The sequence below is a fragment of the Ferrovibrio sp. genome (genome assembly GCF_017994015.1).
Taxonomy (GTDB): Bacteria; Pseudomonadota; Alphaproteobacteria; order Ferrovibrionales; family Ferrovibrionaceae; genus Ferrovibrio.
On sequence record NZ_JAGOLP010000019.1, the window covers coordinates 1 to 57,671 of the forward strand.

The window sequence follows — 57,671 nt, forward strand, 5'->3', positions numbered from 1 at the left end:
GAATGATGTGGTTGAGGAAAGCCTGGTCACGCTGCTGGCCGGCGGCCATGGCCTGCTGGTGGGCGTGCCCGGCCTGGCCAAGACCAAGCTGGTGGAAACCCTGGCCAAGGTGCTGGGCCTGGATGCCCGCCGCGTGCAATTCACGCCCGACCTGATGCCGGCGGATATTGTCGGCTCGGAAGTGCTGGAGGAAAACGAGCAGGGCCGCCGCTCGTTCCGCTTCATTTCCGGCCCGGTCTTCTGCCAGTTGCTGATGGCCGATGAAATCAACCGCGCCAGCCCGCGCACCCAATCCGCCCTGTTGCAGGCGATGCAGGAGCGCCAGGTCAGCGTGGGCGGCACGCGGCATGATCTGCCGGCGCCGTTCCATGTGCTGGCAACGCAGAATCCGCTGGAGCAGGAAGGCACCTATCCGCTGCCGGAAGCCCAGCTTGACCGTTTCCTGCTGCAAATTGACGTGCGCTACCCGGATCGCGAAGCCGAGCGCCGCATGCTGTTTGCCACCACCGGCGCCGCCGAGGAGCCGGTGCCGACGGTGCTGAGCGCCACCGATCTGATCGCGGCGCAGCGCCTGGTGCGGCGCATCCCGGTGGGCGAAAGTGTGGTGGATGCCATCCTGCATCTGGTGCGCGCCGGCCGGCCGGAAGAAACCGATATCGCCGAGATCAAGACCCTGGTGGCCTGGGGCCCCGGCCCGCGCGCCAGCCAGGCGCTGATGCTGGCAGTGCGCGCCCGCGCCCTGCTGCAAGGCCGCCTCGCGCCCTCGATCGAAGATGTGCTGGCCCTGGCCGGGCCGGTGCTGCGCCATCGCATGGCCCTCACCTTTGCCGCCCGCGCCGAAGGCGTCAGCGTGGGCGATGTGATCAATCGCCTGACCCAGCCGTTGCGCTAGGCATGACGGCAGCGGCCGTTTCCCAGCAAAAGGCTGCGCAGAAAAGCAGCGCCACGGCAGGCAGCGTTATGCCGGGCAATGCGGATTCTGTGAACCGCGCGGAAAATTTCGCCGCCTTCCTGCCGCCTTTGCTGCTGGCCGCCGAACGGGTCGCCGCCACCGTGGAGCAAGGTGTGCATGGCCGCCGCCGCACCGGCGCCGGCGATGCCTTTTGGCAATTCCGCCGCTATAGCCCAGGCGACAGTATCGGCCGCATTGACTGGCGCCAGACTGCCAAGCGCATGCAGGCCTTTGTGCGCGAGAATGAATGGGAAGCCGCAGAAAGTGTGTGGCTGTGGCGCGACCCCTCACCTTCGATGGCCTGGGCCTCGCCGCAGGCGCTGGAGCGCAAGGACCAGCGCGCCGATCTGCTGGTGCTGGCCTGCGCCAGCCTGTTGCTGCGCGGCGGCGAGCGGGTGGCCTTGCTGGGCGCGCCGGAACGCCCGAGTGCCGGCCGCCGCGTGCTGCCGCGTATGGCCGAACGCCTGGCCCTGCAACGCCAGAGCGTGCTGGCCGGCACTGACGCCGAACGCGCCGCTGCCAGCCTGCCGCCGCCGGCCGCCTTGCCGCGCCATGGCCAGGCGGTGTTGTTTGGCGATTTCCTGTATCCGTTGCCCGAGATTGCAGCGCGGCTGCGCGGGCTGGCCGATCAGGGTGTGAAGGGCTGCGTGGTGCGCATTGTTGATCCGGCCGAGGAAGACTTTCCCTATAAGGGCCGCACGCGCTTTCTGGGCCTGGAAGGCGAAGGCGAAATGCTGGCGCCACGCGCCGAAACCCTGGCCGATGACTGGCGCGCCGCCTTTGCCGCGCATCAGGCCGGCCTGGCTGATATCTGCCGCCGCCTGGGCTGGCATCATATCAAACACCGCACCGACAAGCCGGCGGAAGCCTTGCTGATGGCGCTGTATCTGGCGCTGGAAGGCGGCAATATGCGGGAAGGCAGGCGGCGCTGATGTTGTCTCTCGGCTTCCTGGCTTTTGCCACCCCCTGGGCGCTGGCCGCGCTGGCCAGCCTGCCGGCCTTGTGGTGGCTGCTGCGCATCACGCCGCCGCGCCCCAAACAGGTGCAGTTCCCGCCGCTGCGGCTGCTGCTGGCATTGCGGCCCAAGGAAGAGACCCCGGCGCATACGCCGCTATGGCTGTTGCTGCTGCGGCTGTTGATTGCCGCGCTGGTGATCCTGGGCCTGGCCGAGCCGTTGCTGAACCCTGACCGCGCCCGCACCACCACTGGCCCGCTGGTTTTGGTGCTGGATGACGGCTGGGCCGCCGCGCCGCGCTGGCGCGAGAAGCTCGAACGCGCCAATGCGCTGCTGGATCGTGCCGAACGCGAAGGCCGTGGCGCCATGCTGATCACCACGGCGCCGCCGGCCAATGCCGAGCCGATGGCGCCCGGGCCGTTGCTGCCGGCCAATGACCTGCGGCCGCTGCTGAATGGCCTGCAACCAAAACCCTGGCCCAGTGACCGCGCTCAACTGGCCGCCGCGCTGAACCGCGCCAAGCTGCCGGAAAATGCCGAAGTGGCCTGGCTCAGCGATGGCCTGGCCGAAGATGGCAATGGCGAAGCCGCCTTCACCCTGGCGGAAAAGCTGCTCTGGCTTGGCGGTGTGACGGTGACGCAGCCGCGCGCCGGCGACACGGCCCTGGCCTTGCTGCCGCCGCAGACCGATGCCCAGGGCGATACCCTGCTGCTGCGCCGCGCCGCACCAGCCAATGGCGCCGCCACGGCGCAGAGCTATACCTTGCGGGCTGTGAGCGACCAGGGCCGCGTGCTGGCGCGTCAGCCGATCAGCTTTGCCGATGGCGCGCTGGAAGCCACGGCGCAGCTCAACCTGCCGACCGAATTGCGCAACACGCTGGCGCGGCTGGAGATTGAGGAACAGCATGGCGCCGGTGCTGTGCAATTGCTGGATGATCGCTGGCGCCGCCGACCCGTCGGGCTGATTTCCGGCGCTGGCCTGGAACAGCGCCAGCCTTTGCTGGCCGATCTGTTTTATCTCGACCGCGCCTTGTCGCCGTTTGCCGAATTGCGCCAGGGCAATGTGAGCCAGTTGCTGGAACGCGAAATCGCCATGATCGTGCTGGCCGATGTGGGCACCATCGTGGCCGGCGAGGCGCGGCAATTGAGCGAATGGCTGGAACGCGGCGGCGTGCTGCTGCGTTTTGCCGGCCCGCGCATGGCCGAAACCGGCGACAATCTGTTGCCGGTGAAACTGCGCCAGGGTTCGCGCCAACTGGGCGGCGCGCTGTCCTGGGCGCAGCCGCTGAAACTGGGGCCGATCCCGGAGCATAGCCCGTTGCAGGGCCTGACCGTCAGCCCGGAAGTGACCGTGAGCCGCCAGGTGCTGGCCGATCCAGACCCCAATCTGGGCGACAAGACCTGGCTGCGGCTGGAAGACGGCACACCGCTGATCACCGCCGAGCGGCGCGGCAAGGGCTGGCTGATCCTGGTGCATACCACCGCCAACAGCCTGTGGAGCGATCTGCCGCTTTCCGGCTTTTTTGTTGACCTGCTGCGCAAGGTGGTGGACCTGTCGCAAGGCGTGGGCGCCGATGCCGGCGGCGAGGCACAGCCGGCTTTGCCGCCACTCAGCATGCTGGATGGCTTTGGCCGCGCCAGCGAACCCGGCCCGGCGGTGTTGCCGCTGAATCCGCGCCAGCCGGCGCAGCTTGGGCCGCGCCAGCCGCCGGGTTATTACGGCCGCTGGGATGCGCGCCAGGCGATCAACTTGGCCAATGCCGAAACCAAACCGCTGGCGATCACCCGCTGGCCGAATGATGTGCGGCTGCAAAATCTGGATCAGGCCGGCCAGGAAACCCGCCTGATGCCCTGGCTGATGGCGCTGGCCGTGCTGCTCTTCCTGGCCGATTGGCTGATCGGCCTGTGGCTGCGCGGCCTGCTGCCGCGCCTGCCCGGCCGCACCGCCACCGCCGGCCTGCTGCTGGCTTTGCTTTGCGCCGCTGCCGCCGAGGCACAGCAGCGCCGGCCCGGTGTTGAACGCGCTCCGCCGGCGATGGCAAACAATCCGGCCGAGGATTTTGTGCTGCGCGCTGCGATGGATCTGCGCCTGGCCTATGTCATCACCGGCGATGCCGTGACCGACAATCTGAGCCGCGCCGGGCTTTATGGCCTGACCGAAGTGCTGTTCCGCCGCACCTCGATCGAGGCCGCCGAACCGATCGGCGTCAATCTGGAAAGCGACGACATTTCACTGCTGCCGTTCCTCTACTGGCCGATGACCGCCACCCAGCCGCTGCTTTCCGACCAGGCTTTGCGCCGGCTGGATACCTTCATGAAAACCGGCGGCCTGATCCTGTTTGACACCCGCGACCAGGGCCTGCCCTTTGCCGGCACCGCGGCCAGCCCCGGCACCGAGAAGCTGCGGCAATTGCTCGGCCGGCTGGATATTCCGCCGCTGATGGCGGTGCCGGATGACCATGTGCTGACCAAGGCGTTTTATCTGTTGCAGGATTTTCCCGGCCGTTATGGCGGCGGGCCGATCTGGGTGGAGCGTAATCCGGGCGGCGACAAGGATGGTGTCACCTCATTTGTGATCGGCGGCAATGACTGGGCTGCGGCCTGGGCGGTGGACCCGCAAGGCCGCCCGCTGGCGCCGACCCAGCCCAACACGCCGCGCCAGCGCGAACTGGCCTATCGCTTCGGCGTCAATCTGCTGATGTATACCCTGACCGGCAATTACAAGGCCGACCAGGTGCATATCCCGGCCCTGCTGGAACGCTTGGGCAATTAGCATGGAAATCGCCCCCGCCACCACGCTGATCCTGTCGCCGCTGCTGCCCGAGGCGGTGCTGTGGGTTTTGGCCGGCGCGGCTTTGCTGCTGACCGGCTATGGCCTGCTGCGGCGCGCGCGCGGCACCTTGCTGCGCAGCCTTGTCGCCCTGCTGCTGCTGGGTGTGCTGGCCAATCCGGTGGCGCGCAAGGAAGAGCGCGATGCGCTGCCCGATATTGCCGTGGTGGTGAGCGATGAAAGCCCGAGCCAGCAGATCGGCGAGCGCCGGCAGCAGACCGAGCAGGCGCTGGCGGCGCTGACCGACAAGCTGAATGCGCTGCCCAATCTGGAACTGCGTGTGGTGCGCGCCGGCGCCGCCGATGCCGACAGCGCCCGGCGCGACGAAGGCACGCGGCTGTTTTCGGCACTCAATCAGGCGCTGACCGATGTGCCGCGCCACCGCCTGGCCGGCAGTTTCCTGCTCACCGATGGCCAGGTGCATGACATCCCCGAGCTTGCCGCTGCCGGCGAGCTGACGCGCGCGCCGCTGCATGTGCTGCTGTCAGGCCGGCCGGATGAACGCGACCGCCGGCTGGTGGTGAAAAACGCGCCGACCTTCGGCATGCTGAACCAGCCGCTGACCCTGACTTTGCGGGTGGAAGACAGCAGCATATTGCCGGGCGAGATGGCCGAATTACGTTTCCGCCAGCAGGATGGGCCAAGCTTTTCGCAGAGTGTGCCGGTGGGCCGCGATGTCACCATCCCGTTCAAGCTTGAACGCGCCGGCCGCAGCCTGATCGAACTGGATGTGCCGCCGGTGCCGGGCGAATTGACGCCGCTCAACAACCGCGCCGCTTTATCGATCAACGGCATCCGTGATCGCCTGCGTGTGCTGCTGGTGACCGGCGAGGCGCATGCCGGCGAACGGGTGTGGCGCAACCTGCTGAAAGCCGATCCGAATGTTGATCTGGTGCACTTCACCATTCTGCGGCCGCCGGACAAGCAGGATGGCACGCCGATCCGCGAACTCTCGCTCATCGCCTTTCCGATCCGCGAGCTGTTTGAGATCAAGCTGAATGAATTCGACCTGGTGATCTTTGATCGCTATCGGCGGCGCGGCATTCTGCCGACGGCGTATTTTGAGAATATCGGCCGTTATGTCGAACGCGGCGGCGCGCTTTTGGAAGTGTCCGGCCCGGCCTATGCAACGCCGCTGTCGCTCTACCGCACGCCGCTTTCAGAGGTTTTCCCCGGCCGCCCGACCGGCCAGGTGCGCAACGAACCCTTTGTGCCGCGGCTTTCCGATATCGGGCGGCGCCATCCGGTCACTGCCAATCTGAGCGGTGCCGGCGAGCCGGGCGGTATCCCGAATTGGAGCCGCTGGTTCCGCGCCGTGATGGTGGAAGCCAAACGCGGCGAAACCCTGATGCAGACACCGAATAACGAACCGCTGCTGCTGCTCGACCGGGTGGAAAAAGGCCGCGTGGCGCAGGTCTATTCCGATCATATCTGGCTCTGGTCGCGCGGCTTCGAGGGCGGCGGGCCGCAGGCCGAATTGCTGCGCCGGCTGGCGCATTGGCTGATGAAGGAACCCGATCTGGAGGAAGAAGCCCTGCGCGCCGAAGCCCGCGATGGCCGCATCGAGGTGGAACGCCGCAGCCTGAAACCACGCAGCGAGCCGGTGACGGTGCAGCGCCCCGATGGCGTGGAACAGCCCTTGCAGCTTGAGGAACGCGGCGATGGCCTGGCCACCGGCGCTGTGGGCGCCACCCTGCCCGGCATCTGGCGCATCCGCGACGGCCAGCGCGAGGCTTTGGCCACTGTGGGCGCGGTCAACCCGCGTGAATTCGCCGATGTGCGCGCCACGCCCGACAAGCTGCGCCCGATCAGCAGCGCATCCGGCGGCGGCGTGGTCTGGCAGCGCGACGGCATGCCGGATATCCGCCTGCTCGACAAGGGCCGCAATGGCAGCCTGCGCGAAGCCGCCGGGCGCAACTGGCTCGGCCTGATCCGGCAGCAGGATTACGTTGTCACCGGCCTTGTGCTGACCCCGCTCGCCCCCGCTTTGCTGATGCTGGCACTCGGCATCGCCGGCCTGATGCTGATGTGGCGCCGGGAGAGCCGGTGAGGCTTCAAAACCCCCAGCGGCGGTAGAAGGCGAGCAATTCTGCCGCGCATTCGGCCGGGCGGATGAAGAGCAGGCCGTGGCGCAGGCCGGGGAAGACGCGGATTTCGGCGCGTGGCTGCAACGCCTTGATTTCCGCGCCGGTGCTGAGCGGCACAAACGGGCTGGCATCCGGCAACAGCACCAGCAGCGGCGCCGCCAATTGCCGCAAGCCGTCGCTGAGATCAACGGCGACCAGCATTTCGCCGATGCCGGCGGTGACATCGGGATCGCTGGCGCCCTGCACCTGGCTGAACCAGGCAAGCGCGGCCTGATCCAATGCCGGATCATTGGCATAATCATCGCCGAAGCGGCGCTGCATCATGCTCTGGTTCCACGCCGCCACGCCATCGCGGGCAAATACCTGGCGCCAGGCCGCCACATTGGTGATGCTGCCGCCGCGATAGCCGGCATTGCTCATCGCCACGCTGGCGACCCGATCCGGATGCCGGATTGCGGCGGCCAAAGCGATGGTGCCGCCGACCGATTCACCAACCAGATGCGCCCGCGCGATAGCGAGACGATCAAGCTGGCCGATCAGATCGGCCACCAGATCGTCGAGCCGCCAGGGCGCATCGGCGGCCGGGCGCGGCGCTTCGCCATAGCCGCGCAGATCATAAGCGATGCAGCGATGCCGTGCGGCTACATGCGGCAGCCAGCCGCTCCAGACATGGCGATTGGTGCCGATGCCGTGATTGAACACAATCGGCAGGGTTTGCTCGGCCTGCCAGGGCGCGCGCAGATCGGTTATCGACAGCATCACTTTTCGCCCTCGCCGCTTTCCGCCTTGGGCGGCCGTGTGTCGCGCAGATTGCGCAGCATCGCCTCGATCCGGTCAAGATCGGCGAGATGCACGTCGGTCTGGCGGTAGGGGATGCTGATATCGTTGCGCAGGCAGGCTTTGTAGATCGCCTTGCGGATTTCGCCTTCCACGCCCATGCGGCGTTCCACATTGGCGATATGGCCGCGTATGGCAAAATTCAGCGCGCTTTCGCCGAAATTGCGAAACACCACATAGGGCGGCGGATAAGCCAGGATTTCCGGATGTGATTTGACGCATTCGAGCAGCACCTGTTCGGCCTTGTCCACATCCGAGCCATAGGCGAGGCCGATCTCGATATCGATGCGGCCGAATTTGTCGCGATGCGTCCAGTTCATCACCGACGAGGCGATCAATTCCGAATTCGGGATGATCACCGAGGCGCGCGGGAAAGTTTCCAGTTCGGTGGAGCGCACATTGATGCGGCGGACATAGCCTTCCTTGCCGCCCACCACCACCCAATCGCCGACCTTGACCGGCCGTTCGATCAGCAGGATCAGGCCGGAGACAAAGTTGTTGACGATATTCTGCAAGCCAAAACCGATACCGACCGACAAAGCACCGGCGATGATCGCCAGGTTGGAGAGATCGAGGCCGAGCGTGGCCACTGCCAGGATGCCGGCCAGCAGATAGCCGAGATAGGACACGCCGGTGACGATGGAATTGCGCACGCCGACATCAATCTGGGTCTGCCCTTCCAGCCGCGCATTCAAGCCGCCGCTGATGAAGCGGGTGAGCGCCACGCCAAGCGACAGCAGCACAATCGCCGCCATTACATTGAGCAGCGACAAGGTGACCGAGCCGATCGTGATGCCATAGATCAGTTGCAGCCCGTAGGAGCCGAGCGTGACGGTATCCATGCCCCAGGCCAGCAGCAACGCGCCGATCAGGCCCAGCAGCAACGCCATGTCGATGAACAGGCCGGCCATGAAACGCCCGGTGGAGCCAAGCTGGCGGGCGGTTTCACTGCCCGGCTTCTGCCCATCGCTCAGATCAAGCGGCGGCGGCGGCGGCGCCAGTTTCAGCGCATCGCGGCAGCCAATCCGCAGCAGCAGGTAGGTATCCAGCGCCAGCAGCGACAGCAGCATACCGCTGGCCAGGAAACGCCCGGCGGTGAAATAGCCGAGCAGCAGCGCCAGCAGCGACAGGATGCCTATGCCAATCACGGCATACCAGATCACGCCCAGGCGGCGCAGATTGGATTGCAGCGGCCGCCACAGCCCACGATCCGCCACCGCCATGGCAAAGCCGACAAAATATAGCGTGGTGAGGCCAATCACCAGGTCGCGCCCGGCCGCGCCGGCATAAGGGCCGGCCAGCAAACCCGCCAGCGGCGCGCCCAGCAAAGCTACCAGGGCAAAACCGCGCACCCGGCGCAGCAGGCGCTGCTTTTCCGGCCCCGGCAGCGGCAGCAAGGCCCAGGCCGGATGGCGCCGCGCCAGCGCCGCATTGGCCAGGCCGGTGGTGAGCAGGCCAAGGCTGAGGCCATAGCCCAGATTGGCCACCAGCACGCCAAACGGCCCGGCATCCAGCCAGCCATTGGCATTCACCACGGCATAAGCCGCCCACAAAGCCACCACCGGCAGGGCGGCGCGGCGCAGCCATTCAATCAGCGCGGCAACATTGCGCTGATCATCCGGCGGCGCGATCACATTGCCATGAATGCCGCGTTTGCGCCGCAGCCAGGCCACCATCGGCACGCCGAGCAGCAGCACAACGCCGCTGACCAAGGCCGATTGGATCAGCGTGGTGCGGCCGGGCAACGCCTCTGGCGCCAGGCCCAGCATTGCCTCCTGCCAGGCAGCCGGCAGGTCGGCCAGGGCATTGCCCCAGAATTCCGGCACCAGGGGCGAGGTGCCGCGATAGGCCAGCCGGCGGGTGAATTGCTCACGCGATTCGGCGCCGAGTTTTTCCTGCAGGGCGGTAACCCGGACCAGGCCCAGATCGGCCTGTTTCAGCGCATCCTGGGCGCGCTGCACGCGCTGGGTCAGCTGGCGCCGGGTTTCCGCCACAGCGGCACTTTCGCGCGGCTGGCCTTCGGCCGGGGCCGGCCCCAGCGCATCCAGCAGGCTTTGCGCTGCGGTGGCCTCATCGCGCTGGGTGGCGCGCAGCTTGGTGATACTGTCACGCTGGGCTTCGATCGCCTTACGCAGCCGGTCAAAATCCGCATCATCCAGGCGCGGATCATTGAGCTGGCGTTCGATACGATCCAGGTCACGGGCCGGATCGTCTGGCGCCTGGGCCAAAGCCGGGCCGGCAAGCTGAAAAACAACAAGCAGCAACAGTAATAACAAGCGCATCATAAACCTCGACGGTGCGGCTCAAGCCGGCCAATAGTCGCCCCGGGGGGTGCAATCCACCCTGAATGCTGTCAAAATTGGGCGAAATCAAGACCACGCCCTATGTAACACGACATGACAGTGTCGGATACGCAGCCACCACAGACGGAGCAGCTTACCACACACCAGCCGGCCGGAACCAAACCGGCGGGCATGGCCAGCCCGCGTTTTGGCCTGTCGCGCCGGCTGCTGGTGCTGACGCTGTTTTTTGTCATGCTGGCCGAAGTGATGCTCTACCTGCCTTCGGCGGCGCGGTTCCGGGTGTCGTATTTTGAAGCCAAGATCGAATTGGCCAGCCTGGCGGCCTTGTCGCTGGTGGCGGCGCCCGATGCCATGGTGAGCGAGGAACTGGAAGACGAATTGCTGCGCGGCGTGGATGCCAAGCTGGTGGCGATGCGGCGCAATTCCACCCGTGCGCTGATGCTGTCGGATCGCCAGGATCTGCCGATGCTGGGGCCGGCCTTTGATCTCAGCCATTGGATGTGGTGGGAAGCCATTGGCGATGCGCTGATGCTGCTGGCCGGCCAGGTTGATCCCTATTTGCGCGTGGTTGGGCCGGCGCCGCGTTATCCCGATACCGAGATCGAGGTGGTGTTGCCTTCGGCGCCGCTGGTGCAGGCGATGCGTGATTTCTCCGGCCGCATCTTCTGGGTGTCGCTGGCGATATCCGGCTTTGCCGCCATGCTGGTTTATTGCGCGCTGCAATGGCTGCTGGTGGCGCCGATGCAGCGGCTGACGCGCAGTATTGTCGGCTTCCGCGCCGCGCCCGAGGATGTGCGCCAGATCATCGAGCCGTCAACCCGGCAGGACGAGCTTGGCCTGGCCGAACGCGAATTGCGCGCCATGCAGCAGGATCTGCGCCAGGCCCTCACCCAGCGCCAGCGCCTGGCCCAGCTTGGCATCGCGGTGAGCAAGATCAGCCATGATCTGCGTAACATGCTGGCCTCGGCGCAGCTGGTGTCTGACCGCCTGGCGGAATCCGACGATCCGATTGTGCGCCAGGCTGCGCCGCGGCTGGTGGACAGCCTGGATCGCGCCATTGCGCTCTGCGCCCAGACCCTGCGCTATGGCAAGGCCGAGGAACGCCCACCGCAGCCGGAAGCCTTGCCGCTCCATGATTTCTGCGAGGATGTGGCTGCCGCGCTCGGCCTGCCGGAACAAACTGCTTTGGCCTGGAAAAACCGCGTGCCGGGCGATCTGGTGCTGCGGGTGGACCCGGAGCAATTCTACCGTATCATGCTCAACCTGCTGCGTAATGCCTTGCAGGCAATGCCGCAGGGCGGTGAAATCCGCCTCAATGCCACGGTGCATGATGGCCGCGTGGCGATTGAGATCGCCGATACCGGCGGCGGCCTGAGCGAGCCGGCCCGCGCCCATCTGTTCGAAGCGTTTCGCGGCGGTGCGCGCCAGGGCGGCACCGGGCTGGGCCTGGCGATTGCGCGGGAACTGGCGCGCGGCCATGGCGGCGAACTGGAACTGGCGCGCACCGGGCCGCTGGGCACCACTTTCCGCATCCTGCTGCCGCATGACGGGCAGAATTAAGTGCCGGTTAACCTTGTCGCTTAACCTTCGATTCAGCGGCGTGGGCTAGGATGCCGGGCATGATGATCCAACGTCTCGCCCTTCTGCTGCTTCTGCCGCTGGCGCTTGCCGCCTGCGCCTCCCCGCTGCCCCCTGCCGGCACCACCGGCGCGGTGGGCCTTGGCGCCGAATATCTGGTGAAGAAGGTTGAGAAGCGCTACGACGTGGAATGCGGCTTTTTCAACTTCCTGGAAGCCGGCGAATTCTGCTCCAGCAAATACAAACCCACCGACCGCGAACAGGTGCATTGTTTCAAGACCCTGGGCGGCGTGGATTGTTACAGCGAACGCGACCCCTACATGCTGGCCGGCCGCTCATTGCCCACAGCGCCGCGTGAACTGGCCGATCCGCCCATGCCGATGCAGCCGCCCGAAAACCGCTGGAATGCCGTGGTGGAGAGCTTTGATAAGAAGCCGCAGCCGCAGCAAAGCACCGCCAAGCCGATGGACATCTCGCCCTCCCTGCTGCCGCAGCAACCGCAACAGGCGCAGTAATCATCGCGTCACAAGCGAGTGATTAAGGGCTGGATTTGGCGCCGCCCATGCTATTTTCCCCGGTATGATCACTAGCCCGCCAGGCAAGGCGCAGGAATGGGTGTGGCATCTGCCGGTGCCGCCAGACATCCTGTGGCCGCTGCTCTCCGATACTGCCCGCTTCAACGAAGCCGCCGGCACGCCGCGCTACACCGTGACAGAAAGCCCCAATGCCGATGGTTCGGTGCGCCGGCTGGCGCAAGCGGAATACAAGGGCATCCGGGTTTCCTGGGATGAGGAACCCTATGAATGGCTTGCCGGGCAGTGGTTTCAGCAGCGCCGGCTGTTTCGCAGCGGACCGCTGCGCCATCTGGCGGTGCGGTTTGTGCTGGCGCCGGAACAGGGCGGCAGCCGCATCACCTATCGCCTGGCCGCCGCACCGCGCGGGCTGCTCGGGCAATTGCTGTTTCTCAGCGGCTTCATGCGCAAATCCGGCGTGGCTATCGAAGCCATGCTGCGCCAGGCGGCGGCCTTTGCCCAGCACAGCCGGCCGCTGGTTTTTGACTACACACCGCCGCCCGCCCCGCCCGGCGCTGCGGAAAGATTGCGCAGCCTGACCCAGGCGCTGGCCAGCGGCGGCTATGGCCATGGCCTGGCGGAAAAGCTGGCGCAGGAAATCGAAACGGCGCAGGAAGTGGACCTGGTGCGGATGCGACCGCGCCGGCTGGCCACTGCTTGGCAAGCGCCGTTGCGCCATGTGCTGGAACTCTGCCTGGATGCCACCAAACGCGGCATGCTGAGCATGAGCTGGAACCTGCTCTGCCCACGCTGCGGCGGCGCCAAGAGCCAGGTTTCCACTCTGGCCGAATTGCCGGGCCAGGCGCATTGCCCATCCTGCAACATTGTTTATGACGGCGATTTTGCCCGCAATGTGGAAATCGCCTTCCAGCCGGCGCTCAACCTGCGGCCGCTGGCAATCGGCGAATTCTGCATGGGCGGGCCGCATGTTTCGCGCCATATCCTGGTGCAGCAAATCCTCGATCCCGGCGAAAGCCGCGAACTGGCCGCCGACCTGCCGCCCGGCGATTATCGCCTGCGCGCGCTGGAGCCGGGTGGCGAAGCCAGCATCAGCCTTGGCGCTGGCAGCGGCTTCCCGGCCCTGCTGGCCTTGCCGGGGCCGGGCAATGGCAGTTTCACGATCACGCCCGGGCCGCCTGCGCCAGCCGGTTGCCTGCGCCTGGAAAACCGCACAACCCGCCGGCTGACCCTGGTGATCGAGGATCGGGGCTGGCGCAACGAAGCGGTGACGGCGCATGAAGTGACAACCTTGCAGGCCTTCCGCGACCTGCTGCCCAACCAGGTGCTGCGGCCCGGCGAAACCGTGGCGATTGAGCATGTGACTTTGCTGTTCACCGACCTGGAAGGCTCCACCGCGCTCTATGAACGCATCGGCGACGGCGCCGCCTATCGCATGGTGCGGCGGCATTTTGCCTTTCTGGCCGAGGAAGTGCGCGCCTGCGACGGCACATTGGTGAAAACCATCGGTGATGCGGTGATGGCGGCCTTTGCCGATCCGGCCCAGGCTTTGCGCGCCGCCATCGGCGTGCAGCGCGGCATCCATCGCTTCAACACCAAGTTCCATGCCAAGACCGCGCGCGAGGGCCGCCCGACGCTGGAAGCCGTGACCCTGAAAATGGGCCTGCATGCCGGCCGCTGCATCGCGGTGAATCTCAACGACCGGCTGGATTATTTCGGCTCGGCGGTGAACCTGGCCGCCCGCCTGCAAGGCCGTTGCCGTGGCGGCGAGATTGTGCTGTCGCAAAGCCTGAGCCAGGACCCTGCTGTGCGGCCGGTGCTGGATGGTATCAGCCAGAGTGAGGAAGTGGCCGAACTGAAAGGCTTTGACCAGCCGGTGCCATTCCTGCGCCTGCGGCCATAGAGTGTTTCAGTTCAGGCCGCACCAGGCCGCCGCATCAGCCACCAGAGCGGCCTGCGGCAGGGCGGCGTTGCAATGCCGCCAATCCTCGCCCGGCGCAGCAAAATCCTGCCGGCGCACCACGGCGGCGGTGGCATCCGAGGCATCGCCCTGCCGCGCCGTGACCCGGGCTGCCAGCATTTCCGTTTCACCTTCCAGCCACAGGCCGCGAAACGGCGCTTCCTGCTGCTGCGCCAGTTGCGCGGCGGCCTGGCGCTCGCCGGTCTGGCCGAACACCGCATCCAGGAGCACCGGGCTGCCGGCCGCCAGCACGGCCTGGGCGCGGGTCAGCATTTCGGCATAAACCCGGGCGCTGGCGGCGCGGGTGTAACTCTCGCTGGGCAGGCGTTCGGTGGGTGCCACGCCGCATAGCTGCTTGCGGATCACGTCGCTGCGCAGCACCACGGCACCGCAGGGCGCATCGCAAAGCGGCGCCAGGGCACGGGCCAGCGTGGTCTTGCCGGTGCCGGAACGGCCGCCGATAGCCAGCAGGCGCCGGCTGCCGGGCCGCAAGCAGCGCCGCGCCAGGGCCAGATAGCGCCGGGCTTCGGCAGCCTCTACCGGCTTGAGTGCTGCAACATGGCAGCGGATGGCGGCGCGCAGCGACAGATAGAGCGGCAGCAAGGCCAGAGCCGCATAATCCTGGCAGCATTCGAGATAGCGATTGAGGGCGCGATTGGCCAGGTCGATGCGGTCACGCGCCAGCAGGTCCATCAGCAGGAAGGCGATGTCATAAGCCGTGTCGATCTCGGCCAGGGCGTCGTCGAATTCCAGGCAGTCGAACAATACCGGCCGGCCGGCCAGCAGGCAGATATTACGCAGATGCAGATCGCCATGGCAGCGCCGCACAAAACCGCCGGCCTGGCGCTGCGCCAGCAGCGGCGCCGCAGCCGCAATGGCGGCGTCGGTTTCATCCAGCAAGGCTGCCACTGAACTGGCGGATAGATCACTGGCGGCAGGCAAGGCGGCGAAACTCTGCCGGTTCATTGCCGCCACAGATTTGATGCCGGCCAGGGCGTCACGGGGCGCATCGCGGGCCACAGGCGCGGCCTCAGCATGAAACACCGCCACCGCCTCGGCCACCGCGTCGATCAGTTCCGGGGTCAGGCGGCCGAGCGCCAATTGCCGATCCAGCGTGGCATCGGCATCGAAGCGGCGCATCTGCACCAGCCATTCCACCGCCTGAGCGATGCTGCCGGGCTGCGCACTTGCCTCGGCGGAAGCCAGGTAGAGCCGGCTATCCTCGGCCCGCAACACGGCGCGCAGGCCGAGATACAGCTCGGGCGCGGTGCGCCGGTTGAGTTCCACCTCGCGCAACGCCGCCGCATGGCGCTGCGCCAGGCTGGAGAAATCCAGATAGGGCAGCGTCACCGCCAATTTCAGCTTGTAGGCAAACGCGCCGGCCAGATAGATGCGCGAAATATGTGTCTCCACCTGGGCATCACAGGGCGGATCAACAAACAGGCTGTCCAGATCGGGCGGATTGGGGTCGCGCATGGTCATGGGGCCACTCTACCCCACAACCATGACACGGCCTTGACTTGGCTCAAAACACATGGGCTCAAAAAACACCGGCCTTGCGTTACGGCATCGGCGGGCGCCGCCCGGTGAGCAGGCTGTAAACCAGCGAGATCAGGAACAGCACCAGGAAGATGAAGAACAGGATTTGCGCAATGCCGCCCGCCGTGGCGGCCAGGCCGCCAAAACCGAACAGGCCGGCGACCAGCGCCAGAATGAAAAACACCACAGCCCAGTACAACATGGCTCGTCTCCTTTGTCGGATTTCAGATCGGATAACGCAGCCATGGGGCACCGACATTGCGGCACCGATAGGGGCATTCCAGGGCAAAACAGCCTTATTACTTAAGCCGGGGCAAAACGCGCGGGGCGTGTTTGATGCAAAACGTCTCGGAAATATTGCCGCTTTGCCATACTCGCGCCGGCATGGTGGTTGAGGGATTTATGCAGCATGACTGGCTAGGCTGGCTGACAGGATTGCTGCAAGCTTCGCCCTTTTCCGGCTGCTGCGGAGCTGCCCGGCGCTAATAGCGCAGGCGCGGGTGGGCAAAAAAGAGGGAAGGCATCAAAACTAACAAAAAACGCACTTAAAACGAACGCTTTATGAACAAATAAGCCTGAAGCGTTTCAATAAACGCTTGTTTCGTGATCCAAATCTACCGCCGCACAGCCACCATCAGGTAATTCACCCCGGTATCGCGGGTGATTGACCATTTTTCGCTTAAGGGATCGTAGCTGGCGCCGGCCACGGCGCTGACATTGAGGCCTGCATCGCGCATCAGCTTGGCGAGCTCATGGGGTTTTAGGAATTTTTTCCAGTCATGCGTGCCTTTCGGCAGCCAGCGCAGGATATATTCGGCGCCCACAATCGCCAGGGCATAGGCCTTGGGCGTGCGGTTGAGGGTGGCGCCGATGAGAATCCCGCCGGGCTTGAGCATCTGGCCGAGGCAGCGGAAGAAGCCGGCCGGATCGGCGACATGCTCCACCACTTCCAGCGCCAGGATGACATCAAATTGTGCGCCTGAGGCGGCCAGGGCTTCCGCCGAGGTGCAGCGGTAATCGATGGCCAGGCCGGATTCGGCGGCATGGTGGCGGGCGACGCCGATATTCTTTTCCGACGCATCAACCCCGACCACGGCGGCGCCGAGCCGCGCCATCGGCTCGGCCGCCAGGCCGCCGCCGCAGCCGATATCGAGCAGGCCGAGGCCGGCAAGCGGGCTTGGCGCCAGCGGGTCACGGCGATAATGCGCGGCCACCGCATCGCGGATATAGCCGAGCCGCACCGGATTGAACCGATGCAATGGCCGGAAGCTGCCGGCGGGGTTCCACCACTCGGCTGAAAGAGCGGAAAACCGGGCGATTTCCTCGGGGTCTATACTCGCGGCCTGGATGCTCATGCTGGGCAACTTTATCTCGCCTCTCGGCTTGCTTTAACGGACGGCGCAAGCGTATTAATACGCGCCTTTTTCCGCCCGTCACCCGCTATGGGCACTCGCCTCGGGCGATGGCCCTGGGGAGGGGCCCCTGGCGAGAGGGACGGAACCGGGGCAGTCTATAACGGAACAGCATACGGGATCGAGCCGCATGGCGCGCTTGGTAATGAAATTCGGCGGCACCTCGGTCGGCTCGGTGGAGCGGATCAAGAATGTTGCGCAAAAGGTGAAGCGCGAGGTTGAGGCCGGCCATCAGGTGGCGGTGGTGGTCTCGGCCATGTCGGGTGAAACCAACAAACTGGTGGATCTGTGCAAGCAGATCGATCCGGTGCATGACCAGCGTGAATATGACGTGGTGGTGGCATCGGGCGAACAGGTCACCACCGGCCTGCTCAGCATCGCCTTGCAGGCGGTGGGGGTGAAGGCGCGGTCGTGGCAGGGCTGGCAGATCCCGATCCGCACCGATGGCATGCATGGCCGGGCGCGCATCGAGGGCATTGATGCCGAGGCGTTGCTGAAGGCGATGAGCGACGGCACCGTGGCCGTGGTGGCCGGTTTCCAGGGTGTTGGCCCGGAAAGCCGCGTCGCCACTTTGGGCCGCGGCGGTTCGGATACCTCGGCGGTGGCCTTGGCCGCAGCCCTGGGCGCCGAACGCTGCGACATCTACACCGATGTGGACGGGGTTTACACCGCCGATCCGCGCATCGTGAAAAAAGCCCGCAAACTGGATAAGATCACCTACGAGGAAATGCTGGAACTGGCGTCGCTGGGCGCCAAGGTGCTGCAAACCCGCTCGGTTGAGATGGCGATGAACCATCGGGTGCGCACGCAGGTTCTGTCGAGCTTTGCCGATCAGCCCGGCACGCTCGTTGTGGATGAGGAAGAGATCGTGGAAAAGCAGATCGTTTCAGGTGTCACCTATTCCGCCGACGAGGCCAAGATCACGCTGATCGGCGTGGCCGACCGCCCCGGCATTGCCGCCGCGATCTTCGGCCCGCTGTCGGAAGGCGGCATCAATGTTGACATGATCGTGCAGAACATCTCGGAAGACGGCAAAAAGACCGACATGACCTTCACGCTCGGCCGCGCTGATCTGGATCGCGCCGTGGCGCAGCTTGAGAAGCTGAAAGGCTCGCTCGACTGGGCCAAGCTGGTGCCGGACAAGAATGTGGTGAAGGTGAGCGTGGTGGGCGTGGGCATGCGCAGCCATGCCGGCGTGGCGCATACCATGTTTCAGGCTTTGGCCGACAAGGGCATCAATATCCAGGCCATCACCACCTCGGAAATCAAGGTGAGCGTGCTGATCGCCGCTGAATATACCGAACTGGCGGTGCGCTCGCTGCACACCGCTTTTGGCCTCGACGCCGACTGAGCGGGGCTGGGCAATGTGGGGGCCTGATGTATCGAGGGGGCGCTGAGCAAGCCTGCGATGCGATCCGGGATAACATCCTGGATGGTGTGGCATGATTGCGCGCGCGCCCTCGCCCGGTCCCCGCGGCCTGCTGCGCCGCCTGCGCGAGGTGATGGCGGATGCCGGCAGCGTTGACGAACGCCTGGCCAAAGTGGTGCGCTCCATCGCCGCCAACATGGTGGCGGAAGTCTGCTCGGTCTATCTGCTGCGCAATGACGAGCTTGAGCTTTACGCCACCGAGGGTTTGAACCCCGAAGCGGTGCACAAGACCCGGCTGAAAGTGGGCGAAGGCCTGGTGGGCGACATTGCCGCCCATGCTCGCCCGCTGGCGCTGGCCGATGCGCAGAACCATCCGCAATTCGCCTACAAGCCGGAAACCGGCGAAGAAATCTATCATTCGCTGCTCGGCGTGCCGTTGCAGCGCGATGCCCGCGTGATCGGCGTGCTGGTGGTGCAGAACAAGACCCGCACGCAGTATTCCGAGGAAGAGGTCGAAGTTCTCGAAACCATCGCCATGGTGCTGGCCGAGATGGTGGCTTCCGGCCAGTTGCTCGGTGCCGACGATGTGGCGGCGGTGGCGCGGGCGCCGTCGCTGCCATTCCGCGCCGATGGCCGCACGCTGTCGGAAGGTCTGGCGATCGGCCAGGCGGTGCTGCACGAGCCGCGCATCCATATCGAAAAGACCATCGCCGACGACATTCCGCTGGAGAAAAGCCGGCTCGATGCCGCCGTGGCCTCGATGCGCGATCATGTCAACCAGATGCTGGAAGCGCCGGATAACGACATTGTAGGCGAAAGCCGCGACGTGCTTGAAACCTACAAGATGTTTGCGCATGACACCGGCTGGCTGCACAAGCTGCATGTGGCGGTGGAATCCGGCCTGACCGCCGAAGCCGCCGTGCTGCGCGTGCAGGGCGATACGCGCCATCGCATGCAGGCGATCACCGATCCGTATTTGCGCGAACGCCTGGCCGATCTCGACGATCTGGCCAACCGGCTGCTGCTGCATCTTTCCGGCAAGAGCGGCAAGAGCGCAGCGGAAAACCTGCCCGATAACGCGATCCTGTTCGCCCGCGCCATGGGGCCGGCGGAATTGCTGGATTATGACCGCCGCCGCTTGCAGGGCCTGGTGCTGGAGGAAGGCTCCAGTGTCAGCCATGTCGCCATCGTGGCACGCGCGCTGGGCATTCCGGTGATCGGCGGCATCGGCGGTGTGATTGCGCGTGTGGAACCCGGCGACCAGGTGGTGGTGGATGGCGACCATGCGCAGATTTTTGTGCGCCCCGGCCCGGATGTGGTGCGCGCCTTTGAACAGAGCCTGTCACTGCGCCAGGCCCGGCTGGCAAAATATGCCGCACAGCGCGACGAACCGCCGCTGACCCGCGATGGCAAACGGGTGGCGCTGCTGGTCAATGCCGGCCTGCTGATTGATCTGGCGCATCTGGATGAAACCAATGCCGATGGCATCGGGCTTTACCGCACCGAATTGCAGTTCCTGGTGCGCCCGACCATGCCCAAGGCGGAAGCGCAACAGCAGATTTATCGCCGCGTGATGGAGCATGCCGGCGACCGGCCGGTGGTGTTCCGCACCCTGGATGTGGGCGGCGACAAGGTGCTGCCCTATCTGGCCAAACACCCGGAGGAAAATCCGGCGATGGGCTGGCGCGCCATCCGCATCTCGCTGGATCGCCCGGCCTTGCTGAAAGTGCAGTTGCGCGCGCTGTTGCAGGCAGCGGAAGACCGCGTGCTGCATGTCATGTTTCCGATGATTGCAGAAGTTGACGAATTTAGACGGGCGCGCAAATTGCTCGACCGCGAAGTGGCGCGACTGAAGGCGCTGAAGAAGCCGGTGGCGCGTGAGATCAAGGTCGGCACCATGCTGGAAGTGCCGTCCCTGGCCTGGCAATTGCCCGCCCTACTACCTTTGGTGGATTTCGTCTCGGTAGGCTCTAACGATCTGATGCAATTTCTATTCGCTACTGACCGGGGCAATCCGCGCATGATGGATCGCTATGATCCGCTTAGCCCCAGCCTGCTCAGCTTCCTGCGCTGGGTGGTGCAGCAATGCAAAAGCCATGACAAGCCGCTCACCCTCTGCGGCGAGATGGGCGGCCGTCCGCTGGAAGCTATGGCTTTGATCGGATTGGGCTTTGATCGGCTTTCCATGCCGGCCAATGCAATCGGCCCGGTGAAGGAGATGCTGCGCAGCCTGGATGTGCTCTCGCTTGCGGAATTTCTGGAAGGGCTTTATTATCTGCCCGACCACAGCCTGCGCGGCAGATTAGAAGAATATGCGCGCGAAAATGGTGTAATCGTCTAGGCACACACCCCCTCAATTTTCGGTTGTGTACGGTCTTTTGACAATGATATGGTCCCTGTATTCTAGTTCAAAGGGATAAGTTCAAAAGGATAAGGCCGCGATGAGCAGCGATGCGGGCGAGAGCCCGGTGCAAGTTTCGTCCGGCGCCTATGAGGGCGTTGGCAACAGCCTGAAGGTTGTGCGGGAGCGGCAGGGATTGTCGCTCGTGGACGTAGCTGCGCGCACACGCATCCGGCGCAAGCATCTTCAGGCCATCGAGGAAGGCCGCTTCATCGAGCTGCCCGGCCCGGTCTATATCACCGGCTTCCTGCGCACCTATGCCGAAATGCTGGGCGTGGATGCCGAGCAGGTGGTGAACGGTTTCCAGCAGGAAAGCGATCTGGCACGGCAACGTCAGGATCTGGTGTTTCCGATGCCGCGCCCGGAAGCGCGCACGCCGCGCTTTGTGCTGGTGCTGGCTGCCCTGGCGGTGGCTGTGGGCGCCTATGCCCTATGGTATCGTTATCAGGAAACTTTCCGCAGCGGCGCCGAGCTGGTGAAGGCGGTGCCAAGCCGGCTGGCCAATCTGGTGCCGCCGCCCACCCCGATCATGGCCACGCCGCGCCCGGCGCCACAAATCGCCACGGCTCCCGCTGCGGCCCCCGCCACGTCGCCGGCTCCGACTACAGCTCCCGCCGCGCCCCCGGCGCCGATGATTGCCGCCGCGCCCGTAGCCCCGGCCGCTGCCGCCACGATCCCGGCGCCGCTGCCGGCCCAGGCCCCGGCTTCTGCGCCTGCCCCGGCACCAACGCCGGCCCCGGCACAGCTTTCGGTTGGCCCGGCCCCCGCGGCTTTGCCAACCGCGCCGATGCCGCCCAGCACACAGGCCCAGGCGGCCAGTCCGGCCCCGGCTGCTGCCCCGGCCCAGACCTCAGCCCCGGCCACAAACCTGGCCAGCACCACCATATCGATCCCTATCAGCGCCCCGGCAACAACAGGCCTGGCGCCCACCCCGGCCCGTTTCGGCGGCAATGATGCCGGCCGGCTGGTGATCCGCGCCGATACCATGAGCTGGGTACAGGTGCGCGGCCCCAATAATGAGGCCCTGTTCACCCGGCTGATGGCGCCGGGCGAAACCTACAGCGTGCCGAACCGCGACGGGCTGACCCTGGCCACCGGCAACGCCGGCGGGGTGAGCGTGCTGCTGGATGGCACCGCCCTGCCCCGGCTGGGCGAAACCGGCGAAGTGAAGCGTGGCCTGCCGCTTGATCCGGCGGCGCTCAAAGGGGCGCTCAAAGTCGAATAGCGCGGCTTGCCAGTCTGGCGCAAAGGCGCCATGTTACGCCCCATCATGAGCATCCGGCCCTATCGCGATATAATGCGGCGCAAGTCGCGGCAGATTTTTGTCGGCAAGGTGCCGGTGGGCGGCAATGCGCCGATCACCGTGCAGACCATGACCAACACGCTGACCAGCGACGTGGCTGCCACGGTGGAGCAGATCCGCCGCTGCGAGGAGGCCGGCGCCGATATCGTGCGGGTTTCCTGCCCCGACGAGGCATCCACCGCCGCGCTGAAAGAGATTGTGCGCCAGGCCCGGGTGCCGATCGTGGCCGATATCCATTTCCACTATAAACGCGCCATCGAGGCGGCCCGGGCCGGCGCTGCCTGCCTGCGCATCAATCCGGGCAATATCGGCTCGGCGGCGCGGGTGCGCGAGGTGGTGCAGGCGGCGAAAGACCATGGCTGCTCGATGCGCATCGGCGTCAATGCCGGCTCGCTGGAGCGCCACCTGCTGGAAAAATACGGCGAGCCCTGCCCGGAAGCCATGGTGGAAAGCGCCATGGACCATGCCCGCATCCTGGAAGACCATGATTTCCGCGAATTCAAGATCAGCGTGAAGGCTTCGGATGTGTTCCTGGCCGTGGCCGCCTATCAGGGCCTGGCCGAAGCCTGCGACTATCCGCTGCATATCGGCATCACCGAAGCCGGCGGCCAGCGTATCGGCACGGTGAAATCCTCCATCGGCCTGGGCATGCTGCTGTGGTCTGGCATCGGCGACACCTTGCGCGTTTCACTCTCGGCGGCGCCCGAGGAAGAAGTGCGGGTCGGTTTCGACATGCTGAAATCGATGAACCTGCGCCATCGCGGCGTGAACGTGATTTCCTGCCCGTCCTGTGCGCGCCAGCAATTTGACGTGATCAAGACCGTGGAAGTGCTGGAACAGCGCCTGGGCCATATCACCACGCCGATGACCCTGAGCGTGATCGGCTGCGTGGTGAACGGCCCCGGCGAGGCACGCGAAACCGATATCGGCTTCACCGGCGGCGGCAAGGGTTCGCATCAGGTCTACCTGGCCGGCCAGCCGGCACACCGGCTGCAAAACGAGGATATCGTGCAGCATCTGGTGCGCCTGGTTGAGGCCAAGGCGCGCGAGATCGAGGCCGCCCAGGCCGATAAAGATTCGTCCAACAAGGACACGGCTGCCGACGCAGCCGATTAGCTGAAATCCGTCTATCCCAAGGAGCGACCCGTGGCCCAGTTTCAGCCCGTGCGCGGCACGCATGATCTTCTGCCCGATGATTTCGCCCGTTTCCGCAAAGTGGTGGAAACCGCGCGCGATGCCGCCGCGCTGTATGGCTATCGCGAAATGGCAACGCCGATCTTCGAATTCACCGACGTATTCGCCCGTTCGATGGGCGAAACCTCGGATGCGGTGTCGAAGGAGATGTATGCCATCAATGATCGCGGCGGCGAAAATCTCGCGCTGCGGCCGGAATACACTGCCGGCATCTGCCGCGCCTTCATCTCCAACGGCCAGCAGCAGAATGTGCCGTTCAAGGCTTTTGCCTGGGGGCCGATGTTCCGCTATGAGCGGCCGCAGAAGGGCCGCCAGCGCCAGTTCCACCAGATCGATGTGGAAGTGATCGGTTCGCCTGAGCCGCAGGCCGATGTGGAAGTGATCACCCTGGCCGCCGATATCCTGCGCCGGCTCGGCATCCTGGATAAATGCACCTTGCTGCTCAACACGCTGGGCGATCCGGAAAGCCGCGCTGCCTATCGCGATGCCCTGGTGGCGTATTTCTCGGCGCATAAGGACAAGCTTTCGGAAGACAGCCTGAAACGGCTGGAGAAAAACCCGCTGCGGATTCTGGATTCCAAGGATGCCGGCGACCGCGAATTGGTGGCAAACGCGCCGCTGATCGACGATTACCTGACGCCGGGCGCTTTGGCCTTCTTCACCGCCGTGAAGCAGGGCCTGACTTTGGCCGGCGTGCCGTTCCAGGTTGATCCGCGCCTGGTGCGTGGCCTGGATTACTACACCCACACGGCGTTTGAATTTGTCACCACGCATCTCGGCGCCCAGGGCGCGGTGATTGCCGGCGGGCGTTATGACGGCCTGATCCAGCAGCTTGGCGGCCCGGCCACCCCGGGCATCGGCTGGGCCGGCGGCATCGAACGCCTGGTGCTGCTGAGCGATCCGCAGCCGCAGGAAGCCGAAATCGTTGCCATCGTGCCGATTGGCGAGGCCGCCGAGGCCGAAGCCGTGAAGCTGGCCGCCGAATTGCGCGCCGCCAATATCGCCGTGGAACTGGCCTATAAGGGCAATGCCGGCAAGCGCCTGAAACGCGCCGACAAGCTGGGTTGCGCCAAGGCGGTGATCTTCGGCGATGACGAAATTGCCAAGGGCATCGTCAAGCTGAAAGACCTCAAGGCCGGCAGCGAAACCGAACTGGCGCGCAGCGATCTGGCAGCAAAGCTGGCATAACATGGACCTGCCCGCGCTGCCCGAAGCCAAGCTCGAAAAGGTGCTTGAGCGGTTCGACCGGCTGCAATCCGAGATGGCCTCGGGCAGCAGCGGCGAAGCTTTTGTCAAACTATCCAAGGAATATGCCGAGCTGGAGCCTTTGGTTGCCGGCATTCGGCATTGGCAGGCCAAACGCGCCGAACTGGCCGAGCTGGCGGCGCTGAAGGACGATGCCGGCAGCGATGCCGAGATGCGCAGCTTTGCCGAGGAGGAATGGAAGGCGGCGCAGGCGGCGATGCCGGAAATCGAGCGCGGCATGCTGATCCTGCTGCTGCCGAAGGACGAGGCCGACGAAAAGAACGCCATCCTGGAAGTGCGCGCCGGCACCGGCGGCGACGAGGCGGCTTTGTTTGCGGCCGAGTTATTTGCCATGTATCGCGGCTATGCGGCGCAGAAGGGCTGGCGCTTCGAGGTGATGAACCTGGCCGAAACCGAATTGGGCGGCCTGCGCGAAGGCGTTGCCACCATCACCGGGCGCAGCGTTTATGCCCGGCTGAAATTTGAAAGCGGCGTGCATCGGGTGCAGCGTGTGCCGGCCACCGAAGCTTCGGGCCGCATCCACACCTCGGCAGCCACCGTGGCGGTGCTGCCGGAAGCCGAGGATGTGGACATCCATATCAACGAAAGCGACCTGCGCATTGATGTGTATCGTTCGTCGGGTGCCGGCGGCCAGCATGTCAACACCACCGACAGTGCGGTGCGGATCACACATCTGCCCACCGGCATCGTGGTGGCGCAGCAGACCGAGCGCAGTCAGCACAAAAACAAGGCGCAGGCGATGAAGCTGCTGCGCGCCAAGATGTATGAAGTGGAACGCGAGAAGCTGGCTTCGGCACGCGCCGCCGACCGCAAGGGCCAGGTTGGCTCGGGCGACCGTTCGGAGCGTATCCGCACCTATAACTTCCCGCAGGGCCGCGTCACCGACCACCGCATCAACCTGACGCTCTACAAGATCGAACAGGTGATAACCGGCGAGGCGCTGGACGAAGTGATCGAGGCGCTGATCGCCGAGGATCAGGCCGGCCGCCTGGCGGCGCTGAACGATTGAGCAGCATCGGCGATAACCTGCGCGCTGCCACGGCGCAATTACGCGCCGCCGGCTGCGACAGCCCGCGCCTGGATGCCGTGCTGCTGCTGGCGGAATGCCTGGGCTGGAGCGCCGATCGCGTGCGCATCGATGGCGACCAGGCGATGCCGCCCGCTGCCGCTGCGCGTTTTGCAACCCTGCTGGCGGCACGCGCGGCACGCCAGCCGATGGCGCAGATACTGGGCCGGCGCGAATTCTGGAGCCTGGAATTCCGTGTCAGCCCCGCTGTGCTCGACCCGCGCCCGGATAGCGAAACCCTGGTGGCCGCCGTGCTGGAGCAATGTGCCGAGCGCGGCGCAAAGCTGCGGCTGCTGGATTTCGGCACCGGCTCGGGCTGTTTGCTGCTGAGCCTGCTGCATGAATTGCCGCAGGCTGAAGGGCTTGGCATCGACCGCTCCGAGGCCGCCCTCCTGGTGGCGCGGGACAATGCCGAACGCCTCGGCCTGGCCGAACGCGCCGGCTTCAAACACGGCGATTGGGGCCAGGGCCTGGCCGGGTCGTTTGATATCGTGCTGAGCAACCCGCCCTATATCGAAAGCGCCGCCATTGCCGGGCTGGCGCCGGAAGTGGCGGCGCATGAACCGCTCGGCGCGCTGGATGGCGGCCAGGATGGCCTGGATGCCTATCGCCGCCTGATCCCGGATGCCTGGCGCCTGCTGGCAAATAATGGCCTGCTGGCGCTGGAGATCGGCCAGGGCCAACAGGCCGCCGTGGCCGGGCTGCTGGCCGCTGCCGGCTTTGCAGGCTTGGTGGAAAAGCCTGATCTGGGCGGCATCATCCGGGTGCTGCTGGCGCGCAAGCCCGCTTAAAAAAACGCAAATTGGCTATTGGCAGGCCGTGCGGCACGGCTTATCCTGTGAATCAGGGGTGGTGCTGCCCCCCGGGAATGTCCTTCCGCTCGAACCCACCTTATGGTTGGAGCCGGCTTACAGGTGAAAACCGGTTGGCTGGGAAACGAAGGGCCAAAAATCTCAGCAGCGCCACCGCCTCCTCGATGCAGACTCCTCCGGCGTTAGACCCGCCCTGGTATCGAAGCCTCGGACAGCGTGCGCTTTAACGGCGCCGCCGACGCGGACGTATCGAAAGGCCGACCCCGTATCGTTGCGCCCCGGCAAACCGCCTGGGCCGGCGCCATGGCCGCCATAGCTGAAACGCCTCTTATGCGATTGCGATATATAGCGAGATGACCCCTGTGAACAAAAATCGTCAACGCGGTGGCCGTCCCCAAGGCCGCCGGCCCCATAATAATAGTGGCGGTGGCGGCGGCGGTGGTGGCGGCGGCATGAATAGCGGCAACGCCCACCGCAATTTTGACAGCAACGGCCCCGATGTAAAAATCCGCGGCACTGCCAGTCATATTTTCGAACGCTACTGCCAGCTTGCCCGCGATGCCAATTCGTCGGGCGACCGCGTCGCCGCCGAAAGCTTCCTGCAACATGCCGAACATTATTACCGCATCATGCTGGCCCAGGGCATCGCCCCGGTGCAGCGCGCGGCCAATGGCGGCCAGCCCAACGGCAATGGCAACGGTAACGGTAACGGCCAGCCGCAGACCCAGCAGAACCAGCCGCAACCCGGCGCCCCCTTCTCCGAAGGCGAGCCGCAGCCCAGCCTGGAGCTGGAACTGGAACAGGCGCTGGAAACCACCCCGGCAGCCGAACCAGGCCGCGAAACCGAGCGCGACGAAGCCCCGGCAAACTGAGCCGGCCAAGCGCAAGTGCTTTGAAGAAGCCGCCGGACCACCCGGCGGCTTTTTTCATGGGCTGGGGGAAGCAGGGGAAAAAACGCGATGCCCGCTCCCCCGGAAAGTCGCCATGCCCACACAAGCGGGCATCCCATTTTTTTGCAAAATATGTCTGAATTCCCGGGAAAATGGGATGCCCGGGTCAAGCCCGGGCATGACGAGTGCGGTGGAGGTGCTAACAGCCCCATCGGATTAGACCGGACAGCACCGGCCCCGGTTCCTCCCCCTCTCGTCATGCGCGGACTTGATCCGCGCATCTCTCCTTGCCCGATAATTCATGGAAAAAGGAGAAAAACGAGATGCGCGGATCAAGTCCGCGCATGACGACGGGGAGCAAGGCCACAGGCCATTGCGCGCTAGGTAATTCCTGCCGGGCGGCGCTGATCCGGCGCCAGGCGGCAAAAGCTGCCGAGCGACGCGCTCAAAAATAAACATTACTTTTCATATGCTTAATTGAAAAAACGGCTTGGCACAGGCTTTGCTTCCATACCGCCAAACCGTTTACTACATGCCTGGAGGCAACAATGTCGATTAGTGGCGCCCTGCAAACCGCGATTACCGGCCTGAACGGTCAGTCGACCGCCATCGGCTTCATTTCAGACAACGTGGCCAATGCCACCACCAATGGCTACAAGAAGGTGGAATCGCGCTTCGCCACGCTGGTGACGCAGTCTTCCGCGCAGGCCAACACGCATTCCCCGGGCGGTGCGCTGAACTCGCCGTTTTTTGCCAACAATGCCCAGGGCGCCATCCAGCAGGTGAATTCCACCACCTCGGTGGCGGTGAGCGGCCAGGGTTTCATCCCGGTATCGAAGAAAACCGGTGTGGATGCCAATACCGGCCTGCCGACCTTTGAAACCACCTCCTACTTCACCCGGGTAGGCGATTTCATCCAGAACGAGGATGGCTATCTGGTCAATTCCTCGGGCTACTTCCTGCGCGGCTTCGCCATCACCGAAGACCCCACCACCGGCGCGCTGACCACCTCGGCCACCGCCACCGAAGTGCGCGTTTCCAACCTGCTCGACAGCCCGGTGGCCACCACCACGGTGGAATACTCGGCCAACCTGCCGTCCAACGTGCTGGACCCGAACGGCGCCCTGCCGGCGACGCTGCCGGCCAGCTCGATCCAGATTTTTGACGCGCTGGGCAATGCCCAGACTTTGGACCTGGAATGGACCCGCACCGCCACCAATAGCTGGGACCTGACGGTCAATGCCGCCGGCGGCACGCCGGCCACCTATGGCCCGATCACCGTGACTTTCGGCGGCACCATCGGCGCCGACACGGTGACCCCCGGCACGATCAGCGACATGACCACGGCAGACGGCAATATCACCCTGGTGGCGCCCGCCGCCATTGGCGACAACGCCGCCTTCACCCTGGCGATGGATTTCGGCTCTGGCGCCCAGTCTGTGGCGCTGGATTTTGGTTCCTATGGTGAGACCATCGGCACCACGCAGTTTGCCGGCACCACGCTGAGCCTGAACGATTTCAGCCAGAACGGCGTGCCGCGCGGCAATTTCAAGAGCCTTGCCGTTGATAACAACGGCCAGGTTTCGGTGACGTTCGACAACGGCAACGTGAAGCCGTTCTACCAGATCCAGCTCGCCAAATTCCGCGACCCGACCGAGCTTGACCGCGTGGACGGCAACGCTTTCCTGGAAACCCCCGGTTCCGGTTCACCGGTGCTGACCCAGGTGGGTGGTTCCGGCGTCGGCACCCTGGTTTCGGCCGCCATCGAGCAATCCAACGTGGATATCGCGGAGGAATTCTCGAAGATGATCGTGGCGCAGCGTGCCTATTCGGCCAATGCCCGCCTGATCACAGTGGCCGACGAGCTGCTGCAAGAAACCATCAATATCCGCCGCTGATCCGAACCGGCGGCAGCCCAGAACGGGTTGCCGCCTGACCAGGGATTACCGCCATGTCACTCACTGCCGCCCTTTCCTCTTCGGTTTCCGCGCTTGCCACCCTGCAATCGCAGACCCGGCTGCTATCGGCCAACGTGGCCAATGCGCAGAACGAGAATTACACGCGCAAAGTGGCATCGCTGACCACGCCGGCGATCGACGGCCTGCCCGGCTCGCCACTGATTTCGCAGATTGTGCGGGTGGCCGCGCCCGAAGTGCAGCAAGACCTCTACACCGCCCAGGCCACCTACGGCAAACTCAACACCCAGAAGCTGCTGAGCGCCGATCTGGCGGAAATTCTTGACACCACCACCACCACCGGCGAGCAGCCGGCTTTGGCCAAGCTGGTATCGGAATTTGAGCTGGCCTGGAAAAACCTGGAAGCCAATCCGGAGAATGCGGCGCTGAGCAGCGAAGTGATCCGGCGCGGCCAGGACCTGGCGGTGAAGATCAACCAGCTCAATGCCAAGCAGACCCAGCTGCGCACCCGCGCCGATGACACGGTGCAGAATGCCATCAACACCATCAACGACGCCTCGATCCAGATTCAGAAGCTGAATGTGCAGATTTCCTCCACGCTGGGCTCGGGGCAGCCGACCGGCGACCTGGAGGATTTGCGCGATTTGCAGGTGGCGCGGATTTCCGAAATGGTCGGCGTGCGTACGCTGACCAATGATCGCGGCGAGATGACGGTGTATACCGAGGCCGGGGTGCAGATCACCGGCACCATCGCGCAGCAATTCACCTACACCCCCAGCACCACCGGCAATGCCGGCACCATCACCTATCAGGGTGCCACCACGACGCTGAATGGCGGTTTCCTCAACGGCTCGATCCGCGCCGCGCTGGATTATCTTGATCCCACCACTGCCGCAGTGAATTCGCCCGATCCGAATGTCGGCACGCTGGCGAAATACGTCAACCAGCTCGACAGCTTCGCCTATAACCTGATCAATATCGTGAACACGGCCTATAATGCCGCCGAGGCTGCCGTGCCGGCGCCGACACCGGCCGAAGGCACGGATTTTTTCACTTTCGGCGGCCTGACCAGCGAAGAAGCCCAGGGCATCACGGTGAATACCGATCTGATCAATGGCAATGCCAGCCTGAAGCTGCTGGCCGCCGGCGATGTGCAGCAGGCAATGCGCAACACCCAGATCACGCTCAACGACATCAACCGCCAGGGCGCCGAGGGCAACGGCCTGCTCACCGGCAATCTCACCATCTTCGGGCTGGTGGATACCGTGCTGGCCTATCACGCCCGCAATGCCGATGTGAATGCCACCAATGCCGATAGTGCCGAGCAGGTGCAGCACACGCTGGATCAGAAATACCGCAACCTGACCGGCGTTGATATCGACACCGAACTGGCCAATCTGCAAATCCTGCAAAACAATTATGCCGCCATGGCCAATGTGCTGAACAGCATCACCACGATGTTTGATCAGCTGGTCAATATCGGGAGGTAATTCATCATGGTTGCGATCTCCGGCTCTACCCAATATGCCCGCATCCTGGATCAGACCCGCCTGATCCGCAATCTGAACCAGGCGCTGACCCAGCAGCAGCAGCAATTATCCTCGGGCCGCATCATCGGCGGCATGGTTGGGGTTTCCGCCCGCGCCCAGGAACTCGGCGACCTGAAGGCCGAATTGTCAACGGTGGAAACCTACAAGAGCGGCATCACCACGGCGCAGAACCGGGTGCGGCTTTATGGCCTGACGCTGGAACAGATCATCGATACCGCCACCGAGGCGCAGGATATGATGATCAAGAACCGCGACTCTTTCTTCGCCTCCACCTCGTCGCCGACGGCGCAGGTGAATGTGCTGCTGGATCGCATCGGCACGCTGCTGCAAACCAAGGATTCAGACCGCTATATCTTTGCCGGGCGGAATTACAATGTGAACCCGATCCTGGCGCCGCTGTCGCAGGTGGTGCAGGACACCCCGGCCGGCGCCGTGCCGGCCGGCTTCACGCCCTCCAACGAAGGCGATGGCGTGGGCGGCCAGCCGCTCTGGCTCAACGTGATCGATGCCGATCAGCTCGATAATTATTATCTCGATGCCGCCGGCACCAATGGCGCGTCCGAGGTCAACCTGGTCTCGGTTTATGCCGACGATAACGAGCGGGTGGAATATGGCGTGGTGGCGACCGATCCGGGCATCCAGCAACTGGTCGATTCCCTCACCCGCTTCCGCTCGGCGATCCAGGATATTGCCGATCCGGTGACCTTCCAGGCCCGCGTGGATGATGCCCTTGTCGCCCTGCGCACCTCGCTGCAAAACCTCAAGAGCACCGCCTCCACCAATGGCCATGCGGAACAGCGGCTGAAGGAATTGCAGGCCCGCCATGACCGCAGCATGGACGTGCTGAAAACCCGCATCGGCAGCATCGAGGATGCCGACCCGGCGGAAACCGCCACGCTGATCAAGGCGTTGCAGACTTCGCTGGAAGCCACCTACACCATCACCCGCGATACATTGCAGCTCTCGCTGGTGAATTTCCTGCGGTAATGCCGGGCCAACAACCCCGCCTCCGGGCGGTTGCGCCCCGGCGCAGCCGCTTTATATTCCCGGGGCCATGGCAATACAGCTTTACAATACCCTGAGCCGCCGCAAGGAAGCCTTTGTCCCGCTCGCCCCGAACCGGGTGACAATGTATGTCTGCGGGCCGACGGTGTACAACTTTGCCCATATCGGCAATGCCCGCCCGGCTGTGGCCTTCGATGTGCTGTACCGGCTGCTGCAAAAGACCTACCCGCAGGTGGTCTATGTGCGCAACGTCACCGATGTGGACGACAAGATCAACAATGCCGCCAAGGCCGAGGGCGTGCCGATCGGCACCATCACCGAGCGCTATCTGGTGGCCTATCACGCCGATATGGCCGCGCTGGCTGTGCTGCCGCCGGGGATCGAACCCAAGGTGACGCAGCATATCGGCGCCATCATCAGCATGATCGAACGGCTGATCGGCAACGGCCATGCCTATGCCGCCGAAGGCCATGTGCTGTTTAACGTGCCGAGCTTCAAGGAATATGGCGGCCTGTCGCGGCGCGACCGCGACGAGATGATTGCCGGCGCACGGGTGGATGTGGCGCCCTACAAGCAGGATCCCTCCGACTTTGTGCTGTGGAAACCATCCTCTGCCGAGATGCCGGGCTGGGACAGCCCCTGGGGCCGTGGCCGGCCGGGCTGGCATATCGAATGCTCGGCGATGATCGACCACAATCTCGGCTCCGGCCCGATCGACATCCATGGCGGCGGGCATGACCTGATCTTCCCGCATCATGAGAATGAAATCGCCCAGAGCACCTGCGCCAACAAGGGCAGCCTGGGCGGCCAGCCCTTTGCGCGCTACTGGCTGCATAACGGCTTCGTCAATGTTGATGCCGAGAAGATGTCAAAATCGCTCGGCAATGTGCTGCTGGTGCGCGACCTGATCGGCATCGCGCCGGGCGAGGCGATCCGCCTGGCGCTGCTGGCGGCGCATTACCGCCAGCCGCTGGACTGGACCGAGGCCGGCATGCGCGAGGCCAAGGCGCAGCTTGACCGGCTGTATCGCGCCCTGGACAGCCTGAAGGATGTGGCCGCCGCCGAACTGCCGGCGCCGCAGGCTTTCATCGAGGCGCTGTCGGATGACCTCAATACGCCGAAAGCCCTGGCCGAATTGCACGCCATCGCCAATGCCGCCAACAAGGCCACCGTGCCGGCCGAGCGGGCGCGGCTCAAGGGCGAGCTGCTGGCCGCCGGCTGGCTGATCGGCCTGTTGCAGCAGGAACCGGCGCAATGGCTGCAAGGCGGCAGCAGTGATGAAACCGCCGAGATCGAAGCCGCCATCGCCGCGCGCAAGGCGGCCCGCGCCGCCAAGAACTGGGCCGAGAGCGACCGCATCCGCGATGAATGGGCAGCGCGTGGCATCCTGCTGGAAGACAAGGGCGGCGAAACCACCTGGCGGCGGGCCTGAGCATGACAGATCAGCCCGATATCAAGGCGGCACAGGAAGAGATCGTTGACGACTTCGCGCTGTTTGACGACTGGATGGACCGCTACCGCTTCCTGATCGATCTGGGCCGCGCCCTGCCGCCCTATCCTGACGATCTGCGCATCGACGATTGGCGTGTCAAAGGCTGCATCAACCGCGCCTGGCTGCATGGCGAGGCGCGCGACGGCCGGGTGTATTACCAGGCCAGCAGCGAAAGCGAGATCGTGGCCGGGCTGATCGCCCTGCTGCTTAAGGTTTATTCCGGCCGCACGCCGCGCGAGATCATCGACAATCCGCCGGATTTCCTGGAACGCATCGGCGTGTGGGAGAATATCACCTCCAACCGCATCAACGGCCTGAAAGGCATGATCGGGCTGATCCAGGGCGTGGCCGCCAAGGCGGCGGGCTGAGCCTCAGCTGCGGCGCAGGGCGAAGACCAGGCCGGGGACCGGCTTGCCGTCTTCCTGGCGCAAGGCGGCCTGCTGCAATGACGACACAGCAAAACCCGCCGCCTCGGCCTGCTGGCGCAGATAGCTTTCGCTATGGGCGAAGCGGCCGCTTTTGCCGCCGATGAAACCGGTGCCGGCATGTTGTTCCACCGTGGCGACCAGCAGGCCGCCGGCCAGCAAGGCGGCATGGGCGGCGGCAAATACCTCGTCCAGCTTGCCGAAATAAGCCAGCACATCGGCGGCCAGCAGCAGATCGTAGCGCCCGGTGCGCGGCCGCAGATAGGCCACGATCTCGGCCACCTCCAGATGATCGTAGAGCTTACGCGCCGCCGCCTTTTCCACCATGCGCGGCGCCAGGTCGATGCCATCCAGCCGCAGCACATGCGGGCGGATTTCCGGGCCAAGCAAGCCGGTGCCGCAGCCCAGATCCAGCGCCGCCTGGGCCTTGCCGCCACCCAAAGCCTGGGCTGCCGCCGCCGCCACCAGTTGCGGTGCGCGATAATCCAGCCAATGCGTCAGCGTGCGGTCGAAGTTATCGGCAAAGGCATCAAACAGCCGCGCCACATAGGCGGCATCGGCCTGTTCCGGCGTGGTGCCGGCCAGGATCGCCGCCATATGGCCGGCCTCGGGATGATCCGGCGCCAGGCGCAGCAATTGGCGATAAGTGATCAGCGCATCGGCGCGGCGCTCCAGGCGCAATTGCAGCCGCGCCACGCTGCGCAACAGCAATTCCGAGTCCGGCTGCAAGGCCAGCGCACGCTGCTGCCGCGCCAGTTCGTCGGCCAGTTCGCGCTGCTGCTTGCCACGCGCCAGCAATGCCTGGATCGGATCGGCCTGGATAACCAGCGGCGCGGCGGCTGCGGCGGGCGCGGCGGCCTGCCCGGCCAAGCCCATCAGCATGGCGCTGACGGAGGCCGGCGCAGCAGCAGCGGAAGCAGGCGCAGCCGCCTGCCCGCCAGATTGCTGCCGGCGCCGCTCGCGGCGGTTCATCTTACGTGCGCACCAGCGGCTTGTACTTGATGCGGTGCGGCTGGTCGGCATCGGCGCCGAGCCGTTTCTTCTTGTCGGCTTCGTAATCCTGGAAATTGCCCTCGAACCACTCAACATGGCTATCGCCTTCAAACGCCATGATATGGGTGGCGATGCGATCCAGGAACCAGCGGTCATGGCTGATGACGATGGCGCAGCCGGCAAAATCCAGCAACGCCTCTTCCAGCGCGCGCAGCGTATCCACGTCGAGATCGTTGGTCGGCTCGTCGAGCAGCAGCAGGTTGGCGCCTTCCTTCAGCATCTTGGCCAGATGCAGCCGGTTGCGCTCACCGCCCGAAAGCATGCCCACCTTCTTCTGCTGGTCGGCGCCCTTGAAGTTGAACCACGAGCAATAGGCGCGGCTCGGCACCTCGCGCTTGCCCAGCAGGATCATGTCGTTGCCGTCGGAAAGTTCTTCCCACACGGTCTTCTTGTCGTTCAGGCTGTCGCGGCTCTGATCGACATAGCCCAGCTTCACGCTCTCGCCGACGCGCAAGGAGCCGGCATCGGGCTGTTCGCCGCCGGTGAGCATGCGGAACAAGGTGGTCTTGCCGGCGCCGTTCGGGCCGATGATGCCGACAATGCCGTTGGGCGGCAGTTTGAAATTCAGATTCTCGATCAGCAGGCGGTCGCCGAAGCCCTTGGTCAGCCCCTCGGCCTCGATCACCACATTGCCCAGGCGCGGCCCGGGCGGAATCGTGATGGTGACCTGATCACTGGCCTTGTCCTGCTCCTGCGACAGCATCTCCTCATAAGCATTGAGGCGGGCTTTTGACTTGGCCTGGCGGGCGCGCGGGCTCTGGCGCACCCATTCCAGTTCGTTCTTGAGCGTGCGGCGGCGGGCATCCTCGGCCTTGCCCTCCTGCTCCATGCGCTTTTCCTTCTGCTCCAGCCAGGAGGAGTAATTGCCCTCCCACGGGATACCGGCGCCGCGATCCAGCTCCAGAATCCAGCCGGCCACATTGTCGAGGAAGTAACGGTCATGGGTCACCGCCACCACGGTGCCGGGATATTCATGCAGGAAACGCTCAAGCCAGGCCACCGATTCGGCGTCGAGATGGTTGGTCGGCTCGTCGAGCAGCAGCATGTCAGGCTTGGACAGCAGCAGGCGGCAAAGCGCCACGCGGCGGCGCTCACCGCCGGAAAGTTTGGTCACCTCGGCCTCACCCGGCGGGCAGCGCAGCGCGTCCATGGCGATTTCCACATTGCGCTGCAAATCCCAGGCATCGGCGGCGTCGATCTTTTCCTGCAACTCGGCCTGCTCGGCGATCAGCGCATTCATCTCGTCGTCGTCGGTCACCTCGCCGAACTTCATCGAGACTTCCTCGAAGCGGTCCAGCAACGCCTTGGTCTCGGCCACGCCTTCCATCACATTGCCCAGCACATCCTTGGCCGGATCAAGCGCCGGCTCCTGCGCCAGATAGCCCACCTTCACGCCATCGGCGGCCCAGGCCTCGCCGGTGAATTCGCTGTCCAGGCCGGCCATGATCTTGAGCAGGGTGGATTTGCCGCTGCCATTGAGGCCCAGCACGCCGATCTTGGCGCCCGGCAGGAAGCTGAGCCAGATATTCTTCAGCACCTGCTTGCCGCCCGGATAGGTCTTGTTCAGACCCTTCATCACGTAAATATATTGGTAGGCGGCCATGGCTTTGCTCCGGTAAAGCGATAAACGAAAGTCGGCGGATTTGTACAGAAATGGCGGCCCCGGCGCAATGTCGGGCGCCCGGCCCGACTGACCTACCCCGCCATCAGCGCCCGCACATGGGCGGCGCTGGCGCTGGCCAGGGCGCCGAGATCATAGCCGCCTTCCAGCGTCGAGACGACACGGCCTTTGGCGCAGGCATCGGCCAGATGCAGTAGATGCTCGGTGATCCAGTAATAATCCTCATCCAGCAGATTGAGTTGCGCCAGCGGATCGCGCGCATGGGCATCGAAGCCGGCCGAGATCAGCAGCATTTCCGGCTTGAAATGCCGCAGGGCAGGCAGCAGCCGGTCGGTCACCTGGCCGCGGAATTCGGCCGAGCCGGCAAACGGCCTGAGCGGCAGGTTCATGATATTGTTGGCGATGCCATGTTCATGCGCCTGCCCGGTGCCGGGATAAAGCGGCGATTGGTGCGTCGAGGCATAAAACAGGTCCGGGTCATCGGCAAAGCTGCTCTGCGTGCCGTTGCCGTGATGCACATCAAAATCGATCACAGCAATGCGCCGCAGGCCCCAGCGGGCGCGGGCATGCAGGGCGCCGATAGCCACATTGTTGAACAGGCAGAAGCCCATCGCCTGGTCCGGCTCGGCATGATGGCCCGGCGGGCGCACGGCGCAGAAGGCATTACGCACCTCGCCGGCCAGCACCGCATCCACCGCCGCGCAGACCGCGCCGGCCGCGCGCAAGGCGGCTTCGCCCGAGCCGGGCGACAGCACAGTATCGCCATCCACGGCGGCATAGCCCTGGGCCGGCACGGCGCCGAGCAGGGCCTGGACATAGGCTGCCGGATGCACCCGGGCGATCTGCTCCAGGCTGGCTTGCGGTGCCTCGCGGCGATCGAGCCAGGAAAATTCTTCGGTTTCGAGGCGGGCCAGCACAGCGCGCAACCTATCCGGGCATTCCGGATGCCCCGGGCCGGTATCGTGGCGCAGGCAGGCGCCGTGACTGAACAGGGCCGTGGTCATGGCTGGCGTCAGCTATCGGCTCTCAAGGCTATCGGATGTCATGGTCCGGGGTTTCCTCCGATCCGGCAACGCAGGAAAACGCTGGCCGGGCCGTGTGCTTGTCCTAATTCTGTCACGCCAATACATCACTAGGCAACGCTCGGGCGGCATGTGTATTCTGCTGGCTCGGTGCGATATGGGGTTGCGAGAGCCAATGAAAATCTGGAGTCAGGTCGTAGTCACCGGCATCATCCTGGCCGGCGCCGGGGCCGGTTACGTTTACCGCGACAAACTGCCGTTCATCGGCCTCAGCTCACAACCGGTGGCCGTGCAGGCCCGCGCCGCCCCCGCCCTGCCGGTGGAAAGCCAGCCGGTGCGCCGCATGGATGTGGCGCGCAGCCTGGAAGCCGTGGGCACGGCACAATCCAATGAAGCCGTGACCATCACCGCCAAGGCCAACGGCACCATCGAGCGGATCAATTTCCAGGAAGGCCAGCTGGTGAAGGCCGGCAGCATCCTGGTGGAACTGGAAGCCGGCGAGTCGAATGCCAAACTGGCCGAATTGCGCGCCGCCCGCGATGCCGCACGCCTGGCCTATGACCGCGCCGCCTCGCTGCTTGACAGCAAGAATGTGGCCCAGGCGCGGGTGGATGAATTGTCGAAAGCCTTTGAAGCCGCCGAGGCGCGGCTGCGCGGCGAGCAGGCGAAATTCGCCGACAGCGTGATCCGCGCGCCATTCTCCGGCCGGCTTGGTTTGCGGCGGGTTTCGCTCGGCGCCCTGGTGCGGCCGGGTGATGCCATCACCACGCTGGATGACAGCACGGTGATCAAGCTGGAATTCGAAGTGCCGGAAACCGCCCTGGCCGGCATCAGCATCGGCAACGCCGTGACCGCCACCGCCACCGCGATTCCGGGCCGCAAATTCCAGGGTAACGTGGCCACCATCAACACCCGCATCGACCCCACCACACGCAGCGTGCGGGTGCGCGCCCTGATCCCCAATCCGGAAGACCAGATCAAGCCCGGCATGTTCATGACCGTGGCGCTCGGCATCGGCTCCACCCCGAATGCCATCGTGGTGCCGGAGGAAGCCTTGCTGGCGCAGGGCGGCGAGCAGTTTGTGTATGTGATCCGCGATGGCAAGGCCAACCGCACCAAGGTGCAGGTGGGCCAGCGCCTGCCCGGCCTGGCGCAGATTGTCAGCGGTGTTGAGGCCGATGCCCGCGTGGCGGTTACCGGCTTGCAGCAATTGCGCGACGGCATGGCGGTGCGCAATCCCGGCCCGCCGCCGGGACAAGGCCCCGCCCCCGCCGCCAAGCCGGCAAGCTAAGCGCAGCAACGGAGCGCCCCATGGTCCTCTCAGACGTTTCGATCAAGCGCCCGGTCTTCGCCACGGTGATGTCGCTGGTGCTGATCATTTTCGGCCTGTTTGCGCTGCGCGGCATGGCGGTGCGCGAATATCCCGATATCGACCCGCCGGTGGTGACGGTCAACACCATCTATCGCGGCGCCTCGGCCGAGATCATCGAAAGCAAGATCACCCAGATCATCGAGGATAGTGTTGCCGGCATCGAGGGCATCCGTTCGATCACCTCGGCCAGCCGCGAGGAATCCTCCTCGGTCAGCGTGGAATTCAACCTCAACCGCAAAGTGGATGAAGCCGCCAATGACGTGCGCGACCGTGTCGCCCGCGTGCTGTCGCGCCTGCCGGTGGAAGCCGATGCGCCCACAGTGGTGAAAACCGAGGCCGATGCGCGGCCGATTGTCTACCTGTCGCTGACCAGCGACCGGCTCGGGTTCCTCGACCTGACCGACTATGCCGACCGCTTCCTGGTAGACCAATTCTCCATCGTCGATGGCGTGGCCAGCGTGAATATCTACGGCGCGCGCAAATATTCCATGCGGGTCTATCTCGACCGGCTGGCAATGGCGGCGCGCAACATCACCGTGCAGGATGTGGAAAGTGCCATTGCGCGGCAGAATGTGGAACTGCCCTCCGGCCGCGTGGAAAGCAGCATGCGCGAATTCACCGTGCGCGCCGAAAGCGGCCTGCGCACGCCGGAGCAGTTCCGCAATATCGTGGTGCGGCAGCAGGATGGTTATCTGGTGCGGCTCGGCGAAGTGGCCAGCGTGGAACTCGGCGCCGAGGATGAACGCACCGAGCAGCGCACCAACGGCAAATCCTCCATCGGCCTGGGCATCATCCGCCAGTCCAAGGCCAATGCGATGGAGATTTCCGATGGCGTGACCCGGGCGGTTGAGCGGGTGAAGGATTCGCTGCCGGCCGGCGTCAACCTGGAAATCACCTACGACCAGTCGAAATTCATCAGCCAGTCGATCTACGAAGTGTTCCATGCGCTTTCGGTGGCGCTGGGCCTGGTGATCGGCGTGATCTTCCTGTTCCTGCGCTCGTGGCGCGCCACGCTGATCCCGGCGGTGGCGATTCCGGTTTCGGTGATCGGCTCGTTCATTGTGCTCGGCGCCCTGGGCTATTCGCTCAATGTGCTGACCCTGCTGGCCCTGGTGCTGGCCATCGGCCTGGTGGTGGACGACGCCATCGTGGTGCTGGAAAACATCCATCGCCGCATCGAATCTGGCGAGCCGCCGCTGCTGGCCTCTTTACGTGGCGCGCGCCAGATCGGCTTTGCCGTGATCGCCACCACGGTGGTGCTGATCGCGGTCTTTGTGCCGATCTCGCTGATGGAAGGCAATACCGGGCGGCTGTTCCGCGAATTCGGCATGAGCGTGGCAGCCAGCGTGCTGTTCTCGGGCTTTGTCGCCCTGACACTGACGCCGATGATGTGCTCCAAACTGCTGCAGGAACATTCCGACGATAGCTGGTTCTACCGCGTGACGGAGAAATTCTTCGTCGGCATGACCAATGGCTATAACTGGATGCTGAAGGCAGCGCTCGGTGCGCCGATGGTGGTGCTGGCTTTGGGCCTGCTGGTGTCGCTGGCGGCCTATCTGATGTTCCTGGCGCTGCCGCGTGAATTTGCGCCGACGGAAGACCGCGGCGTGTTCTTTGTCTCGGTGACCGGGCCGGAAGGTTCCAGCTTCGACTACACCAAGCGCAATGTGGTGCAAGTGGAAAAAACCTTGCAGCCGTTGCTCGATTCCGGCGACGTAACCCGCATCCTGGCCAATGTGGCGCCCAATTGGGGCGGCCGCCCGGCGCCGGTGAATACCGGCTTTGTGGTGGTGCGCCTGAAGGATTGGGGCGACCGCGAGCGCAAGCAGCAGGATCTGGTGAAGGACGTGTTCCCCAAATTGCTGGCTCAGACCGGCGTGCGCGCCTTTGCCATCAATCCGCCCAGCCTGGGCCTGCCCGGCGGCCAGGCCCCGGTGCAATTCATCCTCGGCGGCCCAACCTATCCGGTGCTGGATGAGTGGGCCGACAAGATCATCGAACGCGCGGCGCAGAATCCGCGCCTGCTGAATGTGAACAAAAGCTACCTGCCAAGCCGGCCGGAATTGCGCGTGGATATCGACCGCAACCGCGCCGCCGATCTGGGTGTGCCGATTGAAACCATCGGCCGCACGCTGGAAACCATGCTCGGCTCACGCGAGGTGACCAACTTCCAGCGCGAGGGCAAACAATATAAGGTGCTGGTGCAGGCGCGGCCGAATGACCGCGTGACGCCCAATGACCTCAACAACATCTATGTGCGCACTGCCAACGGCACCCTGATCCCGTTGCAGAATCTGGTGACGATCAAGGAAGGCGCCAGCGCCCGCGAACTGAACCGCACCGACCGGCTGCGCTCGGTCACCATCGCCGCCTCCCTGGCGCCGGATTACACATTGGGTGAAGCCCTCACCTTCCTGGAGGATGCCGCTGCCCAGGTGCTGCCGCCCGAAGCGCGCATTTCCTATGGCGGCCAGAGCCGCGAATTCAAGGATTCCTCGGCGGCGATCTACCTGACTTTCGGCCTTGCCCTGCTGATCGTGTTCCTGGTGCTGGCGGCGCAGTTTGAAAGCTGGATTCACCCCACCATCATCATCTTCTCGGTGCCGCTGGCGATCACCGGCGCGCTTGGCGCCTTGCTGGCTTCCGGCATCTCGCTGAATGTGTATAGCCAGATCGGCATCATCATGCTGATCGGCCTGATTGCCAAAAACGCCATCCTGATCGTGGAATTCGCCAATCAATTGCGCGACGAGGGCCGCGATGTGTACGAAGCCGTGCGCGAGGCATCGGTGGTGCGGCTGCGGCCGATCCTGATGACAACCATCGCCACCATCTTCGGCGCCGTGCCGCTGGCCTATGCCCATGGCGCCGGTGCCGAAAGCCGCCAGGCCCTGGGCTGGGTGATTGTGGGCGGCATGAGCTTCGCCACCCTGCTCAGTCTGTTTGTGGTGCCGGCGTTGTATCTGCTGCTGGCGCGCTTCACCAAGCCCGCCGGCTTCATCGCCCGCAAACTATCTGATATGGAAAGGAAGCGGCCCGATCTGGAGGCCGGCAAGGCGGAGGCGGCTGAGTGAGCCAGCAAGATGAATTCGCTGCAGCATTGGCGCAGGCGCAAGCTGCCGTGGCGTCGATGGCAGACCAGTATATTGGCTGGGTGACTGCCGATCTGGAGCGGCTGGACAAGGCCGTGGCCGGCATCGATGCGACCAATCCGGCGCCCGGGCTGAACGCAGCCTATGGCGTGGCGCATGACATCAAGGGCCAGGGCGCCACATTTGGTTATCGCCTGGTGACGGATATCGGCGCCCTGCTCTGCCGCTATTTGCAGGAAGCAGCCAAGGCCAATGCTTATGAGCCGGCAGTGATCGAAGCCTTCCAGCAGGCGCTAACCACCGTGGTGGAAAACCGCGTGCAGGGTGATGCCGGCGAATTGGGCCAGGAAATCCTCGCCAGCCTGCAAGCCGCCGCCAAGCTGGCCTGAGCGTTATTTCCTGTCGCTCTGGCGCCGAAACGGCCCGGCATAATCCGGCCGCGGCTGGCGCCGTCGATCCGGGCCGAAATAACTCGCCACGCGGATAAATTTGCGCGGCGTCTCTATCACTTCCAGCAATTTGCGGCGCAGGGATTGCGGTGCCAGCGGCGGCACCAGAATGCCATGCACGCCGGCATCCAGCGCCGCCCGGGCGCGTTCGCGGGTCAGCGCCGCGATCACCGCCAGGCAGGGCAGGAACGGATTGGGCGAGGCAGCATCGCGCCGCAGCCGCTGCAACAAATCGGCGCCACGCCCTGCATCATCCCAACGTAGCAGCAGTGCATCCGCCGCACCCGCGCCGCCCAGCAGGGGCCACACCTTGGCCGGCTCGGCCAGCACGGTCAGGGTTTTAACCCCGGCGGCCAGGCCAAGCTGGCGCCAGAGCGGCGCCGCGCCCGGCTCGGCATCGAGCACCACCAGGCAAATACGGGCAAGATCAAACGGCATCGCAGCAGTTTACCACAGCCCTGCGGCGCCCAACACCGTTGACACAAGTGTGAAAGCCCCTGCGACGATCCGCCCCGCAAGACCCCCTAGTCAGGCCGGCCTGTTGGCCGCTAAGATGGCAACCACCAGCAATTCAAGCAATTCAAGGCCTTGGCCGCCAAGACGGCGATAACCCGGGCCACCGGGAGTATTGCCCCATGGATTACGAAGCCGAATTCGGCCGTGCCGTCGATGCGCTCCGCGCCGAGAAGCGCTATCGCGTGTTCACCGAACTGGCGCGTCAGGCCGGCACTTTCCCGGTGGCCGAGAATTATTCCGGCATTGGCCCCGAGCGCATCACCATCTGGTGCTCCAACGATTATCTTGGCATGGGCCAGCATCCGGTAGTGACCGAAGCGATGATTGATGCGGTGCGGCGCTATGGCGCCGGCGCCGGCGGCACGCGCAACATCTCGGGTAACCACCACGCCATTGTTGATCTGGAAAACGAGCTGGCCGACCTGCATGGCATGGCTGCGGCGCTGGCTTTCGGCTCCGGCTATGTCGCCAACCAGGCCACGCTTTCCACCCTGGGCAAGCTGCTGCCCGGCTGCATCATCCTGTCGGATGCCGATAACCACAATTCGATGATCGAAGGCATCCGCCAGAGCGGCTGCGAGCGCAAAATCTGGCGCCATAACGATGTGGCGCATCTGGAGGAATTGCTGCGCGCCCTGCCGCTCGACCGGCCCAAGCTGATCGCCTTTGAGAGTGTGTATTCCATGGATGGCGATATCGCGCCGATCCACACCATCTGCGACCTGGCCGACAAATACGGCGCCATGACCTATCTGGATGAAGTGCATGCCGTGGGGCTTTATGGCGATCATGGCGGCGGCGTGGCCGAGCGCGACGGCGCCATGCAGCGGCTGACCGTGATCCAGGGCACCTTGGGCAAGGCTTTTGGCGTGGTGGGCGGCTATATCGCCGGCTCACGCAATCTGGTGGATGCGATCCGCTCCTATGCCGCCGGCTTCATTTTCACCACCACCATGCCGCCGGCCGTGGCCGCCGCCGCCGCCGCCAGCGTGCGCTATCTCAAGCAGAGCCAGGTGGAACGCGCCCGGCATCAGGAACGCGCCGCCAGCCTGCGCCGCCTGCTGCTGAATAGCGGCCTGCCGGTGCTGGTCAACAAAAGCCATATCGTGCCGGTGATGGTGGGCGATCCGGCCTTGTGCAAACAGGCCAGCGACCTGCTGCTCAGCGACCACGGCATCTACATCCAGCCGATCAACTATCCCACCGTGCCGCGCGGCACCGAGCGGCTGCGCATCACCCCCACCCCGGTGCATAGCGACGCGATGATGCAGGAACTGGCGCATGCCCTGCTCAGCGTGTGGGAAAAACTCGGCCTGCGCCGCCAAGCGGCCTGAGCGTTTTTAGCTTGCCTGCTGTATAAATCCGGCAGCAACAGCCTTGCGCATACGATCATTCCTGGTCAGGATCAACAACCTGCGGGGCGTGCCACATCGGCCTGGAACCGCGACAGATTGTTGTCTGGTTAGGCTTGGGGGCTATGGTATCTCGCGTTTTCAAGTCACTGCCTGATTTCGGCTTTTCTGCCGCCGATGCCCAGCAAATGGCGCAACGGCTGCGCTATTCGCATATTGTGTTCATTGCCGGCCCGCCGGGCGGCGGCAAGACCGCCTGCGCCACCATGCTGGGCTGGTTTCTGTTTCAGGGCGTGAAGCGGCCATTCCGTGCCGATGGTGCGCAATTGACCAATGAGGGCGTGCGCGATGCGGCGCGTCAGGGCACCCATGGCATCTTTTTCAACGAAGTGGCGACCCAGGCCGATCTGACCAAGGTGGTATATGCCGCCGATTGCCGCATGGTGTCGCTGGCCACCAGCGTGATCGCGGAATCAAAAGTGCCGCAGATTTTCCAGATTCTGAATTTCTTCAACCCCACCGTGGCGGCGCGCAAGGATATCATCATCCTGGGGGTTGAGCCCGATCCCGATGCGCCGGAAGAGCGTTTCAAGATCGATTGCAAATTCCCCGCAACGCCGATTCCGGCCTAATCAATAGCGGCTCAGGCGGATATCCACTTCGCGGTCGATATAACGCCATTCCGGGGTCTGGCGCAGGCGCTGCAACATGGCGTCAAACGCCGTCTCATGCTCAGGCGCAAATTCAAACCAGGTCAGGAAATCAAACGGCTCGGCCAGTTCGCGGCTGTGATGCAGGCGTCGCGCCACGGCCGGCAGGTAATCCATGCCGATGGCAATATGGCGCGATTGTTCTTCAAAAATCGCCCGGCGCTCATCCTGCGCCATGGCCCACCAGCTTTCGGTCTTGCGGATCGGGATCAGTGCGGCGCGGCTGGCTTCCGGCCGGCGCAGGCCCTGCTGCCGTGCCGCCAAGCCATTCAGTTCGGCGCGCTGTGTGTAGCGCGGATTACTGATGACGCCGCGCAAGGCCCAGCTCGCCGCCAGCACCGGCTTGGGGCTTGCCGCTTCCACCACACGCAGGCGTTCGGCAGGCTCCAGTCCTTCGCCGCACAGGGCGTCGATCCGGTCGATACGCCACGGGCCTTCCGGGCCGGCGGCAAAGGTGACATGCAGAGGGGCTGGCACAGGAAAAGTATGCCGGGCCGCATTTTGCGACGCAACAGAAATTCTATTGCGACGCAATAATCAGGGCGGTATCGGCTTCGATGCGGCCCAGCAGGGTCAGCAGATCGGGCAAGGCCAGCGCCACGCAGCCTTCCGTGGGGCTGAAATCCGGCCGCGCCACATGCAGGAAAATCGCGCTGCCCAGGCCCGGCACCGGCGGATCGTCATTATGCCCCAGCACCACGATCAGGTCGTAGACATGATCCTCGCGCCACAGTTTTTCATGGCTGGCGGCAAATGGCAGCCGCACCGGGCGGTTATAGGCCGGATCGGCCGGATCGTCGCACCAGCCCATGCCGGTATCCAGCGGCACCAGCGGCAGGGCGCAACGCGGCGGCGGCACGCGGTCCTGCCGGATGAAGGCCAGCCGCAACGGCCAGCGCCCCAGCGGCGTGGCGCCATCGCCCTCGCGTTTATCCGCTGCCGGCTTGCAGCCGCCCTTGCCCAAAGCACAGCGCACGCGCCAGCCATCATGGTCCAGCCAGCCGGCGCGGCCCGTCTCAATATCGGGTGTCACAATGATGTCGCTCATGCCAGCAACCGCGCCAGCAGGCCATCCAGCACCGCGCGGCCCTCGGCTGTCGCCACCAGCCGCGCTGCATCGCGCCGCAGCAGCCCGGCCTGTTCCAGCGGCTGGCTGCGTGCCGGCGGCACCAGATCATCCAGCCCCAGGCCGCAGGCGGCGCGCAGATTGGCGTCGTAGATGCCTTCCGTAAGCCGCAAGCCCATCATCAGCGCTTCCTCGGCCCGCTCATGCAGTGGCACCGGCAGCATCGCCTCGCGGCCATGGCCGGTGGCCGCCACCTGCTCCAGCCAGGCTTCCGGCTTGCGCCGCGCCTGGGTGGCAAACCAGGCGCCATCGCCATCCTGGCAGCGGCCATGCGCGCCCGGGCCGATGCCGATATAGCTGCCGCTGCGCCAGTAAACCAGATTATGCCGGCTTTCGCCGCCAAGCCTACCATGCTGGGCGGGCCGGGCATGATTGGAAATCTCATAGGCCGGCAGGCCGGCAGCCTGCATCACATCCTGCGTCAGATCATAGAGCGCCGCCTGCTCGTCCGCCGGCATCGGCAGCAATGCGCCGCGCGCCACGGCGCCGGCAAAGCCGGTATTCGGCTCGATGGTCAGGGTATAGAGCGACAGATGATCGCCGGCCAGTTCAAGCGCCGCGCCAAGCTCATCGCGCCAGGCCGTGGCGGTCTGTTCCGGCCGGGCGTAGATCAGGTCAAAGGAATACCGCGGCACGGCAGCCCGCGCCGCCAGGATGGCGCGGCGCGCCTCGCCGGCATCATGGGCGCGGCCGAGAAAACGCAGCACATCGGCATCAAAACTCTGCACGCCGATCGACAGGCGATTGACCCCGGCAGCCGCAAAGCCGGCGAATTTCGCGGCTTCGGCGGAATTCGGATTGGCTTCCAGCGTGATCTCGATATCCGGGGCAAAGCCCCAAAGCCGCTCAGCTTCCGCCAGCAGGGCGGCCACGGTTTCAGGCGGCATCAAGGATGGTGTGCCGCCGCCGAAAAACACCGAAGTGAGCTTTTCGCCCTGGCCGAAGCCAGCCTCGGCATAGCTTGCCAGTTCACGCAACAACGCAACGCGCCATTGCGCCGCATCCACCTGCTGGCGCACATGCGAATTGAAATCGCAATACGGGCATTTCGAAACACAGAACGGCCAATGCACATAAAGGCCGAAGCCGCGCCGGGGAATAACCAAAGTGTCAGCCGAAACAGGCATCGATCAAGTGGCGGAAAGCCATGGCGCGATGGCTGATGGCATGTTTGGCCGCCGGCTCCATTTCGCCGAAACTCAAATCCTGGCCATCGGCGATGAACATCGGATCGTAACCAAAGCCCTTGTCGCCACGCGGCGGCCAGACCAGACGGCCGGGCAGGATACCCTGGAAAGTTTCCACATGCCCATCCGGCCAGGCCAGGCTGAGCGCACAGACAAACTGCGCCTTCACCGTGCCGCTGATGCCAGTAGCCTGCACGGCATCCCACACTTTGCGCATCGCCAGGGCAAAATCCTTTTCCGGCCCGGCCCAGCGCGCCGAATAGATCCCGGGATCGCCGCCCAGGCAATCCACGCTCATGCCGGAATCATCGGCCAAAGCCGGCAGATTGGCGCCGGTGGCCGAGGCCAGCGCCTTCAATTCCGCATTGGCGATGAAGGTGCTGCCGGTTTCTTCCGGCTCTGGCAGGCCAAGCGCGCCGGCCGAAACGGTTTCAACATGAAAGGGCGCCAGCAGGTCAGCGATTTCGCGCAGCTTGCCCTTGTTATGGCTGGCAATCACCAGCCGGCCGCCCTGGAAACGCCGCGCCATGGTTACTTGCCAATCGCCTGGCGCTGCAACACCAGCAATTCGCCAACGCCCTTCTTGGCCAGCCGCAGCATCGACAGGAACATATCTTCCGGGAAAGCCTGCTTTTCAGCGGTGCCCTGGATTTCGACGATATTGCCGGTATCGGTCAGCACAAAATTGGCATCGGCCTCGGCGCCGCTATCCTCGATGTAATCCACATCCAGCACCGGCACGCCCTGCACCAGACCGCAGCTTACCGCCGCCACCTGGCCGGTGAGCGGGATCGCCGGGATCGCCCCGGCCTTGACCAGCTTGTCAAAAGCCAGATACAGCGCCACCCAGCTGCCGGTGATGGCCGCCGTGCGGGTGCCGCCATCGGCCTGCAACACATCGCAATCCAGCCGGATCTGGCGCTCGCCGAAGCCATCCAGCTTGGTGACGGCGCGCAAGCTGCGGCCCACCAGGCGCTGGATTTCCTGGGTGCGACCGGATTGTTTGCCCTTGGCCGCCTCGCGCTCGGTGCGGCTATGGGTGGAACGCGGCAGCATGCCGTATTCCGCCGTCACCCAGCCACGGCCGGTATTACGCAGGAAGGGCGGCACACGTTCTTCCACCGTGGCGGCGCAGAGCACATGGGTTTCACCGAATTTCACCAGGCAGGAGCCTTCGGCATATTTGGCAAAACCCGGTTCCAGCCGGACAGGCCGCAATTGATCGGGGGTGCGGCCGCTCGGGCGCATGGGCGAACTCCTTGGCTGGATAGGATGATCACAGGTTCTAGTGGACCCCCCGGTCAGGGGCAAGCCTTGTTGCGGCGCCAGCCCTTGCCAGCCCTCATAATGTTATAATATATCGTTATGTTATATTATAACTCTCGAGGCCAACCATGACCCCCTCCCCCCGCAAGTTGCTTGCCGCCCCCCTGCTTGCCACACCGCTGCTGGTCGCCCTTCTGGCTGCCCCGGCCCTGGCACAAACCGCATTGCCGCCTGTGGTGGTGAGTGCCCCGCTGCCAACCAATACCGACGACTTGGTGGAAGGCAGCACCGTGCTGGAGGGCCAGCGGCTGGAGCGGCAGCGTGCCGCCACTTTGGGCGAGACCTTGGACAACACCCCCGGCCTGGCTGCCACCGGCTTCGGCCCGGGCGCCAGCCGGCCGGTGATCCGCGGCCAGGGCGGGCCACGTGTGCGCGTGCTGCAAAATGGCCTGGATACGTTTGATGCTTCCGGCCTCAGCCCGGATCATGCCGTGGTGGCACCGATGGGCAGCGCCCGGCGTATCGAGGTTTTGCGCGGGCCGGCCACGCTGCTTTATGGCAGTTCAGCCATCGGCGGCGTGGTGAATGTGATTGATGGCCGGATTCCGGACGCCATGCCGAAGGATGGCCTGGCCGGCCAGGCTCGGCTGCAAAACAGCCTGGGCCGCAGCGACCATGATGCTTTTGCCGCCGTGGATACCGCTATCGGCCCGAATATCGCGCTGCATGCCGAGGGCGGCCTGCTGAATGCCGAGGATTACCGCGCCGCCACCGGCAGGGTGGATAACAGCGCCATGCGCAGCCGCAATGGCGCCCTCGGCGCGGCCTGGTTTGGCGATGCCGGTCATGCCGGCCTGGCGGTTTCGCGCTTCCACAGTTACTACGGCGTGCCGGGCGCCGATCCGGTGCATATCGCCATGCGGCAGACCCGGCTGGACGGCAAATTCGGCATCTACGATCCGCTGTCCAATGTCAGCGAAATCCGTGGCAAATTCGGCTATGCCGATTACAAGCATGACGAAATAGAACCCAGCGCCGAGATCGGCACCCGCTTCAACAGCGATAGCTGGGAAGGCCGCCTGGAAGCCCTGCATACTCTTGGCGGCCTGGAAGGTGTGCTGGGTGTGCAAAGCAACCGGCGTGACTTCACGGCTCTGGGCGCGGAAGCCTTCCTGCCGCAGAATGTGACCGATAATCATGCGCTGTTTGCATTGGAGCGTTATGAGTTAGGGCCATGGCAATTCGCGCTGGGCGGCCGGTTGGAATACCAGAAGATCGAGGTGCCGGCGCAGGCGCAGCAGCGTGATTTCACCAGCGGCAGCCTGTCGGCCAGCGCCACCTACCGCTTCAACAACACCTACTCCACCGGCCTGTCACTCTCGCGCACCGAACGCGCGCCAAGCGCCGAGGAATTGTTTTCCAACGGCTCGCATATCGCCACCCAATCCTTTGAGATCGGCAATGCGGCACTGGGCAAGGAACAAGCTTGGCATGCCGAATGGTCGCTGCGCCGCAATGCCGGCGATGTGACCGGCGCCTTCAACCTGTTTGCCACACGCTATAATGATTTCATCTATGGCGCTTTCACCGGGGCGCAGCAGGCCGGCCTCAATGAATTGCGCTACAGCCAGACCGATGCCGATTTTCGCGGTGTTGAGATCGAGGCCGCCTGGCGCTTCATGCAACTGGCGGGTTTCAATCTGAGCCTGGATGGCGGCTTGGATTATGTGCGCGCCCAGGATCGTGGCAACGGCCGCCCGCTGCCGCTGATCCCGCCGCTTGGCCTGCGTGCCGGCTTCAATGCCGAGGCCCAGGATGTCAGCCTGCGGGTTGAGATGGTGAGCCGCCTGGAACAGGACCGCACTGGCGCCAATGAAACCGCCACCAGCGGCTATACTTTGCTCAACGCCTCGGCCAGCTATCGCCCCTTTGCCGACACTCCCGGCCTGCTGCTGCAATTGAAGGGCCGCAACCTGACGGATATGGCCGGCCGCAACCATGTGTCACTGTTGAAGAATAGCGCCCCGATCCGGGGCCGCGAGCTGCTGCTGGGGCTGGCGGTTACTTTCTGACAACCCGGCCCTGCTCGGCTTTGCATGCGGGGCGAAAGCTTGGCAATTTACACTATCCGTTGCCAAGGATTCGCCCCGCATGCCCCGCCCCGCTGTCCGATTTGCCCTTGCCGCCCTGCTGTTGCTGCCGCCTGCCGCCTGGGCAGAGGATGACGCGCATGAGAAAAACGGCCTCAGCGTCGATCTGGGCAGTGCAAAACTGAGCCTGACTTTGGATGCCGGCTTTGGCGGCTTCTCCGTTGCCAATCCGCAATTCGGCGGCGCCAGCAACAGTCCGTCCGGCGAACGCGGCGGCAAACGCAGCTGGTTTGAAGGATTTGCCAAGCCCGGCCTGGGGCTGGAACAGCCGCTTGGCGATAGCAGCCTTTATGCCGGCCTGTCTGCCATTGCCAGTTTCACGCGCGGCAATGGCGAGGCGCAGGCCACCGCCGGCACCGCGCGGCAACCGGATCATCTGGCGCTGGAAGATGCCTATATCGGCTGGCGCTCTGGCCTGACCCTGCCAAGCTGGGGCGAGGATGCGGTTGATCTGTCGCTTGGCAACCAGGGTTTCAGCATCGGTGATGGTTTCCTGCTGGTGGACGGCACCGCCGAGGGCTGGCGCCGCGCCGCCTATGTGATGGGGCCGCGCGCCGCGTTTGAACGCACTGCCATCCTGCGGCTGAATACCGACCCGGTGCGTGCCGATCTGTTTCATCTGGCCGGCCGGGTGGATCAGAAGCGCATGCTGGGCAATGACTCGCCCGCCACCAGCCTGTATGGCGCCAATCTGGAATGGTTCGGTTCGGCGCATAAAGATCATGGCCGCAGCGAGTATGCCGAACGCGCCTGGTATCTCGGCGCCACCTGGCTGCATCTTTATGATGCGGACCGCAGCGTTGCCGGCAATCAGGCCGGCGCTAACCGTGATGGCTTGCAGGTTTATGCCCTGCGCCTGGGCGGCAGCCTGCCGGCCCTGCCGGATTTTGGCCTTTATGGCGAATATGCCGTGCAGCGCAATGACAGCAGCAACACCAAGGTGCGGGCACGCGCCTGGTATATTGAGCCGCAATACACGGCAGCCGCTTTGCCCTGGCAGCCCAAGCTGGCCTATCGCTTCAGCCGGTTCAGCGGCGATGACAATACCGGCGACAATACCGACCGCTCATGGGATGCGCTGTTCAGCGGCGGCGGCCCACGCGGCCTGGGCAGTTGGGATCAGGGCGAAATCTATGCCCGCTATGTCGGCGGCAACAGCAACCTGCGCAGCCAGATGCTGCATCTATCAATGCAGCCCGATACGGCGCTGACTGTGGGCGCAATCTACTACCGGCATGATTTTGACGTGACGCCGACCGGCGCCAGCTCGAAGCGGCTGATGGACGAAGTTGATATTTATGCGCAATGGCAAACGCCGCTTGACGGCCTGAGCCTGACCGCATTGGCGGCTTTCGGCAAACCGGCTGCGGGGCAGGAGCAATCGGCGCGGGCCAATAATGCCGGCAACAACGAAGCCGTGGGCCGCACCACCTGGCTCGGCCAGTTTGTGCTGGCCTACAGTTTCTGATCAGAGTTCGCGGAAGGCGCTGAAATCGTAGGTCCAGGGCGTGGTGCCGTCGGTGGTGACGGTGCCGATCAGCGACACGCTGCCGCTGAAGAAATCGCCATTGGCCTCGTAATAAAGCTCGCCCGTATCCTGCTGATAGACAAAGCCGCCTTCGCCCAGCGACGTGGCAGTGCGCGCCAGTTCATCCGTCACCAGCTTGATATTCACGTTGTCCACCAGGATATCCGCCAGCACAAAGGCATTGCCGGCCATGGTGCTGTTATTGTTGGTGTCGAAGGCGATCTTGTCGCCCGCGCTCATATCCAGGATCGTGGTATTGCCAGCGGCGCTGTCAAACACAAAGCGATCATTGCCGCTGCCGCCGGTGATCGAATTGTTGCCGGAGCCGCCGGCCAAAGTATCGGCGCCGATGCTGCCATTGATACTGTCATTGCCATCGCCGGCCGCGATCCACACTGCCTGCGTGCCGCCCACGGTGATCAAATCGGCGCCGCTGCCGCCGGTGATGGTTTCGGCGCCCGAGATGGTGACGCTGCTGCCGCCATCGCCCAGTTTCAGCGTGTCGCTGCCGGCACCCAGGTCGATCTCGCCGGTCATGGCGCCGGTCAGGGTCACGGCATCGTTGCCGCTGCCGCCCACCAATGTGCCCACCGCGCTCATGGTGATGCTGGTGCCGCCATCGGCCAGGGTGATCCAATCGTCGCCATCGCCGCCGGTCACGGTCTCAACATTGGTGACGGTGAGCATGTTGCTGCCGCTGGCGAGAGCCAGGCTGTCATTGCCGGCGCCGAGATCAAGCTGTGCGCCCGGATCGAGCGGCGCGGCCAGCGTGACCGCATCATTGCCGCTGCCGCCAAGCAGGGTTTCAACACCGCTCAGCGTGATGGCATTGCCGCCATCGGCCAGGGTGACGATATCGCTGCCGGTGCCGCCAACCAGGGTTTCGATATTACCCAGCGTGATGGTGCTGCCGGTATCCACCAGGGTGACGGCATCATTGCCGGCACTGCCGGTGAGGGTTTCGATGCCGCCCACGGTAATGGCGGCACTGGCATTGCCCAGCACAACCGCATCATTGCCGCTGCCGCCGGTGAGCAAGGCCAAGCCGGAAGCGGTCAGGCTGTTATCGCCATCGGCCAGCACCAGGCTGTTGCTGCCGCTGCCCAGATCAATCGCCGCGCCAGTGAGTGTGTAAAGCAGCGTGATGGCATCATCGCCGATGCCGCCTGCCAGGCTTTCCACATTGGCGATGGTGGCATTGCCGCCAAAATCGCCCAGCACCAAGCTGTCGCTGCCATCGCCCAGGTCAACCACCAGATCGGTATAGGCGGCGCCCAGGATCACACTGTCATTGCCGGTGCCGCCGGTGATGCTTTCAACATTGCTGGCGGTGAGCCGGTTGGCGCCATCGGCCAGCACCAGCACATCATTGCCAAGGCCCAGATCGATGCTGACATTGCTGGCTGTGGCCGAGAGCGTGATTTCGTCGTTGAGCGCGCCGCCAACCAGGGTTTCGATATTGGCCAGGGTCAGGCTGTTGGCGCTGTCGGCCAGGGTGAGGCTATCATTGCCGGCACCGAGATCCAGCACCGCGCCCGCCGCCAGGCTGCCGCCCAGCGTGATGAGATCGGCGCCGCTGCCGCCGGTGAGGGTTTCAACATTGAAGACCTGCAACGTGCCGCCAGCCGCCGACAAGGTGATGCTGTCATTGCCATCGCCCAGATCAATCCGTCCGCTGGCGGCGGCGGTGCCATAGGTGACTTCATCATCGCCGCTGCCGCCGATGATGGTTTCAATGTAATTCACGGTCAGGCTGTTGGCGCCATCGGCCAGGGTGAGCGCATCGCTGCCGGCACCCAGCGACACCGAGCCATTATCCAGCAGTGTATCCAGCGTGATCGTGTCGCTGCCGCCGCTGCCGGTGATGGTTTCAACATTGCTCAAGGTCACGGTATTATCGGCACCGGCCAGCACCAGCGTATCGGCGCCATCCCAGAGATCAATAACGGCATTGCTGCCCAGGGCGCTGAGCAGCGTGATCTTGTCCACCCCGGTGCCGCCGAGCAGGGTTTCAACCTCGGCCACGGTGATGGTGTTGCCGCCATTGGCCAGGGTCAGGCTGTCATTGCCGCCATTGAGATCGATATTGCCCGCCGCCAGCGTGCCGGTGAGTGTGATGGTGTCTGCGCCCGTGCCGCCCACCACTGATTCGGCATTGGTCAGCGTGATGCTGTTGCCGCCATCGGCCAGGGTGAGGCGATCACTGCCGGCGCCCAGATCGATCAGCCCGTCATAGGTATTGGCCAGGGCAACCAGATCGGCGCCGCTGCCGCCGGTCAGCGTTTCGACATTGCTGAGCGTGATGTTGTTGCCGCCGGCGCCCAAAGTGACGACATCCTGCCCGGCGCCACCATGCAGCGTTTCAACGCCGGCAATGGTGAGGATATTGCTGCCATTCGCCAGAGTGAGTGTATCCACCCCGGTGCCTAATGAAAAACTGCCATTGGTCACCGCCGTGGTCAGCACAATATCGTCTGTGCCGGTGCCGCCGGTGACGGTTTCAACATTGCCAAGCGTCAGCGCATTATCGCCATTCGCCAGCAGAATGCGGTCGTCGCCGGCCCCAAGGTCAACCTGACCAATCTGCGCCATGGTGAATTTCAGGCTGTCGGCACCATTGCCGCCGGTTACGGTTTCGATATCGGCCAGGGTAACGTTATTGCCGCCATCGGCCAGCACCAGACTATCGGCGCCGCCACCCAGGGTCACTTGCAGCCGGGTCTGCGCTGTGGTCAATGTCACGCTATCGGCGCCGAAGCTGCCGGTGATGGTTTCCACATTGGCCGCTGTCAGCGTGTTGCCGCCATCGGCCAGGGTCAGCTTGTCATTGCCGCCATTCAGATCAATCTGGCCGGCCGTCAATGCCGTGGTCAGGGTCAGGGCATCGGCGCCGGCATTGCCGGTGATGCTTTCCACATTGGCAATCAACAGTGTGTTGCTGCCATTGCCCAGCACCAGCGTATTGGCGCCAGCGCCCAGATCAACACTGCCCTTGCCAATTGCGGCATTCATGCTGATCAGGTCGTCGCCGCTGCCACCCAGCACGGTTTCGATATTGCCCAAGGTCAGCGTATTGCCGCCATCGGCCAGTTTCAGGCTGTCGCTGCCATTGCCGAGTTCAATATCCATTGCCGTGGCGGCGGTGGCCAGGGTGATGCTGTCATTGGCGCTGCCGCCAACCAGGGTTTCCACATTGGCGATGGTGAACTGGTTGGTGCCGGCAAACAGCACCAGCTTGTCGGCCCCGGCGCCCAGATCAACCGAGCCGCTGCTGCTGACCGCGCTTTGCAGCGTCACACTATCGGCGCCAGTACCGCCCAGCACGGTTTCGGCATTGGCGATGCTGATCACATTGCCGCCATCGGCCAGGGCCAGGGAATCGCGGCCCAGGCCGAGATCAGCCACCATCCTGGTGCCGGCGGTGGTGAGCGTCACATCGTCATTGCCGCTGCCGGAAAACACGGTTTCGATATTCGCCAGCGTAACCGTGTTGCCGCCATTGGCCAGCGCCAGCCGATCATTGCCGCCGCCCAGATCAACACTGCCGGTCAGCGCATCGGTAAGCGTGATATTGTCGTTGCCGCTATTGCCGGTCAGGGTTTCAACGCCGCTGATGGTGAGCACATTGGCGCCCGCGCCGAGCGCCAGGCTGTCACTGCCGGCGCCCAGGTCAACACTGCCCTTGGCGATGCCGCCGGTCAGCGTGATCAGATCGTCGCCGCTGCCGCCCAGCACGGTTTCAACATTGGTCAGCGTAACCGTGTTGCCGCCATGCGCCAGTTTCAGGCTGTCATTGCCGGCACCCAGATCGATATTGCCGCTGATTGTGCTGCCCAGCGTTACGGTATCGGCGCCGCTGGCGCCCACGATGGTTTCCACATTGGTCAGCGTTACGGTGTTGACACCGGAGGCCAGCACCAGCTTGTCGGCGCCAGCACCGAGATCGACACTGCCGGCCGTGCCGATGGCGCTGATCAGGGTGATGCTGTCATCACCGCTGCCGGCAATCAGGGTTTCAACGCCGCCCAGCGTGATATTGTTGGTGCCGTTAGCCAGCACCAGCTTATCCTGACCAAGGCCGAGATCAATGCGGCCAGCGGCCAGCGCGCCGCCCAAAACAACACTATCGTTGCCGCTGCCGCCGGTCAGGGTTTCAATGCCGCTGACGGTGAGCGTGTTGCCGCCATTGCCCAGCGTCAGCTTGTCATTGCCAAGGCCGAGATCAACCTGGCCGCTGACCCCGGTGGTGAACACCACGGTATCATCGCCGCTGCCGCCGATCAGGGTTTCGACATTGCCGATGGTCAGGAGCTGCGTGCCATCGGCCAGCACCAGCTTGTCGGCGCCGGCACCGAGGTCGATGCTGCCGCGCGCCAGATTGGTGCTGAGCGTGATGAGATCGCTGCCGCTGCCGCCGATCAGGGTTTCGATATTGCCCAAAGTCAGCGTGTTGCCGCCATTGGCCAGCACCAGCTTGTCGCCGGCCGCGCCCAGATCAATGGTCACGCCGGTAACGGCCTGACCCAGCGTCACCGTATCATTGCCGCCGGCTGCCAGGATGGTTTCGGCATTGCTGACCGTCAGGCTGTTATTGCCCAGCGCCAGCACCAGCTTGTCATTGCCGGCGCCGAGATCGTAGCTGCCGCCGCTGACCGCGCCGGTCATGGTCAGATCGTCGTTGCCGCTGCCGGCCAGCAGGGTTTCCACCCCGCCAATGGTCATGCTGTTATTGCCATTGGCCAGCACCAGCTTGTCCTTGCCGGTGCTGAGATCGATGCGGCTGGTGTTGGTGTCGGTCAGCACCACCGTATCGTTGCCGATATTGCCGGTGATGGTTTCCACATTGGCGATGGTGAAGCTGTTATCGCCGCGCCCGAAAATGATTTTATCCGCACCGGCGCCGAGATCGACCTGGGCCGATGGCGCATTGGTGGCATAGGTGATGGCATCGGCGCCGCTATTGCCGATCAGGGTTTCCACCCCGGCCACCAGGAAGGAATTGTCGCCGGCCGCCAAAGTCAGCTTGTCGGCGCCGCCAACCAGATCAACACTGCCCTTGGTGACGGCGCTGGCCAGCGTGATGGCATCATCGGTGGCACCGGTGACAACGGTTTCAACCCCGCTCAGGGTCAGCGCGCCGCCATTTTGCAGCGTCAGCTTGTCCATGCCGCCGCCCAGATCGATCACGGCGCTGCTGGCAATCGCTGAATTGACGATCACCACATCATTGCCGGTGCCGCCGGTCAGGGTTTCGATACTGGCGATGGTGATGCTGTTGGCGCCATTGGCCAGGGTGAGCGAATCCTGGCCGCCGCCGAGATCAATGCTGGCCTTGGCTACCGCCGAAAGCGTGACGCTATCGTTGCCGCTGCCGCCCGTGAGGGTTTCAACCCCGGCCACGCTGAGGCTGTTGCTACCATCGGCCAATTTCAGCGTGTCATTGCCGCCCGCAAGATCAACCTTGCCGCCGCTGATGGTGCTGCCCAGCGTGACGTTATCAACGCTGCTGCTGCCGGTCAGGGTTTCAACATTGCTGGCGGTGAGGCTGTTGCCAGC

42 protein-coding genes (1 of these 42 running past the window's edge) are annotated in these 57,671 nt (G+C 64.5%); 27 read left to right on the top strand and 15 right to left on the bottom strand.

The window, feature by feature from the left end; all coding sequences use genetic code 11:
* The first annotated feature begins 7 nt into the window (after positions 1 to 7).
* From KBB36_RS11350 to KBB36_RS11365, 4 genes are all read left to right on the top strand, one after another.
* On the top strand, positions 8 to 892 hold the full coding sequence (locus KBB36_RS11350) for a MoxR family ATPase (RefSeq protein ID WP_290980529.1): 885 nt from the start codon (positions 8 to 10) through the stop codon (positions 890 to 892).
* A gap of 89 nt (positions 893 to 981) precedes the next feature.
* Positions 982 to 1,884, top strand: coding sequence for a DUF58 domain-containing protein (locus tag KBB36_RS11355; RefSeq protein WP_290980415.1), 903 nt, complete (start codon positions 982 to 984; stop codon positions 1,882 to 1,884).
* Positions 1,884 to 4,679: a DUF4159 domain-containing protein gene (locus tag KBB36_RS11360; RefSeq protein ID WP_290980418.1), complete on the top strand. Its 2,796-nt coding sequence runs from the start codon at positions 1,884 to 1,886 to the stop codon at positions 4,677 to 4,679. The genes KBB36_RS11355 and KBB36_RS11360 overlap by 1 nt, the downstream gene beginning before the upstream one ends.
* Before the next feature lies 1 nt (position 4,680).
* Positions 4,681 to 6,786, top strand: coding sequence for a hypothetical protein (locus KBB36_RS11365; protein WP_290980421.1), 2,106 nt, complete (start codon positions 4,681 to 4,683; stop codon positions 6,784 to 6,786).
* 4 nt (positions 6,787 to 6,790) lie between these two features.
* On the opposite strand, the gene KBB36_RS11370 is transcribed toward KBB36_RS11365, so the two are convergent.
* Both KBB36_RS11370 and KBB36_RS11375 read right to left on the bottom strand, forming a co-directional pair.
* Complete coding sequence (locus KBB36_RS11370) at positions 6,791 to 7,582, bottom strand: alpha/beta hydrolase (protein WP_290980424.1); 792 nt, start codon at positions 7,580 to 7,582, stop codon at positions 6,791 to 6,793.
* On the bottom strand, positions 7,582 to 9,924 hold the full coding sequence (locus KBB36_RS11375) for a DUF3772 domain-containing protein (RefSeq protein ID WP_290980427.1): 2,343 nt from the start codon (positions 9,922 to 9,924) through the stop codon (positions 7,582 to 7,584). Before KBB36_RS11375 ends, KBB36_RS11370 begins: the two co-directional genes overlap by 1 nt.
* A 210-nt stretch (positions 9,925 to 10,134) precedes the next feature.
* Between KBB36_RS11375 and KBB36_RS11380 the strand changes: the two genes are divergently transcribed.
* From KBB36_RS11380 to KBB36_RS11390, 3 genes are all read left to right on the top strand, one after another.
* Complete coding sequence (locus tag KBB36_RS11380) at positions 10,135 to 11,523, top strand: HAMP domain-containing sensor histidine kinase (RefSeq protein ID WP_290980429.1); 1,389 nt, start codon at positions 10,135 to 10,137, stop codon at positions 11,521 to 11,523.
* A 59-nt stretch (positions 11,524 to 11,582) separates the two neighbouring features.
* Entirely contained in the window at positions 11,583 to 12,056 is a 474-nt protein-coding gene (locus KBB36_RS11385; protein ID WP_290980430.1) for a hypothetical protein, read from the top strand.
* Positions 12,057 to 12,120: 64 nt separating this feature from the next.
* Positions 12,121 to 13,974: an adenylate/guanylate cyclase domain-containing protein gene (locus KBB36_RS11390; RefSeq protein WP_290980432.1), complete on the top strand. Its 1,854-nt coding sequence runs from the start codon at positions 12,121 to 12,123 to the stop codon at positions 13,972 to 13,974.
* A 6-nt stretch (positions 13,975 to 13,980) separates the two neighbouring features.
* Here the strand turns inward: KBB36_RS11390 and KBB36_RS11395 are convergent, their stop codons facing one another.
* The 3 genes from KBB36_RS11395 to ubiG form a co-directional block, all read right to left on the bottom strand.
* The gene (locus tag KBB36_RS11395) at positions 13,981 to 15,513 is read right to left on the bottom strand and encodes a bifunctional aminoglycoside phosphotransferase/ATP-binding protein (protein ID WP_290980434.1); all 1,533 of its coding nucleotides are present in this window, start codon (positions 15,511 to 15,513) and stop codon (positions 13,981 to 13,983) included.
* 79 nt (positions 15,514 to 15,592) lie between these two features.
* Positions 15,593 to 15,772, bottom strand: coding sequence for a DUF1328 domain-containing protein (locus KBB36_RS11400; protein ID WP_290980435.1), 180 nt, complete (start codon positions 15,770 to 15,772; stop codon positions 15,593 to 15,595).
* Positions 15,773 to 16,184: 412 nt separating this feature from the next.
* Entirely contained in the window at positions 16,185 to 16,925 is a 741-nt protein-coding gene (ubiG, locus tag KBB36_RS11405; protein WP_290980438.1) for a bifunctional 2-polyprenyl-6-hydroxyphenol methylase/3-demethylubiquinol 3-O-methyltransferase UbiG, read from the bottom strand.
* A 187-nt stretch (positions 16,926 to 17,112) separates the two neighbouring features.
* Here ubiG and KBB36_RS11410 point away from each other — a divergent pair, with 187 nt between their 5' ends.
* The 13 genes from KBB36_RS11410 to KBB36_RS11470 all read left to right on the top strand — a co-directional run bounded on the left by KBB36_RS11410 (position 17,113) and on the right by KBB36_RS11470 (position 33,614).
* Positions 17,113 to 18,333: an aspartate kinase gene (locus KBB36_RS11410; RefSeq protein WP_290980441.1), complete on the top strand. Its 1,221-nt coding sequence runs from the start codon at positions 17,113 to 17,115 to the stop codon at positions 18,331 to 18,333.
* Between the two features lie 91 nt (positions 18,334 to 18,424).
* Positions 18,425 to 20,692, top strand: a complete 2,268-nt coding sequence (gene ptsP / locus KBB36_RS11415) for a phosphoenolpyruvate--protein phosphotransferase (protein ID WP_290980443.1) — start codon at positions 18,425 to 18,427, stop codon at positions 20,690 to 20,692.
* A gap of 100 nt (positions 20,693 to 20,792) precedes the next feature.
* Complete coding sequence (locus KBB36_RS11420; RefSeq protein ID WP_290980446.1) at positions 20,793 to 21,977, top strand: helix-turn-helix domain-containing protein; 1,185 nt, start codon at positions 20,793 to 20,795, stop codon at positions 21,975 to 21,977.
* A gap of 45 nt (positions 21,978 to 22,022) precedes the next feature.
* Positions 22,023 to 23,171, top strand: coding sequence for a flavodoxin-dependent (E)-4-hydroxy-3-methylbut-2-enyl-diphosphate synthase (ispG, locus tag KBB36_RS11425; protein WP_290980532.1), 1,149 nt, complete (start codon positions 22,023 to 22,025; stop codon positions 23,169 to 23,171).
* 30 nt (positions 23,172 to 23,201) lie between these two features.
* Positions 23,202 to 24,437 carry a histidine--tRNA ligase gene (gene hisS / locus KBB36_RS11430; protein ID WP_290980449.1) on the top strand — a complete coding sequence of 412 codons (1,236 nt, stop codon included), beginning with the start codon at positions 23,202 to 23,204 and terminating at the stop codon, positions 24,435 to 24,437.
* A 1-nt stretch (position 24,438) separates the two neighbouring features.
* The gene (gene prfA / locus KBB36_RS11435) at positions 24,439 to 25,524 is read left to right on the top strand and encodes a peptide chain release factor 1 (RefSeq protein WP_290980452.1); all 1,086 of its coding nucleotides are present in this window, start codon (positions 24,439 to 24,441) and stop codon (positions 25,522 to 25,524) included.
* Complete coding sequence (gene prmC / locus KBB36_RS11440; protein ID WP_290980454.1) at positions 25,521 to 26,372, top strand: peptide chain release factor N(5)-glutamine methyltransferase; 852 nt, start codon at positions 25,521 to 25,523, stop codon at positions 26,370 to 26,372. Before prfA ends, prmC begins: the two co-directional genes overlap by 4 nt.
* A gap of 473 nt (positions 26,373 to 26,845) precedes the next feature.
* Complete coding sequence (locus KBB36_RS11445) at positions 26,846 to 27,265, top strand: DUF4167 domain-containing protein (RefSeq protein ID WP_366933184.1); 420 nt, start codon at positions 26,846 to 26,848, stop codon at positions 27,263 to 27,265.
* Between the two features lie 566 nt (positions 27,266 to 27,831).
* Positions 27,832 to 29,181 (top strand): flagellar hook protein FlgE, encoded by a 1,350-nt coding sequence (locus KBB36_RS11450; protein WP_290980460.1) that lies wholly within the window; start codon positions 27,832 to 27,834, stop codon positions 29,179 to 29,181.
* 53 nt (positions 29,182 to 29,234) lie between these two features.
* A complete protein-coding gene (gene flgK, locus KBB36_RS11455) occupies positions 29,235 to 30,689 on the top strand; it encodes a flagellar hook-associated protein FlgK (RefSeq protein ID WP_290980463.1) in 1,455 nt (484 codons plus the stop codon).
* 6 nt (positions 30,690 to 30,695) lie between these two features.
* Complete coding sequence (locus KBB36_RS11460) at positions 30,696 to 31,736, top strand: flagellin (RefSeq protein WP_290980466.1); 1,041 nt, start codon at positions 30,696 to 30,698, stop codon at positions 31,734 to 31,736.
* A gap of 67 nt (positions 31,737 to 31,803) precedes the next feature.
* Positions 31,804 to 33,186, top strand: a complete 1,383-nt coding sequence (cysS, locus tag KBB36_RS11465; RefSeq protein ID WP_290980469.1) for a cysteine--tRNA ligase — start codon at positions 31,804 to 31,806, stop codon at positions 33,184 to 33,186.
* A 2-nt stretch (positions 33,187 to 33,188) separates the two neighbouring features.
* A complete protein-coding gene (locus KBB36_RS11470) occupies positions 33,189 to 33,614 on the top strand; it encodes a SufE family protein (protein WP_290980471.1) in 426 nt (141 codons plus the stop codon).
* Positions 33,615 to 33,617: 3 nt separating this feature from the next.
* On the opposite strand, the gene KBB36_RS11475 is transcribed toward KBB36_RS11470, so the two are convergent.
* The 3 genes from KBB36_RS11475 to KBB36_RS11485 all read right to left on the bottom strand — a co-directional run bounded on the left by KBB36_RS11475 (position 33,618) and on the right by KBB36_RS11485 (position 37,349).
* Positions 33,618 to 34,643: a methyltransferase gene (locus KBB36_RS11475; protein WP_290980474.1), complete on the bottom strand. Its 1,026-nt coding sequence runs from the start codon at positions 34,641 to 34,643 to the stop codon at positions 33,618 to 33,620.
* A gap of 1 nt (position 34,644) precedes the next feature.
* Positions 34,645 to 36,327, bottom strand: coding sequence for an energy-dependent translational throttle protein EttA (gene ettA, locus KBB36_RS11480; RefSeq protein WP_290980477.1), 1,683 nt, complete (start codon positions 36,325 to 36,327; stop codon positions 34,645 to 34,647).
* Between the two features lie 92 nt (positions 36,328 to 36,419).
* Positions 36,420 to 37,349, bottom strand: a complete 930-nt coding sequence (locus KBB36_RS11485; RefSeq protein WP_290980481.1) for a histone deacetylase family protein — start codon at positions 37,347 to 37,349, stop codon at positions 36,420 to 36,422.
* 193 nt (positions 37,350 to 37,542) lie between these two features.
* Here KBB36_RS11485 and KBB36_RS11490 point away from each other — a divergent pair, with 193 nt between their 5' ends.
* The 3 genes from KBB36_RS11490 to KBB36_RS11500 are packed head-to-tail and all read left to right on the top strand — an operon-like array spanning position 37,543 to position 42,220.
* Positions 37,543 to 38,658, top strand: coding sequence for an efflux RND transporter periplasmic adaptor subunit (locus KBB36_RS11490; protein ID WP_290980484.1), 1,116 nt, complete (start codon positions 37,543 to 37,545; stop codon positions 38,656 to 38,658).
* A gap of 20 nt (positions 38,659 to 38,678) precedes the next feature.
* Positions 38,679 to 41,813, top strand: coding sequence for an efflux RND transporter permease subunit (locus KBB36_RS11495; protein WP_290980487.1), 3,135 nt, complete (start codon positions 38,679 to 38,681; stop codon positions 41,811 to 41,813).
* The gene (locus KBB36_RS11500) at positions 41,810 to 42,220 is read left to right on the top strand and encodes an Hpt domain-containing protein (protein WP_290980490.1); all 411 of its coding nucleotides are present in this window, start codon (positions 41,810 to 41,812) and stop codon (positions 42,218 to 42,220) included. Before KBB36_RS11495 ends, KBB36_RS11500 begins: the two co-directional genes overlap by 4 nt.
* A gap of 3 nt (positions 42,221 to 42,223) precedes the next feature.
* Here KBB36_RS11500 and KBB36_RS11505 read toward each other — a convergent pair whose 3' ends face one another.
* Complete coding sequence (locus KBB36_RS11505) at positions 42,224 to 42,718, bottom strand: hypothetical protein (RefSeq protein ID WP_290980493.1); 495 nt, start codon at positions 42,716 to 42,718, stop codon at positions 42,224 to 42,226.
* Between the two features lie 197 nt (positions 42,719 to 42,915).
* On the opposite strand from KBB36_RS11505, the gene hemA reads away from it, so the two are divergent.
* Both hemA and KBB36_RS11515 read left to right on the top strand, forming a co-directional pair.
* Positions 42,916 to 44,130 carry a 5-aminolevulinate synthase gene (hemA, locus tag KBB36_RS11510; RefSeq protein WP_290980495.1) on the top strand — a complete coding sequence of 405 codons (1,215 nt, stop codon included), beginning with the start codon at positions 42,916 to 42,918 and terminating at the stop codon, positions 44,128 to 44,130.
* A gap of 143 nt (positions 44,131 to 44,273) precedes the next feature.
* Positions 44,274 to 44,780 (top strand): hypothetical protein, encoded by a 507-nt coding sequence (locus tag KBB36_RS11515; RefSeq protein ID WP_290980498.1) that lies wholly within the window; start codon positions 44,274 to 44,276, stop codon positions 44,778 to 44,780.
* Here the strand turns inward: KBB36_RS11515 and KBB36_RS11520 are convergent, their stop codons facing one another.
* From KBB36_RS11520 to rph, 5 genes are read right to left on the bottom strand one after another with little or no spacing between them, the layout of a single operon-like run.
* Positions 44,781 to 45,335 carry a chlorite dismutase family protein gene (locus KBB36_RS11520; RefSeq protein WP_290980501.1) on the bottom strand — a complete coding sequence of 185 codons (555 nt, stop codon included), beginning with the start codon at positions 45,333 to 45,335 and terminating at the stop codon, positions 44,781 to 44,783.
* Between the two features lie 43 nt (positions 45,336 to 45,378).
* A complete protein-coding gene (locus KBB36_RS11525; protein ID WP_290980504.1) occupies positions 45,379 to 45,906 on the bottom strand; it encodes a L,D-transpeptidase family protein in 528 nt (175 codons plus the stop codon).
* On the bottom strand, positions 45,903 to 47,111 hold the full coding sequence (gene hemW, locus KBB36_RS11530) for a radical SAM family heme chaperone HemW (protein WP_290980507.1): 1,209 nt from the start codon (positions 47,109 to 47,111) through the stop codon (positions 45,903 to 45,905). Before hemW ends, KBB36_RS11525 begins: the two co-directional genes overlap by 4 nt.
* Positions 47,095 to 47,700, bottom strand: coding sequence for an RdgB/HAM1 family non-canonical purine NTP pyrophosphatase (gene rdgB, locus KBB36_RS11535; protein WP_290980510.1), 606 nt, complete (start codon positions 47,698 to 47,700; stop codon positions 47,095 to 47,097). The genes hemW and rdgB overlap by 17 nt, the downstream gene beginning before the upstream one ends.
* A gap of 2 nt (positions 47,701 to 47,702) precedes the next feature.
* A complete protein-coding gene (rph, locus tag KBB36_RS11540; protein WP_290980512.1) occupies positions 47,703 to 48,419 on the bottom strand; it encodes a ribonuclease PH in 717 nt (238 codons plus the stop codon).
* A 146-nt stretch (positions 48,420 to 48,565) separates the two neighbouring features.
* Between rph and KBB36_RS11545 the strand changes: the two genes are divergently transcribed.
* Together KBB36_RS11545 and KBB36_RS11550 are read left to right on the top strand one after the other, a co-directional pair.
* On the top strand, positions 48,566 to 50,509 hold the full coding sequence (locus KBB36_RS11545; RefSeq protein ID WP_290980515.1) for a TonB-dependent receptor: 1,944 nt from the start codon (positions 48,566 to 48,568) through the stop codon (positions 50,507 to 50,509).
* Positions 50,510 to 50,588: 79 nt separating this feature from the next.
* The gene (locus KBB36_RS11550; RefSeq protein ID WP_290980518.1) at positions 50,589 to 52,055 is read left to right on the top strand and encodes an alginate export family protein; all 1,467 of its coding nucleotides are present in this window, start codon (positions 50,589 to 50,591) and stop codon (positions 52,053 to 52,055) included.
* On the opposite strand, the gene KBB36_RS11555 is transcribed toward KBB36_RS11550, so the two are convergent.
* A protein-coding gene (locus KBB36_RS11555) for a calcium-binding protein (RefSeq protein ID WP_290980521.1) crosses the window boundary here: on the bottom strand, positions 52,056 to 57,671 show its 3' portion. Its footprint extends 1,956 nt past the window's final position; 5,616 of the gene's 7,572 nt are visible here — the last part of the coding sequence; its start codon lies beyond the right edge, outside the window; its stop codon occupies positions 52,056 to 52,058. It abuts the gene before it with no gap.

Excerpts from the sequence above, each read along its gene's own strand:
- KBB36_RS11545 (WP_290980515.1), top strand. The coding sequence starts at position 48,566 with ATGACCCCCTCCCCCCGCAAGTTGCTTGCCGCCCCCCTGCTTGCCACA.
- KBB36_RS11370 (WP_290980424.1), bottom strand. The coding sequence starts at position 7,582 with ATGCTGTCGATAACCGATCTGCGCGCGCCCTGGCAGGCCGAGCAAACC.
- KBB36_RS11460 (WP_290980466.1), top strand. The coding sequence starts at position 30,696 with ATGGTTGCGATCTCCGGCTCTACCCAATATGCCCGCATCCTGGATCAG.
- ispG (WP_290980532.1), top strand. The coding sequence starts at position 22,023 with ATGAGCATCCGGCCCTATCGCGATATAATGCGGCGCAAGTCGCGGCAG.
- KBB36_RS11380 (WP_290980429.1), top strand. The coding sequence starts at position 10,135 with ATGGCCAGCCCGCGTTTTGGCCTGTCGCGCCGGCTGCTGGTGCTGACG.
- KBB36_RS11395 (WP_290980434.1), bottom strand. The coding sequence starts at position 15,513 with ATGACCATGCGCGACCCCAATCCGCCCGATCTGGACAGCCTGTTTGTT.
- KBB36_RS11515 (WP_290980498.1), top strand. The coding sequence starts at position 44,274 with ATGGTATCTCGCGTTTTCAAGTCACTGCCTGATTTCGGCTTTTCTGCC.
- ubiG (WP_290980438.1), bottom strand. The coding sequence starts at position 16,925 with ATGAGCATCCAGGCCGCGAGTATAGACCCCGAGGAAATCGCCCGGTTT.
- flgK (WP_290980463.1), top strand. The coding sequence starts at position 29,235 with ATGTCACTCACTGCCGCCCTTTCCTCTTCGGTTTCCGCGCTTGCCACC.
- KBB36_RS11420 (WP_290980446.1), top strand. The coding sequence starts at position 20,793 with ATGAGCAGCGATGCGGGCGAGAGCCCGGTGCAAGTTTCGTCCGGCGCC.
- ettA (WP_290980477.1), bottom strand. The coding sequence starts at position 36,327 with ATGGCCGCCTACCAATATATTTACGTGATGAAGGGTCTGAACAAGACC.
- KBB36_RS11490 (WP_290980484.1), top strand. The coding sequence starts at position 37,543 with ATGAAAATCTGGAGTCAGGTCGTAGTCACCGGCATCATCCTGGCCGGC.
- KBB36_RS11495 (WP_290980487.1), top strand. The coding sequence starts at position 38,679 with ATGGTCCTCTCAGACGTTTCGATCAAGCGCCCGGTCTTCGCCACGGTG.
- KBB36_RS11505 (WP_290980493.1), bottom strand. The coding sequence starts at position 42,718 with ATGCCGTTTGATCTTGCCCGTATTTGCCTGGTGGTGCTCGATGCCGAG.
- rdgB (WP_290980510.1), bottom strand. The coding sequence starts at position 47,700 with ATGGCGCGGCGTTTCCAGGGCGGCCGGCTGGTGATTGCCAGCCATAAC.
- KBB36_RS11450 (WP_290980460.1), top strand. The coding sequence starts at position 27,832 with ATGTCGATTAGTGGCGCCCTGCAAACCGCGATTACCGGCCTGAACGGT.
- KBB36_RS11410 (WP_290980441.1), top strand. The coding sequence starts at position 17,113 with ATGGCGCGCTTGGTAATGAAATTCGGCGGCACCTCGGTCGGCTCGGTG.
- KBB36_RS11475 (WP_290980474.1), bottom strand. The coding sequence starts at position 34,643 with ATGAACCGCCGCGAGCGGCGCCGGCAGCAATCTGGCGGGCAGGCGGCT.
- hemA (WP_290980495.1), top strand. The coding sequence starts at position 42,916 with ATGGATTACGAAGCCGAATTCGGCCGTGCCGTCGATGCGCTCCGCGCC.
- KBB36_RS11390 (WP_290980432.1), top strand. The coding sequence starts at position 12,121 with ATGATCACTAGCCCGCCAGGCAAGGCGCAGGAATGGGTGTGGCATCTG.
- KBB36_RS11485 (WP_290980481.1), bottom strand. The coding sequence starts at position 37,349 with ATGACCACGGCCCTGTTCAGTCACGGCGCCTGCCTGCGCCACGATACC.
- ptsP (WP_290980443.1), top strand. The coding sequence starts at position 18,425 with ATGATTGCGCGCGCGCCCTCGCCCGGTCCCCGCGGCCTGCTGCGCCGC.
- rph (WP_290980512.1), bottom strand. The coding sequence starts at position 48,419 with ATGCGCCCGAGCGGCCGCACCCCCGATCAATTGCGGCCTGTCCGGCTG.
- KBB36_RS11385 (WP_290980430.1), top strand. The coding sequence starts at position 11,583 with ATGATGATCCAACGTCTCGCCCTTCTGCTGCTTCTGCCGCTGGCGCTT.
- prfA (WP_290980452.1), top strand. The coding sequence starts at position 24,439 with ATGGACCTGCCCGCGCTGCCCGAAGCCAAGCTCGAAAAGGTGCTTGAG.
- cysS (WP_290980469.1), top strand. The coding sequence starts at position 31,804 with ATGGCAATACAGCTTTACAATACCCTGAGCCGCCGCAAGGAAGCCTTT.
- KBB36_RS11445 (WP_366933184.1), top strand. The coding sequence starts at position 26,846 with ATGAATAGCGGCAACGCCCACCGCAATTTTGACAGCAACGGCCCCGAT.
- KBB36_RS11360 (WP_290980418.1), top strand. The coding sequence starts at position 1,884 with ATGTTGTCTCTCGGCTTCCTGGCTTTTGCCACCCCCTGGGCGCTGGCC.
- KBB36_RS11365 (WP_290980421.1), top strand. The coding sequence starts at position 4,681 with ATGGAAATCGCCCCCGCCACCACGCTGATCCTGTCGCCGCTGCTGCCC.
- hemW (WP_290980507.1), bottom strand. The coding sequence starts at position 47,111 with ATGCCTGTTTCGGCTGACACTTTGGTTATTCCCCGGCGCGGCTTCGGC.
- KBB36_RS11400 (WP_290980435.1), bottom strand. The coding sequence starts at position 15,772 with ATGTTGTACTGGGCTGTGGTGTTTTTCATTCTGGCGCTGGTCGCCGGC.
- KBB36_RS11525 (WP_290980504.1), bottom strand. The coding sequence starts at position 45,906 with ATGAGCGACATCATTGTGACACCCGATATTGAGACGGGCCGCGCCGGC.
- KBB36_RS11470 (WP_290980471.1), top strand. The coding sequence starts at position 33,189 with ATGACAGATCAGCCCGATATCAAGGCGGCACAGGAAGAGATCGTTGAC.
- KBB36_RS11550 (WP_290980518.1), top strand. The coding sequence starts at position 50,589 with ATGCCCCGCCCCGCTGTCCGATTTGCCCTTGCCGCCCTGCTGTTGCTG.